51 protein-coding genes (1 of these 51 cut by a window edge) are annotated in these 57,436 nt (G+C 64.4%); 24 read left to right on the top strand and 27 right to left on the bottom strand.

Annotated elements, in window-relative coordinates:
* Entirely contained in the window at positions 1-681 is a 681-nt protein-coding gene (locus tag AC07P1_RS06575) for an SRPBCC family protein (RefSeq protein WP_494695036.1), read from the top strand.
* Here the strand turns inward: AC07P1_RS06575 and AC07P1_RS06580 are convergent.
* From AC07P1_RS06580 to AC07P1_RS06605, 6 genes are all read right to left on the bottom strand, one after another.
* Positions 669-1,121, bottom strand: a complete 453-nt coding sequence (locus tag AC07P1_RS06580; protein ID WP_315220496.1) for a hypothetical protein — start codon at positions 1,119-1,121, stop codon at positions 669-671. The two genes, AC07P1_RS06575 and AC07P1_RS06580, sit on opposite strands and share 13 nt — an antisense overlap.
* 23 nt (positions 1,122-1,144) lie before the next feature.
* Positions 1,145-1,591 carry a DUF2721 domain-containing protein gene (locus tag AC07P1_RS06585; RefSeq protein ID WP_090323960.1) on the bottom strand — a complete coding sequence of 149 codons (447 nt, stop codon included), beginning with the start codon at positions 1,589-1,591 and terminating at the stop codon, positions 1,145-1,147.
* 127 nt (positions 1,592-1,718) lie between these two features.
* Entirely contained in the window at positions 1,719-2,675 is a 957-nt protein-coding gene (gene pip, locus AC07P1_RS06590; RefSeq protein WP_494695037.1) for a prolyl aminopeptidase, read from the bottom strand.
* Between the two features lie 111 nt (positions 2,676-2,786).
* A complete protein-coding gene (phbB, locus tag AC07P1_RS06595; RefSeq protein ID WP_209721275.1) occupies positions 2,787-3,527 on the bottom strand; it encodes an acetoacetyl-CoA reductase in 741 nt (246 codons plus the stop codon).
* A 96-nt stretch (positions 3,528-3,623) separates the two neighbouring features.
* Positions 3,624-4,802 (bottom strand): acetyl-CoA C-acetyltransferase, encoded by a 1,179-nt coding sequence (locus AC07P1_RS06600; RefSeq protein WP_090323968.1) that lies wholly within the window; start codon positions 4,800-4,802, stop codon positions 3,624-3,626.
* 279 nt (positions 4,803-5,081) lie between these two features.
* Entirely contained in the window at positions 5,082-5,990 is a 909-nt protein-coding gene (locus AC07P1_RS06605; protein WP_315220499.1) for a LysR family transcriptional regulator, read from the bottom strand.
* A 107-nt stretch (positions 5,991-6,097) separates the two neighbouring features.
* Between AC07P1_RS06605 and metE the strand changes: the two genes are divergently transcribed.
* The 4 genes from metE to minE all read left to right on the top strand — a co-directional run bounded on the left by metE (position 6,098) and on the right by minE (position 10,724).
* A complete protein-coding gene (metE, locus tag AC07P1_RS06610) occupies positions 6,098-8,485 on the top strand; it encodes a 5-methyltetrahydropteroyltriglutamate--homocysteine S-methyltransferase (protein ID WP_494695038.1) in 2,388 nt (795 codons plus the stop codon).
* Between the two features lie 306 nt (positions 8,486-8,791).
* On the top strand, positions 8,792-9,619 hold the full coding sequence (gene minC, locus AC07P1_RS06615) for a septum site-determining protein MinC (protein ID WP_494695039.1): 828 nt from the start codon (positions 8,792-8,794) through the stop codon (positions 9,617-9,619).
* A 36-nt stretch (positions 9,620-9,655) separates the two neighbouring features.
* Complete coding sequence (gene minD, locus AC07P1_RS06620) at positions 9,656-10,471, top strand: septum site-determining protein MinD (RefSeq protein ID WP_090323976.1); 816 nt, start codon at positions 9,656-9,658, stop codon at positions 10,469-10,471.
* 1 nt (position 10,472) lies between these two features.
* Positions 10,473-10,724, top strand: a complete 252-nt coding sequence (gene minE, locus AC07P1_RS06625; protein WP_090323978.1) for a cell division topological specificity factor MinE — start codon at positions 10,473-10,475, stop codon at positions 10,722-10,724.
* Positions 10,725-10,793: 69 nt separating this feature from the next.
* Here minE and AC07P1_RS06630 read toward each other — a convergent pair whose 3' ends face one another.
* Complete coding sequence (locus AC07P1_RS06630; protein WP_494695040.1) at positions 10,794-11,324, bottom strand: hypothetical protein; 531 nt, start codon at positions 11,322-11,324, stop codon at positions 10,794-10,796.
* 248 nt (positions 11,325-11,572) lie between these two features.
* On the opposite strand from AC07P1_RS06630, the gene AC07P1_RS06635 reads away from it, so the two are divergent.
* The 7 genes from AC07P1_RS06635 (at position 11,573) to AC07P1_RS06665 (ending at position 19,120) form a co-directional block, all read left to right on the top strand.
* A complete protein-coding gene (locus tag AC07P1_RS06635) occupies positions 11,573-12,265 on the top strand; it encodes a response regulator transcription factor (RefSeq protein ID WP_090323982.1) in 693 nt (230 codons plus the stop codon).
* Positions 12,266-12,381: 116 nt separating this feature from the next.
* Positions 12,382-13,656 (top strand): glutamyl-tRNA reductase, encoded by a 1,275-nt coding sequence (gene hemA / locus AC07P1_RS06640; protein ID WP_494695041.1) that lies wholly within the window; start codon positions 12,382-12,384, stop codon positions 13,654-13,656.
* 106 nt (positions 13,657-13,762) lie between these two features.
* Positions 13,763-14,839 carry a peptide chain release factor 1 gene (prfA, locus tag AC07P1_RS06645; RefSeq protein ID WP_315394031.1) on the top strand — a complete coding sequence of 359 codons (1,077 nt, stop codon included), beginning with the start codon at positions 13,763-13,765 and terminating at the stop codon, positions 14,837-14,839.
* Positions 14,840-14,906: 67 nt separating this feature from the next.
* Positions 14,907-15,380 (top strand): disulfide bond formation protein B, encoded by a 474-nt coding sequence (locus tag AC07P1_RS06650; protein WP_494695042.1) that lies wholly within the window; start codon positions 14,907-14,909, stop codon positions 15,378-15,380.
* The gene (gene prmC, locus AC07P1_RS06655; RefSeq protein WP_494695043.1) at positions 15,377-16,216 is read left to right on the top strand and encodes a peptide chain release factor N(5)-glutamine methyltransferase; all 840 of its coding nucleotides are present in this window, start codon (positions 15,377-15,379) and stop codon (positions 16,214-16,216) included. Before AC07P1_RS06650 ends, prmC begins: the two co-directional genes overlap by 4 nt.
* 240 nt (positions 16,217-16,456) lie before the next feature.
* Complete coding sequence (gshA, locus tag AC07P1_RS06660) at positions 16,457-18,055, top strand: glutamate--cysteine ligase (protein WP_494695044.1); 1,599 nt, start codon at positions 16,457-16,459, stop codon at positions 18,053-18,055.
* Between the two features lie 21 nt (positions 18,056-18,076).
* The gene (locus AC07P1_RS06665; RefSeq protein WP_363499060.1) at positions 18,077-19,120 is read left to right on the top strand and encodes a histone deacetylase family protein; all 1,044 of its coding nucleotides are present in this window, start codon (positions 18,077-18,079) and stop codon (positions 19,118-19,120) included.
* A 178-nt stretch (positions 19,121-19,298) separates the two neighbouring features.
* Here the strand turns inward: AC07P1_RS06665 and AC07P1_RS06670 are convergent, their stop codons facing one another.
* The 6 genes from AC07P1_RS06670 to AC07P1_RS06695 all read right to left on the bottom strand — a co-directional run bounded on the left by AC07P1_RS06670 (position 19,299) and on the right by AC07P1_RS06695 (position 28,176).
* Positions 19,299-20,384, bottom strand: coding sequence for a serine hydrolase domain-containing protein (locus AC07P1_RS06670; RefSeq protein ID WP_494695045.1), 1,086 nt, complete (start codon positions 20,382-20,384; stop codon positions 19,299-19,301).
* A gap of 109 nt (positions 20,385-20,493) precedes the next feature.
* Positions 20,494-22,932, bottom strand: a complete 2,439-nt coding sequence (locus AC07P1_RS06675; RefSeq protein WP_494695046.1) for a PepSY domain-containing protein — start codon at positions 22,930-22,932, stop codon at positions 20,494-20,496.
* A complete protein-coding gene (locus AC07P1_RS06680) occupies positions 22,929-25,034 on the bottom strand; it encodes a TonB-dependent siderophore receptor (protein ID WP_494695047.1) in 2,106 nt (701 codons plus the stop codon). Before AC07P1_RS06680 ends, AC07P1_RS06675 begins: the two co-directional genes overlap by 4 nt.
* Positions 25,035-25,139: 105 nt before the next feature.
* Positions 25,140-26,009 (bottom strand): subclass B3 metallo-beta-lactamase, encoded by an 870-nt coding sequence (gene bla, locus AC07P1_RS06685; protein ID WP_494695048.1) that lies wholly within the window; start codon positions 26,007-26,009, stop codon positions 25,140-25,142.
* A 17-nt stretch (positions 26,010-26,026) separates the two neighbouring features.
* Positions 26,027-27,796 (bottom strand): class D beta-lactamase, encoded by a 1,770-nt coding sequence (gene blaOXA, locus AC07P1_RS06690; protein WP_494695049.1) that lies wholly within the window; start codon positions 27,794-27,796, stop codon positions 26,027-26,029.
* On the bottom strand, positions 27,793-28,176 hold the full coding sequence (locus tag AC07P1_RS06695) for a BlaI/MecI/CopY family transcriptional regulator (protein WP_494695050.1): 384 nt from the start codon (positions 28,174-28,176) through the stop codon (positions 27,793-27,795). The genes blaOXA and AC07P1_RS06695 overlap by 4 nt, the downstream gene beginning before the upstream one ends.
* 264 nt (positions 28,177-28,440) lie before the next feature.
* Between AC07P1_RS06695 and AC07P1_RS06700 the strand changes: the two genes are divergently transcribed.
* Complete coding sequence (locus tag AC07P1_RS06700; RefSeq protein WP_494695051.1) at positions 28,441-28,866, top strand: organic hydroperoxide resistance protein; 426 nt, start codon at positions 28,441-28,443, stop codon at positions 28,864-28,866.
* Between the two features lie 95 nt (positions 28,867-28,961).
* Complete coding sequence (locus AC07P1_RS06705) at positions 28,962-29,414, top strand: GNAT family N-acetyltransferase (protein ID WP_494695052.1); 453 nt, start codon at positions 28,962-28,964, stop codon at positions 29,412-29,414.
* Positions 29,415-29,423: 9 nt separating this feature from the next.
* On the opposite strand, the gene AC07P1_RS06710 is transcribed toward AC07P1_RS06705, so the two are convergent.
* Both AC07P1_RS06710 and AC07P1_RS06715 read right to left on the bottom strand, forming a co-directional pair.
* Complete coding sequence (locus AC07P1_RS06710; RefSeq protein ID WP_494695053.1) at positions 29,424-30,677, bottom strand: sensor histidine kinase; 1,254 nt, start codon at positions 30,675-30,677, stop codon at positions 29,424-29,426.
* Positions 30,667-32,022: a sigma-54-dependent transcriptional regulator gene (locus AC07P1_RS06715; RefSeq protein WP_494695054.1), complete on the bottom strand. Its 1,356-nt coding sequence runs from the start codon at positions 32,020-32,022 to the stop codon at positions 30,667-30,669. The genes AC07P1_RS06710 and AC07P1_RS06715 overlap by 11 nt, the downstream gene beginning before the upstream one ends.
* Before the next feature lie 192 nt (positions 32,023-32,214).
* Between AC07P1_RS06715 and AC07P1_RS06720 the strand changes: the two genes are divergently transcribed.
* The 4 genes from AC07P1_RS06720 to AC07P1_RS06735 are packed head-to-tail and all read left to right on the top strand — an operon-like array spanning position 32,215 to position 39,090.
* On the top strand, positions 32,215-33,519 hold the full coding sequence (locus tag AC07P1_RS06720) for an efflux RND transporter periplasmic adaptor subunit (protein WP_494695055.1): 1,305 nt from the start codon (positions 32,215-32,217) through the stop codon (positions 33,517-33,519).
* 33 nt (positions 33,520-33,552) lie between these two features.
* Entirely contained in the window at positions 33,553-34,233 is a 681-nt protein-coding gene (locus tag AC07P1_RS06725) for an ABC transporter ATP-binding protein (RefSeq protein WP_494695056.1), read from the top strand.
* A gap of 17 nt (positions 34,234-34,250) precedes the next feature.
* A complete protein-coding gene (locus AC07P1_RS06730; protein WP_494695057.1) occupies positions 34,251-36,644 on the top strand; it encodes an FtsX-like permease family protein in 2,394 nt (797 codons plus the stop codon).
* Positions 36,645-36,657: 13 nt separating this feature from the next.
* Entirely contained in the window at positions 36,658-39,090 is a 2,433-nt protein-coding gene (locus AC07P1_RS06735; RefSeq protein ID WP_494695058.1) for an ABC transporter permease, read from the top strand.
* Between the two features lie 66 nt (positions 39,091-39,156).
* Here the strand turns inward: AC07P1_RS06735 and AC07P1_RS06740 are convergent, their stop codons facing one another.
* Together AC07P1_RS06740 and AC07P1_RS06745 are read right to left on the bottom strand one after the other, a co-directional pair.
* Positions 39,157-40,044, bottom strand: coding sequence for an FKBP-type peptidyl-prolyl cis-trans isomerase (locus AC07P1_RS06740; RefSeq protein ID WP_494695059.1), 888 nt, complete (start codon positions 40,042-40,044; stop codon positions 39,157-39,159).
* A 120-nt stretch (positions 40,045-40,164) separates the two neighbouring features.
* Complete coding sequence (locus AC07P1_RS06745; protein ID WP_494695060.1) at positions 40,165-42,045, bottom strand: potassium transporter Kup; 1,881 nt, start codon at positions 42,043-42,045, stop codon at positions 40,165-40,167.
* A gap of 233 nt (positions 42,046-42,278) precedes the next feature.
* On the opposite strand from AC07P1_RS06745, the gene rarD reads away from it, so the two are divergent.
* Positions 42,279-43,166 (top strand): EamA family transporter RarD, encoded by an 888-nt coding sequence (rarD, locus tag AC07P1_RS06750; protein ID WP_494695061.1) that lies wholly within the window; start codon positions 42,279-42,281, stop codon positions 43,164-43,166.
* Here the strand turns inward: rarD and AC07P1_RS06755 are convergent, their stop codons facing one another.
* A complete protein-coding gene (locus AC07P1_RS06755) occupies positions 43,167-44,111 on the bottom strand; it encodes an alpha/beta fold hydrolase (protein ID WP_494695062.1) in 945 nt (314 codons plus the stop codon).
* Between the two features lie 284 nt (positions 44,112-44,395).
* Here AC07P1_RS06755 and ettA point away from each other — a divergent pair, with 284 nt between their 5' ends.
* Positions 44,396-46,063 (top strand): energy-dependent translational throttle protein EttA, encoded by a 1,668-nt coding sequence (gene ettA, locus AC07P1_RS06760; protein ID WP_494695063.1) that lies wholly within the window; start codon positions 44,396-44,398, stop codon positions 46,061-46,063.
* A gap of 63 nt (positions 46,064-46,126) precedes the next feature.
* On the opposite strand, the gene AC07P1_RS06765 is transcribed toward ettA, so the two are convergent.
* On the bottom strand, positions 46,127-46,711 hold the full coding sequence (locus AC07P1_RS06765) for an outer membrane beta-barrel protein (RefSeq protein WP_315221216.1): 585 nt from the start codon (positions 46,709-46,711) through the stop codon (positions 46,127-46,129).
* 217 nt (positions 46,712-46,928) lie between these two features.
* Positions 46,929-47,525, bottom strand: coding sequence for an alpha-ketoglutarate-dependent dioxygenase AlkB family protein (locus AC07P1_RS06770; protein ID WP_494695064.1), 597 nt, complete (start codon positions 47,523-47,525; stop codon positions 46,929-46,931).
* Between the two features lie 43 nt (positions 47,526-47,568).
* Between AC07P1_RS06770 and AC07P1_RS06775 the strand changes: the two genes are divergently transcribed.
* Positions 47,569-48,150, top strand: a complete 582-nt coding sequence (locus tag AC07P1_RS06775) for a putative pterin-binding protein (RefSeq protein WP_494695065.1) — start codon at positions 47,569-47,571, stop codon at positions 48,148-48,150.
* A 16-nt stretch (positions 48,151-48,166) separates the two neighbouring features.
* On the opposite strand, the gene AC07P1_RS06780 is transcribed toward AC07P1_RS06775, so the two are convergent.
* From AC07P1_RS06780 to AC07P1_RS06810, 7 genes are all read right to left on the bottom strand, one after another.
* The gene (locus AC07P1_RS06780; RefSeq protein WP_090324042.1) at positions 48,167-48,529 is read right to left on the bottom strand and encodes a hypothetical protein; all 363 of its coding nucleotides are present in this window, start codon (positions 48,527-48,529) and stop codon (positions 48,167-48,169) included.
* A 274-nt stretch (positions 48,530-48,803) separates the two neighbouring features.
* Positions 48,804-49,637 (bottom strand): Rossmann-like and DUF2520 domain-containing protein, encoded by an 834-nt coding sequence (locus AC07P1_RS06785; protein ID WP_494695066.1) that lies wholly within the window; start codon positions 49,635-49,637, stop codon positions 48,804-48,806.
* Positions 49,637-50,248 carry a DUF924 family protein gene (locus AC07P1_RS06790; RefSeq protein WP_494695067.1) on the bottom strand — a complete coding sequence of 204 codons (612 nt, stop codon included), beginning with the start codon at positions 50,246-50,248 and terminating at the stop codon, positions 49,637-49,639. The genes AC07P1_RS06785 and AC07P1_RS06790 overlap by 1 nt, the downstream gene beginning before the upstream one ends.
* Before the next feature lie 4 nt (positions 50,249-50,252).
* Positions 50,253-50,999, bottom strand: coding sequence for an MgtC/SapB family protein (locus tag AC07P1_RS06795; RefSeq protein WP_494695068.1), 747 nt, complete (start codon positions 50,997-50,999; stop codon positions 50,253-50,255).
* 9 nt (positions 51,000-51,008) lie between these two features.
* Positions 51,009-51,272, bottom strand: a complete 264-nt coding sequence (locus AC07P1_RS06800; RefSeq protein WP_494695069.1) for a hypothetical protein — start codon at positions 51,270-51,272, stop codon at positions 51,009-51,011.
* Complete coding sequence (locus AC07P1_RS06805; protein WP_494695070.1) at positions 51,269-53,083, bottom strand: aminopeptidase P family protein; 1,815 nt, start codon at positions 53,081-53,083, stop codon at positions 51,269-51,271. The genes AC07P1_RS06800 and AC07P1_RS06805 overlap by 4 nt, the downstream gene beginning before the upstream one ends.
* Positions 53,084-53,729: 646 nt before the next feature.
* Positions 53,730-54,416 (bottom strand): Crp/Fnr family transcriptional regulator, encoded by a 687-nt coding sequence (locus tag AC07P1_RS06810; protein WP_494695071.1) that lies wholly within the window; start codon positions 54,414-54,416, stop codon positions 53,730-53,732.
* Positions 54,417-54,540: 124 nt separating this feature from the next.
* Between AC07P1_RS06810 and AC07P1_RS06815 the strand changes: the two genes are divergently transcribed.
* The 3 genes in view from AC07P1_RS06815 to AC07P1_RS06825 are tightly spaced (at most 14 nt apart) and all read left to right on the top strand, a layout consistent with a single transcriptional unit that may run on beyond the window.
* The gene (locus AC07P1_RS06815) at positions 54,541-56,487 is read left to right on the top strand and encodes an AMP-binding protein (RefSeq protein ID WP_494695370.1); all 1,947 of its coding nucleotides are present in this window, start codon (positions 54,541-54,543) and stop codon (positions 56,485-56,487) included.
* Between the two features lie 14 nt (positions 56,488-56,501).
* Positions 56,502-57,335 carry an ABC transporter ATP-binding protein gene (locus tag AC07P1_RS06820; protein WP_494695072.1) on the top strand — a complete coding sequence of 278 codons (834 nt, stop codon included), beginning with the start codon at positions 56,502-56,504 and terminating at the stop codon, positions 57,333-57,335.
* A gap of 2 nt (positions 57,336-57,337) precedes the next feature.
* Positions 57,338-57,436, top strand: partial view of a branched-chain amino acid ABC transporter permease gene (locus AC07P1_RS06825; protein WP_494695371.1) — the 5' portion only. Its footprint extends 798 nt past the window's final position; the window shows 99 of its 897 coding nt (coding positions 1-99); it begins with the start codon at positions 57,338-57,340; its stop codon lies beyond the right edge, outside the window.

Genomic DNA, 57,436 nt, shown 5'->3' on the forward strand with positions numbered 1-57,436 from the left:
ATGCGATTCCTTCTGTTTTTGTTGTTAGGTGTGACTGCCCCGGTGGTGACGGCACAAGCACCGAAGCTTGAACTACCCAAGCTGGAGGTCTCGGTCAATCGCGTGGACGCCGATGCGCAGCACATGTACGAAGTGGACGCCACCGCGACGGTGGCGGCGCCACTGCCGAAGGTATGGCGCGTGCTGACAGGCTATGAGCGCATGTCCGAATTCGTGCCGGACCTGGAATCGTGCAAGGTCCTGTCACGCAACGGTAATGAAGTGATCATCGAACAATTCGGCGTGGCGCGCTTTCTGTTCATGTCCAAGGCCATCCACCTGATCGTGCGGGCGACCGAGCAGCCGATGTCGTCGATCGATATCTCGCTGATATCGGGCGACATGAAGCACTACGAATCGAAATGGGAATTGATACCGGTGCCCGAAACCGGCGGCACCAAAATTGTCTACAGCGGCCGGCTGGTGCCGAACTTCTATGTGCCCGGCATCCTGGGCGCGAAGATGATACGCAACGATATCGAACACATGATGAGCGCCGTCGTGGCGCGCATCGAGCGCCGCGACGATAGTGCGAAGCGCGGCGGCCAGACGCCGTCGGTGCAGGCCACGCCGGCCGTTCCCGTCACGCCGCCGGCGCCCGCGCCGGCACCAACATCGACGCCGGCCAATCAGGCCAGGTAGGTATCGCGCGAGCGCAGCTCGGCGAAGTTTTCCAGGCTGCCGATTTTCACCAGCACCGGATTCAAACTCAATTTGCTCTGCATCGAGCGCCAGGCGAACTGCCACTCCTGCTCCTGCGCTTCGGCCGCCGTCTTGGTGAAGGCGGCGCCCAGCGCGGCGCGGGTGCCGTATTCCACCGCGCCGTCGATGCCCGCCCAGCTGGGGAGCGTGCGCTGCACCGCGCGGTGCAGGCGCTCGCCGAATTCCTCGGTGTTGTGGATGATCAGGCAGGCGTCCGACGAGAATAGCTCGAACAGCTTGCGGTCCCACGCCTTCGAAAAGCTCAGGGTCAGGCAGTTGGAGGCCGGGACGAGGATGAACTGGCCCTGGGTCAGCGCCAGTTCCAGGTCTTCGCGCACGCCGTAGCGGTGCAGGGTCGGAGGGCGTTGGTAGTCGTGCATGTTGGTACTCTATTCTTTACAGGTTATTTGACCGGGGCGCGGCGCACGTGGCGGTGCGAGCGCATCGCCGCCGAGGCGATGAAGATCTCGCGCAGCAGGTAGCAGAAGCTGCCGATCAGCGCCAGCATCGCCACCACGAACATGCCGGCGATGTATTTGTCCAGCGGGGTGTTGGTGATATCGCCCAAAAACAGCATCGCGATGACCAGGCAAATCAGCAGGCCGCAGGCGGTCGACAAGGTGATCGAGGCGTTGATCAGGTGCGATCGTCGGTAGAGCACATCGAGTTCGTTGAGATAGACGTCGCTGTAGCCGATGTCGAGCCGGTCCTCCAGCACCCGCGAACGGTCGATGATGCGCGCCAGCCGGTTGGTCAGCACCATCAAGTTGGTGCACACGCCCGTCAGCAGGAACACCGGCGCAATGGCCAGTTGGATAATGTGGCCGATATCGCCGATCTGAATATTCATGATTGCATATAAGCTGGGTTTAATGCGCGCCTCTCTGGGCTGTCGATATTGCTACTCAAGCCATAGTGTAGCAGCCCGGGGCGTGCGCGGGCCGATTCTCGGCGCCGCGCGAACGAATGTGCAGCGTTTATGCAAACGCGCGACTGCGCTTGAACTGTTCCGTCGCGCCGACCAGCGCGCGCGCGATCCCCTTCTCCATCGCGCCGTGGCCGGCGTCGGGAATCATGTGCAGCACCGCGCCAGGCCACGCCTCGCTCAGGCGCCAGGCCGACGACGGCGGGCAAATCACGTCGTAGCGGCCCTGCACGATCACCGCCGGCAGGTGGGCGATGCGGTCCATATCGCGAATCAACTGGTCCTCGCCGAAGAAGCCCAGGTTGGCCATGTAGTGCGATTCCAGGCGTCCCACGCCCAGATCGAGCGTGTCCGACGGCGGTTCGTCCGGCTGCGGCAGCAGGAACACGCGGCGGCCCTCAAAACGGCTCCACGCGCGCACCGCCGGCCAGTAAACGTCCGGGTCGTCGCTCATGATGCGGTCCACATAGGCTTTGAGCAGGTTGCCGCGCTCCGCGACCGGAATCGGCGCGATGAACTCCTCGTACACCTCGGGGTGGAACCACTGCGCGCCGTACAGGAACCAGTCGATCTCCGCCTGCGTGCACAGGAAGATCCCGCGCAGCACGAAGCCCAGACAGCGCTCGGGATGCGCCTGGCCATAGGCCAGCGCCAGGGTCGAGCCCCACGAGCCGCCGAACACCAGCCACCGCTCGATGCCGAACAGCACGCGCAGGCGTTCGATGTCCTCGATCAGCAATTGGGTGGTGTTGTTGCGGCACTCGCCCAGCGGCAGCGATTTGCCGGCGCCGCGCTGGTCGAACAGGATCACGCGGTACTGTTCCGGGTCGAAGAAGCGGCGGTGCTGCGGCGACAGGCCGGCGCCCGGGCCGCCATGCAGGAAGATGACCGGAATCCCGTTCGGATTGCCGACCTCCTCCCAGTAGATGGTGTGCAGGTCGTCGACCGCCAGCATACCGTGCCGGGTCGGCAGAATGGGCGGGAACAGGGGCGAGGTCGGGTCGAACATGGCTATCCTTTGAGCATCGATAGCGGATTGTACGAAAAAAAAGCCAGGATCGCGAACGAACCTGGCTTCGATTGCCGTGGCGGCAAACTTGCCGCCTCACGTTACCGCGGCTTACGACATGTGCTGGCCGCCGTTGATGGCGATGTTGGCGCCGGTGACGAAGGCCGCCTCGTCCGACGATAGATACGCGACCAGGCCGGCCACTTCCTCAGGCTTGCCCAGGCGCGCCATCGGAATTTGCGGAATGATCTTGGTATCGAGCACTTCCTGCGGGATCTCCATGACCATCTTGGTGCCGATGTAGCCCGGCGAGATGGTGTTGACGGTCACGCCCTTGCGCGCCACTTCCAGCGCCAGCGCCTTGGTGAAGCCGTGCATGCCGGCCTTGGCCGCCGAGTAGTTGGTCTGGCCGAAGGCGCCCTTCTGGCCGTTGACCGACGAGATGTTGATGATACGGCCCCAGCCGCGATCGACCATGCCGTCGCAGACCGGCTTGGTCATGTTGAACACGGAGTCCAGATTGGTGGCCATGACGGCGTCCCAGTTCGGCTTGTCCATCTTCTTGAACGTCATGTCGCGGGTGATGCCGGCGTTGTTGACCAGCACATCGATCGGACCGATGTCCTTTTCGATGGCGGCCACGCAGGCTTGCGCCGAGTCGTAGTCCGCCACGTCGCACGGATAGGCACGGAAGTTGAAACCCTGGTCGCGCGTCGTGGCGAGCCACTGCTCGACCTTGGGATTGCCAGGGGAATACGTCGTGACCACGTTATAGCCGAGCGCCGACAGTTTGAAACACACTGCTTCGCCCAGACCGCCCATACCGCCAGTTACCAATGCAACTCTTGCCATAATTGTCCCCTCTTCTTAGTTGATACCAAACTTCGCTGACACCAAAGTTCGCGGACCGCCCCGCGACCGCGGAGGCGGCATGTTTTATCTTTATCCTTACGGACGCTCGATCGCCAGCGCCACGCCCATGCCGCCGCCGATGCACAGCGAGGCCAGGCCCTTCTTGGCATCGCGGCGGATCATTTCGTGGATCAAGGTGACCAGGATGCGGGCGCCGGACGCGCCGATCGGGTGGCCGATCGCGATGGCGCCGCCGTTGACGTTGATCTTGCTGGTGTCCCAGCCCATTTCCTTGTTGACGGCGACGGCCTGCGCGGCGAAGGCTTCGTTGATTTCCATCAGGTCCAGGTCGTCCGGAGTCCAGCCGGCCTTTTTCAGGCACAGGCGGCTGGCCGAAACCGGGCCCATGCCCATCAGGGCCGGGTCCAGGCCGGACGAGGCGTAGGCCTTGACCTTGGCCAGCACCGGCAGGCCCAGTTCCTTGGCCTTGGTGGCAGACATCATGATGACGGCGGCGGCGCCGTCGTTCAGGCCGGACGCGTTGCCGGCGGTGACGCTGCCTTCCTTGTTGAACGCCGGACGCAGGCCGGCCAGGCCTTCGAGGGTCGAGCCGGGCTTGATGTATTCGTCGCTGTCGAAGACCACGGTGCCTTTTTTATTGGCGATCTCCAGCGGCAGGATCTCGTCCTTGAACTTGCCTTCTTTTTGAGCGGCTTCGGCCTTCAGCTGCGATTGCAGCGCGAACTCGTCCTGCTCGGCGCGCGAGATGTCGTGTTTTTTCGCGACGTTCTCGGCGGTGATGCCCATGTGGTACTGGTTGAACGCGTCCCACAGGCCGTCGACGATCATGGTGTCGACCATCTTGATCTCGCCCATGCGGAAGCCGTCGCGCGAACCCGGCATCGCGTGCGGCGCGGCGCTCATGTTTTCCTGGCCGCCGGCGATGACGATTTGTGCGTCGCCACATTTAATCGCCTGCGCCGCCAGATGGGTGGCTTTCAAACCGCTGCCGCACACGTGGTTGATGGTGAAACCGGGAATGGAATTCGGCAGGCCGGACTTGATGACCGCCTGGCGGGCCGGATTCTGGCCGACGCCGGCGGTCAGCACCTGGCCCAGGATCGCTTCGCTGATCTGGCTTGGATCGATGCCGGTCTTGGCCAACAGGCCCTTGATCACGTGCGCGCCCAGGTCCGAGGCCGCGATCTTGGCGAGGCTGCCGCCGAATTTGCCGACACCGGTACGGCCAGCGGCCACGATAACTACATCATCCATATGACTCTCCAATACGCCGGCCAAGGCCGGCTTAGTTTAGCAACAACATTGAGCAACTACACGAACGTCGATAATACGCCTACGACGGCAGGATCGTGGGGGTTTCGATTGTGCGTCGCCGCGAGGATCTCGCAGGTATTTCTCTAGCAGCATCCATGCCAGCGAGACTGACCAAAGTCGCGGAGCCATCGTAAGCGCCCGGATTTGGCGACACCTTGATTTATGTCAATCTTTGCTTCGACCTGCCGCAGGACATTTTGAAGAAACCATGCAAATTTGTCACGACAATAATCTGATACCGTCGAGCGTGGCGGCACACTGCTCGCGTATCACTTTGACGAAATCGAGCACGTAGGCTTTATGCTTTTGCGACTCCGGCACCGACACGAACAGGTCGCTCCACAGGCCGTGGTCGCCCACCGGCTTGGCGATGACGTAGTCGTAGTCGACATAGTTCTTGATGGCCCAATTGGGCAGGGCGGCGATGCCGCGACGGCTGGCGACCAGTTGCAATACGGCCACGGTCAGCTCGGCGGTGCGGCGCTGGACCTGGATGCCGGCCGGCTGCAGCACTTCGCGGATCAGGTCGATGCGGGTTTCCGGCACCGGATAGGTGATCAAGGTCTCGCCCTCGAAGTCGGCCGCCTGCAAGCGGCGCTGCATCGCCAACCGGTGCTTTTGCGCCATGACGACCAGGATTTCATAACGGAACAACGGGAAGGTTACGAAATCCGGGCCATACGGCGAACCGATGACGAGGTCGGCGGCGCCGGCGCGCAGCAGCTCGGCCGGCTCGCTGTGGAAGCCGGAAACCAGGTCGATTTCGACGTCCGGCCAGCGTTTGCGGAACTCGTCCATGACCGGCATCAGCCAATCGAAGCAGGTATGGCACTCGAGCGCGACCCGCAGCTGGCCGGTATCACCCTGGGTCAAACGGGCCACTTCGCGCTCGGCCGCCTCGATTTCCGGCAGCAGCATATCGGCCAGTTTGAGCAGCCGCGCACCAGTGGCGGTAAAGCCTATCGGAACGGATTTTCGCTCAAAAAGGGGCCCGCCGTAGCGATCTTCCAGTAACTTGATCTGATGGGACAACGCCGACTGGGTCAGGTTGAGCAGTTGGGCGGCGCGCACCAGGCTGCCGGCCGAACGGAGTGCGCTCAGGGTGCGGAGGTGGCGTATCTCTAGCATGGTCTATTAAAAATTTTCATGTGAAACTACAAAATCTTTCGTTTTGATTATAGACCGGAATGCCGCAAACTTTATCGCATCAATATTAAATGCGGATGACACCGATCATGACACCATCAAATAAAGCGGCCTCAAGCCACATCCACACCCATATTCCGGGTTTTCCACGCATCGGCGCGGCACGTGAACTGAAATTCGCGCTGGAATCGCATTGGCGCGGCGAGCTGGCGGAAGCCGGGTTGGAAGCGGTCGGCCGCGAGCTCCGGGCCCGCCACTGGGCGCTGCAAGCGCGTGCCGGACTGGACTTCGTCACCGTCGGCGATTTCGCCTTCTACGACCAGGTCGCCAATCATGTTCAGCTATTGGGCTGCGAACCGGCGCGCTACGGCTTCGATCCCCGCCAATCGCAGCTGAGCCGCTACTTCGCCATGGCGCGCGGCGACGGCGGAAAAGGCCACAAGGAATGCGACTCCGGCTGCGGCCACGACCATTCCCACGACGGCGACGTGCACGCCTCGGCCGCGCTGGAGATGACCAAGTGGTTCGACACCAACTACCACTACCTCGTGCCTGAATTCACGCCGGAAACCGCGTTCTCGCTGGCCTGCGAACGGCTGTTCGACGAGGTCGCCGAAGCGCAAGCGCTCGGCCACGCGGTCAAGGCCGTGCTGCTCGGGCCGCTGAGCTTCCTGTGGCTGGGCAAGGAGAAAGGCGCCGCCGTGGCGGCCGGATTCAACCGCCTCGAGCTGCTCGACAAGCTGCTGCCGGTCTACGGCGCCGCGCTGGACCGCCTGAAGGCGCAAGGCGTGCAGTGGGTGCAGGTTGACGAACCCATCCTCGGACTGGACCTGCCGGCGCCATGGCGCAGCGCGTTTGAAAACACCTACTGGCAACTCAACCAGGTCGGCGTGCCGCTGCTGCTGGCGACCTATTTCTCGCCGCTGGAAGAAAACCTCAGCCTGGCTTGCCGCCTGCCGGTGGCGGGCCTGCATGTGGACGGCGTGCGCGCCGCGCATGAGCTGACCAGCATCGCCGACTGGCTGCCGGTGCACAAGGTGCTGTCGGTCGGCATCGTCGACGGCCGCAACATCTGGCGCACCGATCTGGACGCGGCGCTGGCCACCCTGGCGCCCATCGTCGACAAGCGCGGCGGCAAGCTGTGGCTGTCGTCGTCGTGCTCGTTGCTGCACGTGCCGTTCACGCTCGCCGCCGAACACGCGCTCGACGGCGACATCAAATCGTGGCTGGCCTTCGCCACCGAAAAGCTGGACGAGCTGTACGTGCTGAAGCAGTCACTGCAAGGCATCCACGAAGCTTCGGTCGGCGATGCGCTGGACGTCTCGCGCGCCGCGCTGGCCGGCCGCCGCGCCAGCACACGCGTGCACCAGGCCGCCGTGCGGGATCGGCTGGCAACGCTGGGCGACGACGCCGACCGCAGGCAGTCGGGCTTCGCGCAACGCCAGGCCGTGCAGCGCGCGCGCCTGCGCTTGCCCGACTTTCCGACCACGACCATCGGCTCTTTCCCGCAAACGGCGGCCATCCGCGCCGCCCGCGCCGGCTTCAAGCGCGGCGAACTGAACGCCGCCGACTACGAGGCCAAGATGCGCGACGAGATCGCCTACGCGGTGTGCCGCCAGGAGGCGCTGGGACTCGACGTGCTGGTGCACGGCGAAGCCGAGCGCAACGACATGGTCGAATATTTCGGCGAACAGCTGGACGGCTTCGTCTTCACGCAACTGGGCTGGGTGCAATCGTACGGCTCGCGCTGCGTCAAGCCGCCGATTATTTACGGCGATGTCAGCCGTCCGAAGGCGATGACGGTGGACTGGACCGTGCACGCGCAAAGCCTGACCGGCAAGCCGATGAAGGGCATGCTGACGGGACCGATCACGATCCTGCAATGGTCGTTCGTGCGCGACGACCAGCCGCGCTCGCGCACCGCGCTGCATATCGCGCTGGCGATCCGCGACGAGGTCGACGATTTGCAGCGGGCCGGCATAGTCATCATCCAGATCGACGAGCCCGCCGTGCGCGAAGGCTTGCCGCTGCGCCGGGGCCGCTGGGACGAGTATCTGGACTGGGCCACGCGCGCGTTCCGCGTCTCGGCCGGCGTGGCGGCGGACGGCACGCAGATCCACACGCACATGTGCTATGCCGAGTTCAACGACATCCTGCCGCAGATCGCAGCGATGGACGCGGACGTGATCACGATCGAGACCAGCCGTTCGGATATGGAACTGCTCAACGGCTTCGGACAGTTCCGCTATCCGAACGAGATCGGACCGGGCGTCTACGACATCCACTCGCCGCGCGTGCCGGGCCAGGCGGAGATGGTGAGGTTGCTGCGCAAAGCCAGCGCGGTAATTCCTGCTGGCAATCTCTGGGTAAATCCGGACTGCGGCCTGAAGACGCGCGGGTGGGCGGAGACGGAAACGGCGCTGCGCAATATGGTGGCGGCGGCGCATCAGCTGCGCGCCGAGCACGCGATCTATTAAGACGGCCGGGCCCCGATTCGACGGGGCCAGGACCTTCAATCAAATCTAAAACACGTAGGGCGGATTAGGCGGAACGCCGTAATCGGCCATGTATGAGCCGCCAACGGCGCATGCATTGGCCGATTACGCTACGCTAATCCGCCCTACGTGTTTCAGAATACCCATGCGCCCCGATGCGCCCCACTCGGCCAAATCCCGCATTTTTACTGGCTCAGTACGCCGTGCGCCCTCCCCTTCCGCCGGTTTCCACAGTAGAATGCTCGTGCCTGCGCATGCGCGCGAGGTTAACCTCTAATACTGTCGCCCATGTCCAAGAGCCTGTTTCAAAAGCCTATCGAAATCAAGATTTCCACCGTTGTCGCCGTCTCCGCCATTCTGGCGACCGCCGACAGCATCGCTCTCGACGCCGCGCTGGCCGAAATGACCGGTGGCACCACCGACTTTTTTGAAGACGACCTGGCCGTGATCGACGTCGCCGCGCTGCCGGCCGGCAGCGATCCGGTCGACTGGGCCGGCATCATCGCCCTGCTGAAAAAATACCGCTTGAATCCGGTCGCCGTGCGCAACGCGCCGCCGTCCATGGCCGCGGCCATCGCCGCCCACGGACTGAGCCTGGAGACCCCGACCAAGCCGCGCGCCGACGAGGTCGACGTAGAATCGGCCAAAACCGCGGCCAAGGCCGCCGCCAGGGCGGCAACGGCGGCACCAGCCCCGGCACCGGCGGCAAGCAAGGCGCCGGTCGCGGCGGCCACGGCGGCGGCGGCCACCGACAGCCTGCCCGGCAACGCCGGCGTCATGATCATCGACACGCCGGTGCGCGCTGGCCAGCGCATCTACGCGCGCGGCTGCGACCTGATCATCACAGCGGTCGTCAACAACGGCGCCGAAGTCATTGCCGACGGCAGCATCCATGTCTACAACACGCTGCACGGCCGCGCGCTGGCTGGCGCCTCCGGCAATCCCGAGGCGCGCATCTTCGCGATGACCATGTCGCCGGAATTGGTGTCAATTGCCGGCGTTTACCGTACTTTTGAAGACGGTTTCCCCGCCGAGTTCGCGCGCTCCCCTGCGCAAATTCGCTTGGTCGGCGACCGAATCGATATACTATCTGTCAATTCCGCGAACCGCGCCTGAGTGGCCTGCTGTTCATCTCTCTGAAAAGGATTATTTGTGGCGAGAATCATTGTAGTGACGTCCGGCAAGGGCGGTGTCGGTAAGACGACTTCCAGCGCGAGCTTCTCCACCGGCCTGGCCATGCGCGGCCATAAGACGGCCGTCATCGACTTCGACGTCGGCCTGCGCAACCTGGACCTGATCATGGGCTGCGAACGCCGCGTCGTCTACGACCTGATCAACGTGATCAACAAGGAAGCGTCGCTGACCCAGGCGCTGATCAAGGACAAGCACTGCGACAACCTGTTCATCCTGCCGGCCTCGCAGACGCGCGACAAGGATGCGCTGTCGGAAGACGGCGTGGAAGTCGTGCTGCACGAGCTGATCAACATGGGCTTCGAGTTCATCATCTGCGATTCGCCGGCCGGTATCGAGCATGGCGCACTGATGGCGCTGACCTTCGCCGACGAAGCGATCATCGTCACCAATCCGGAAGTGTCGTCGGTGCGCGATTCGGACCGCATCCTCGGCATCATCCAGGCCAAGTCGCGCCGCGCCCAGACCGGCGGCGAGCCGGTCAAGGAACATCTGCTCATCACCCGCTACTCGCCGAAACGCGTGGAAGCGGACGAAATGCTGTCGTACCAAGACGTGCAGGAAATCCTGCGCATTCCTTTGATCGGCATCATCCCGGAATCGGAATCGGTGCTGCACGCTTCAAACCAGGGCAACCCGGCCATTCACTTCAAGGGCACCGATGTCGCGGAAGCCTACGAAGACGTGGTGTCGCGTTTCCTCGGCCAGGAATTGCCGTTGCGCTTCGTCAATTATGAAAAGCCAGGCCTTCTGCAGCGTATTTTTGGGAGCAAGTGACATGGCCCTGCTTTCTTTCCTGTTCCCGCAAAAACAGAAAACCGCGACGGCGGCCAAGGAGCGGTTGCAGATCATCATCGCGCGCGAGCGCAATGGCCGCAGCGGTCCGGATTTCCTGCCGGCGCTGCACAAGGAATTGATCGAGGTGATTTCGAAGTACACCAAGGTCAACGCCGACGACATCAAGATCTCGCTCGATCGCCAGGGCAACCTGGAGGTGCTGGACGTGAACGTGGTGCTGCCGGACGCTTAATGCGCGGGTAAGAACCAGTCACAAAACGGCGGGCCGGACGGTCCGCCAACGTGTCACCTGCGACACACTTTATGCCGGACGGGCCACGCCGCCGTCCTGCGCGACACCCGCCGTCACCAGCGTCGCCGCCACCTTGGCGCAGGCTTCCACATGCTGGTAGCCGATCTGCCGGAACGCGAAAAATCCGATCCCGGCCGCCGCCAGCTGGCCGGCCAGCGGCACCATCTTGCCGGCCTGGCGCGCCGCCACCTTCATGCCGGTCCGGCGCAACATCTGCGTGACCACTTCCCGCGTGACCACCTTGCCCACCAGCATGCCGCCGACGCCGATCGCCGCCTCGTAGGCGATCAGCTTGAACTTCGGTTGCAGCCGCTCGATCTGCTCCTCCGACAGCCCGAACTCGTGGTTGATGTCGTCGATCAGCAGCGCGAACAGGCGCAGGTCCGACACCACGTCGAGGCCCGGGATCGGCACCGCCGCCACCCCGGCCGACACCATCGCGCGGCGCCGCACCAGTTTCCGGCAGCGCTCCCGCACCGCATCAATATCGCGCGCGGTGCCCGGAACCAGGGTCCAGTTGGTGTTTGATTTGAGTCCCATAGCGCCTCCCGGATGAACTGAAGATTCTTTCCAAATTTCAACTTCTTCATTGAATTCGGGCTTTTTCCAGTGTACCGTGTAATAACCGGACGGGCGCGCACGATGAAAAACAACAATAAAACCGCATTGTCAAACGACAAACGTTAATGTCCCAAAAAAAATATTTAATCATTCTGCCAATTAATTTGTGAATCTCTGTTATATTTGACGTGACATCTCTTTAACATATATTTCCTACAGGCAGCAGTATGAGAATCGCCGTACTCGACAACGACCGCAGCCAGGCAGACTTGATCTGCCAGGTACTGACCTCCGCCGGCCACATTTGCCACAGTTTTCAGACTGCAAAAGACGTGCTGGCACAGCTGCGTAAAGACAGTTACGACATGCTCATACTCGACTGGCAGGTGGTCGATCTGACCGGTGCCGAAGTAATGCGCCGCGCTCGTGAAAAGCTGCCCGACAGCGCCCCGGTGCTATTCCTCACGACCAGCTCCGGCGAGGACGATATCGTCGCCGGCCTGGCCGCCGGCGCCGACGATTACATGATCAAGCCGCTACGCCGCAGCGAGATGGTCGCGCGCGTGCAAGCGCTGCTGCGCCGCGCCTATCCGGCCCAGAACGGCGCCGAACAATTGCAATTCGGTCAATACGTTTTCGAGACCCGGCCCGGCCGTTTGCTGATGGATGGCGTGGTGTTGGACGTCACCCACAAAGAGTTCTACCTCGCACTGTTATTTTTCCGCAACATCGGCCGGCCGCTGTCGCGCGCCTATATTCATGAGGCCGTGTGGATACGCGAGACCGCCGTGCCGTCCCGCACCATGGACACCCACGTTTCGCGCGTGCGCAACAAATTGCAACTGAAACCGGAAAACGGCTTCCGCCTGGTGCCGGTCTACAGCTACGGTTACCGGCTGGAAAAACTCGGCGCGGCGTAATCCCCCGCGGCGGGTCGGCTCCCTGTGTCGCCTGCTGCTATGGCTTTAGGCAGCCCAAGGGCAACATCCAGGTACATCACGGTATAATGTCCGCTAATTCATTGTCCGGACCCGAAATGCAGCTGCTTGCCGTCGGCCTCAACCACAACACCGCCCCGGTCTCGCTACGCGAGCAGCTGGCGTTCGCCCCTGACCAGCTCGGCCAGGCGGTGGTGGCGGCGCGTTCGTGGTTCGAGCGCATCGACCATCGCGGCAGCGACGAGGCGGCGATCCTGTCGACCTGCAACCGCACCGAGCTCTACGCGGCCAGCCAGGTGCCCGAGCCGCTCGACGCCGGCGCCCATTTCCTTGCCGATTTCCACAAGCTGAACTACGCCGAACTGCGTCCGCACCTGTATTTGTTGCCGCAGCACGACGCCGTGCGCCACACCTTCCGCGTCGCCTCCGGGCTCGATTCGATGGTGCTGGGCGAGACGCAGATCCTCGGCCAGATCAAGGACGCGATCCGCACCGCCGACGAGGCGGGCGGCCTGGGCACCTATCTGCACCAGCTGTTCCAGCGCAGTTTCTCGGTCGCCAAGGAGGTGCGCAGCACCACCGAGATCGGCGCCCACAGCGTGTCGATGGCCGCCGCCGCCGTGCGCCTGTCGCAGCGCATCTTCGACAAGATCTCCGAGCAGAACGTGCTGTTCATCGGCGCCGGCGAGATGATCGAATTGTGCGCCACCCACTTCGCGGCGCAGAATCCGAAAACCATCACCATCGCCAACCGCACGCTCGAACGCGGCGAGATGCTGGCGCACCGCTACGGCGGCCGCGCGATCCGCCTGGCCGACCTGCAGGACAAGCTGCACCAGTACGACATCGTCATCTCGTGCACCGCCTCGTCGCTGCCGCTGATCGGCCTTGGCATGGTGGAGCGCGCGATCAAGGCGCGCCGCCACAAGCCGATGTTCATGGTCGATCTGGCCGTGCCGCGCGATATCGAGCCGGAAGTGGCGCGCCTGAACGACGCCTTCCTGTACACCGTCGACGATCTCGGTAAAGTCGTGCAGACCGGGATGGAAAACCGCCAGGCCGCCGTCGCGCAGGCCGAGGCGATCATCGAAACGCGGGTGCAGTCGTTCATGCACTGGATCGACGACCGCGCCGTGGTGCCGGTCATCCAAAGCTTGCAGGAAAACGGCGAAGCGCTGCGCCAGATCGAACTGGAACGCGCCCGCAAGATGCTGGCCAAGGGCGAGGATATCGACGCCGTCCTCGAAGCCCTGTCCAAGGGCCTGACCGCGAAGTTCATGCATGGCCCGCAGCAGGCGCTGCACCGTGCCCAGGGCGACGAGCGCGCCCACCTGGCCGAGCTGCTGCCGCAGCTGTTCCGCGGCCGCCGTTAGCGCCCCCGGCACACACCACGAACGCCGACCGCGCCCACCGCCGGTCGCACCCCGCGCCGCGTCCACGCGGCATCCGCTTCACCCCTCACAGAATACCGAATACGCTATGAAACCATCCATGCTGTCCAAGCTCGATCAATTGGCCAACCGCCTGGTCGAACTCGATGAACTGCTGATGTCCGAGGGCGCCACCAGCAATATGGACGCCTACCGGAAAATGACGCGCGAGCACGCCGAACTCGGTCCGCTGGTCGCGCTGTACAACGCCTATCAGGAAGCGATCGGCGACGGCGCCGCCGCCCAGGAGATGCTGGCCGATCCCGAGATGAAGGAGTTCGCGCAGGACGAAATCGAAGCGTCCAAGGCCCGCATGGCGGAGCTGGAAATCGAGCTGCAGAAAATGCTGCTGCCGAAGGACGCAAACGACGAGCGCAACATCTTCCTCGAAATCCGCGCCGGCACCGGCGGCGACGAATCGGCCTTGTTCGCCGGCGACCTGCTGCGCATGTACACCCGCTTCGCCGAGCGCAATCGCTGGCAGGTGGAAGTGGTGTCGGAATCGGCGTCGGACCTGGGCGGCTACCGCGAGGTGATCGTGCGCCTGGTCGGCAACGGCGTCTACGCGAAGCTGAAGTTCGAATCCGGCGGCCACCGCGTGCAGCGCGTGCCGGCCACCGAAACGCAGGGCCGCATCCACACCTCCGCCTGCACCGTGGCGGTGATGCCGGAGGCGGACGAAGTCGAAGACGTCAACATCAATCCGGCCGACCTGCGCATCGACACCTTCCGCGCGTCCGGCGCCGGCGGTCAGCACATCAACAAGACCGATTCGGCGGTGCGCCTGACCCACTTGCCGACCGGGATCGTGGTCGAATGCCAGGACGACCGCTCGCAGCACAAGAACAAGGCGCAGGCGATGAAGGTGCTGGCCGCGCGCATCAAGGACGTGCAACTGCGCGAGCAGCAATCGAAGGAAGCGGCCACCCGTAAGAGCCTGATCGGCTCGGGCGACCGCAGCGAGCGGATTCGGACGTACAACTTCCCGCAGGGCCGCATGACGGACCACCGCATCAACCTAACGTTGTACAAGCTGGACTTCATCATGGACGGCGACCTGACGGAGCTGACCAACGCGCTGGCGGCCGAGCACCAGGCCGAGTTGCTGGCGGCGCTGGGCGATTAAGAACTGTCTAAGACCCGACTGCCGGTGATGTGCGAAAATCACGCGACTCACTACAACGGATAACAACATGAACCAGTCCCGCTCCCTGCTGCTGTTTATCGCCTTCGCCAGCTTCGGCCTGATCGCCGTCGCCTTGTATCTGCAGCATGGCCTCGACATGCTTCCTTGTCCGCTGTGCGTGATCCAGCGCTACCTGTTCCTGGCGATCGGCTTCGCATCGCTGATCGGCGCCTACATCAGCAAGCCTAAAATCGGCGCCGGCGTCGGCCTGTTGGCCGCGCTGGGCGGACTTTATTATGCCGGCGACCACCTGTACGTGCTGGCCAACCCCGGCCTGTCGTGCGGCATCGACCCGATGGAGACCTTCCTCAACAAGATCCCCACCGCCACCTACCTGCCCTTCCTGTTCAAGGCCGACGGCCTGTGCGAGGACGCGCTGGCGCCGTGGTTCGGCCTGTCGATTCCGCAGTGGTCCTTCATCTGGTTCGCCTTCTTCGCCCTCGCGCTGGCGTGGGCGCTGCTGCGACGCCCGCGCGCATGATCGACCGTATCGGCGCCATCGGGGCCGGCGTCACCGTCGGCGCGCTGCAAACGCAGTCGCTGCTCGATGCGCTGGACAACCGCATCCTGTTGTGCCACGCGCTGGGACTGACCCGCGTGGGCCTGATCACCCAATCGGAGCGGGCGCTGGATGCCGACGAGGCGCAGCGCTTCGCCGCGCTGGTCCAGCGCCGCCTGGACGGCGAACCGATCGCCTACATCGTCGGCCAGCGCGAGTTTTTCGGCCTGCCGTTTGAAGTCAGCGGCGCGGTGCTGATCCCCCGTCCCGACACCGAACTGCTGGTCGAGCTGACCCTGGATCGCCTGCCGCCGTCGGGCCGGGTGCTCGACATGGGCACCGGCAGCGGCGCCATCGCCGTCGCCCTGGCCCACACCCGGCGCGACGCCGACGTCACCGCCCTCGATGTCAGTCCAGAGGCGCTGGCCGTGGCGCGCCGCAACGCCGTCGCCAACGGCGCCCGCGTCACCTTCCTGCAAAGCGACTGGTACGCGGCGCTGGACGGCCTGCCGCCGTTCGACGTCATCGCCTCCAACCCGCCGTACATCGCCAGCGGCGACCGCCATCTGTCCGAGGGGGATTTGCGCTTCGAACCGGTGGGCGCGCTGACCGACCATGCCGACGGCCTGTCGGCGCTGCGCATCATCGTCACCGGGGCCTCCGCGCGCCTCAAGCCCGGGGGCTGGCTGCTGATGGAGCACGGCTACGACCAGTCGGCGGCCGTGCGACAGTTATTATCCGAACAAGGTTACACCGATGTGCAAAGCTGGACCGACCTGGCCGGCATCGAGCGCGTGACCGGTGCGCGGACGCACTGACAGGCGCCCCTCCCCTGAAGTATCGTGGCTTTGCGCCGCTCCCCGAACTATTTGTTAAACTAGCAAGCGACATATTGATGGCGGCGCATGCATGGCCGATTACGGCGTTCCGCCTAATCCGCCCTACGTGTAACCGTATCACCGGCCCGGCCAACTTTTGGCTTCGCCGACGCGTTTGCCCGTTTTCGGTTAATCTCGCACCTCACAGTTTGTTTGATGCAACACGAAAGGAAGATCCAATTGTCCAATCTACTGACTCGCCGCCTGGCACTGCTGGCCAAGCCAGAGCACCGCGCGGTGCTCGGCGGCTTGCGTGGCATCGAGCGCGAAACATTGCGGGTTGACCGGAGCGGCCACCTGGCCGCCACGCCGCATCCAGTGGCCATGGGCTCGGCCCTGACGCATCCGCAAATCACCACCGACTACGCCGAGGCGCTGCTGGAGTTCATCACGCCGGCCGAAAAGGACATCGCCACCACCATCGAAAAGCTCGACGGCATCCACCGCTACGCCTATAGTAAATTGGGCGACGAACTGCTGTGGAGCCAATCGATGCCATGCCAGCTTCCGGGCGAGGAAGACATCGAGATCGCCTGGTACGGCAGCTCCAATCTGGGCACGTTAAAACATGTATACCGCCGCGGCCTGGCGCTGCGCTACGGTAAAGCGATGCAATGCATCGCCGGCATCCACTACAACTACTCGCTGGACGAACGCCTGTGGCGCGTGCTGGCGGAGAACGAACCGTCTGAAAAGCGTCTGTCGAAAAAGGGCTACCAGTCGGAAGCCTATCTCGCGACCATCCGCAACTTCCGCCGTTACAGCTGGCTGCTGATGTACCTGTTCGGCGCCTCGCCGGTGCTGTCGACCGGCTTCCTGCGCGGGCGTCCGCACAAACTCGAAACGCTGTCCGAAGACACGCTGTACCTGCCCTACGCCACCAGCCTGCGCATGAGCGACCTCGGTTACCAGAACGACGCGCAATCGGGTCTGAGCCCGCATGAAAACTGTTTGGACAGTTACGTCGCCGCGCTGACCAAGGCCGTCAATCAGCCCTACGCGCCTTACGCGGAACTGGGCACCAAGCGCGATGGCGAATGGATACAGCTCAGCACCAACGTGCTGCAGATCGAAAACGAGTACTACTCCACCATCCGCCCCAAGCGCGTGATCCAGACCGGCGAACGGCCGATCCAGGCGCTGTGCGCGCGCGGCGTGCAGTACATCGAAGTGCGCTGCATGGACGTCGATCCGTTCGAGCCGGTCGGCATCAGCGTGGAGGCGGGCCGCTTCCTCGACGCCTTCCTGTTGTTCTGCGCGCTGGAGGAAAGCCCGAAGATCACGCCCGAGGAAAGCCTGCGCCACACGCGCAACTTCTCCCGCACCGTCAAGGAGGGCCGCCGTCCGGGCCTGATGCTGACCAATGACGACGGCGACATCGGCCTGCAAAGCTGGGGCGCCGAACTGCTCGAACGTATCCGTCCGGCGGCCGAGCTGCTCGACTCGCTGCGCGGCGACAGCGCGCATGCCGACGCGATCGCGTCGCAAGCGGCCAAGCTGGCCGACGCCAGCCTGACGCCGTCGGCCAGGGTGCTAGCGACCCTGCAAGCCAACGGCAAGTCGTTCGCCGCCTTCGGCCTGGCGCAGAGCGAAAAGCACGCGGCCTACTTCCGCAGCCATCCGCCGAGCACCGACGAGGTGGCGTATTTCGACGGCCTGGCCGCCGTCTCGCTGGCCGAACAGGCCGAGATGGAAGCGGCCCCGCAAGGCAATTTCGACGACTATGTCGCCGCCTACCGCGCCAGCAATCTGTGCCACTCCGCCGTCGACTGCGACTAACCACAACCCGTCGGGACGCCCGTGCTCACCTTCTACAACGAGCTGCATGCCCAGCACCGGGGACGCTACGAGATTTTTCGTGGCGAGATGGTGCCATGCTTCGAAAAACCGGAGCGGGCCGACTCGGTGCTGGCGGAACTGGGCCGGCGCGGCCTTGGCCGCATCGTCACGCCGCACGGCGTGCCGTTGATGTCGCTCGAGCGCATCCACACGCCGCGCTACCTGCACTTCCTGCGCACCGCGTGGAGCGAATGGCTAGCGCTCGATCCGGCCAACGCGCAGAAGGACGCCTTCCCCGCCGTCTGGCCGGTGCGCACGCTGCGCGACGACATCGAGCCGGATAACTTCTGCGCCAAACTCGGTTTGTACTCGATGGACAGCGGCACCCCGCTGACGGCCGGCACCTGGACCGCCGCCAAGACCGGCGCCGACTGCGCGGTCAACGCCGCGCACGCGCTGCGGCTGGGGGAGCGCGGCGCGTTTGTGCTGAGCCGCCCACCGGGCCATCATGCCGGCGCCGATTTCTTCGGCGGCTACTGCTTCCTGAACAACGCCGCGCTGGCCGCGCAGCACATGCTCGACGACGGCGCGAAAAAGGTCGCCATCATCGACATCGACTACCACCACGGCAACGGCACGCAGAGCATTTTCTATGGGCGCGACGACGTGTTGTTCGTGTCCATACACGCCGATCCGCGCAGCGAGTATCCGTTTTATCTGGGGCATGCGGATGAACGGGGCGAAGGCGCGGGCCAGGGATTCAATATGAATCTGCCGCTAGCGGCCGGCAGCTCGGTCAAGGCGTGGTTCACGGCGCTGGAGACGGCCTGCATCCGCATCGGCGGCTTCGCGCCGGACGCGCTGGTGGTGTCGCTGGGCGTGGACACCTTCGCCGGCGATCCGCTGTCGCGCTTCGCGCTGCAAAGCGCGGACTATTTGAAGGTGGGCGAGCGGCTGGCATATCTGAATCTGCCGACCGCTTTCATTTTCGAGGGCGGCTACGCCGTCAAGGAGCTGGGCACCAACGTCGTCAACGTCCTCGAAGGCTACGAGACGGCGCTGTAGGCAAATGCATACACCGCCGGCGGCTCACAGATGGCGGATTACGGCGTTCCGCCTAATCCGCCCTACGTGGATCCAAGGTATGCGTTGGCCGCAGGGCAGTCCAGGAAACACGTAGGGCGGGTTAGCGAAGCGTAATCCGCCATTCGGTGAGCCGTCGACGACACCAACCGGTGGAACCTCACTTCATCGCTTTGAAGACGTAATCGGTCAGCAGCTTGTCGGTGATCGCGTGCGGCGAACGGACCTGGAAATTGGTCGTCGTGATGACCGCCACCATGCGCTGCTCCGGCATGATCACCACTTTGTTCCCGCCGCTTCCCTGCATCATGACCGTGCGGTAGGTCTTGCCCTCCTGCGCGTAGCTCTTGATCCACCACCAATAACCATAATCCGTGTTGTCGTCGACCCGCACGTGCGGCGCCATCGATTGCCTCACCCACTGCTCGGAAATCACGCGTTTGCCCTGCCACATGCCGCCATCGAGATACAGCTGGCCGAGCTTGAGCAGATCCCGGCTGCGCAAAGCCAGCCCCCCGCCCGTCATCGCCGTCCCCGCAGGCGTGTATTGCCACTGAAGTTTGCTGATGCCCAGTGGGTTGAACAGGGTGCGTTGCGCAAAATGGTCGACCTTTTCGCCGGTGGCCTTCTCCAGCAAAGGCCCCATCAAGGTCGGACCGGCGGTGCAGTAGGAGAAACTGCGGCCGTACGGGGAGTCCTTAGGCTTCGGCGTCCAGGCGGGGAAACCCCTGATCGGCAGGTCCAGCGCGAACTGGGTCCAGTCCTCGATCAGGTACATGCTCTCCTCGTTCCCGCGCGAGTACTGGTTTTGATCGTCGCATTCGAGCAGGGAACTCATGCTCAGCAAATCTTCAATGGTGATCTTGGCTTTGCGCGGATCGGGATAGCGCACCGGCTGCCGCTCGGGGAAGAAGGCGAACACCGGCGCCGCCACGCCGGATAGGCTGCCCTTGTCGATCGCGATCCCCACCAGCATATCGGTCACGCTCTTGGTCACGGAGCGCGTGTTGCGCAGGGCGGCTTCGCCCTCCGCGTCGAAATAGGCTTCGTACACCAGCTTACCGTCGCTGGCAATCAGGATGCTAGTGATCTGCTTGAAATCGCCCTTGCGCACCGCCGCGTCCATCGCCTCCAGCGAGCGCGGATCGAGGCCGGCGTCGGAGGGCGTGGCGTAGCCCCATTCCTCGGCCGCCATGGAGGCCGTCGTCACGCCTGCCAACATCAAGGAAACAAGAGTTCTGCGCATATCAAACCCATCCTGTCATGAATGCCGCAATTTGAAAGCCGCGTTAAATCACGTAGGGCGGATTAGCGCAGCGTAATCGGCCAGGAACCGTCGCCGGCTCCAGACAGGATTAGTATACATCGCGGCGATAGCGGCCCGTCTCGATCAAATCGTCGAGCGCGGCGCGGCCGATGATTTCCTCCAGCGCCGCTTCGACGCCGCCGGCCATGCCCTGCAAACTGCCGCAGACATAGAGCACGGCGCCCTCGGCGATCCAGGCGCGCAAGGTGTCGGCTTTGGTGCGCATGCGGTCCTGCACATACTCGCCGCCGGAGACGTCGCGCGAAAACACCAGATCCAGCTCCGGCAGGAAACCTCGCTCGCGGTAATCGCGAATTTCGTCCGCGCAGATGCTGTCGAACTCGCGCTGGCGCTCGCCGAAAATGAGCCAGTTGCGGCGCACGCCGCCGTGCACGCGCGCCCGCAAATGCGAACGCAGCCCCGCCATGCCGGAACCGTTGCCGATGTAAATGCTCGGCAGCGGCTGCGGATGCGCGTCGAACGAAGGATTGGCCACCAGACGCACGCGCACCGCATCGCCCAGCGCCGCTTGCGCCGTCAGCCAGCCGGAGGCCAAACCCAGGCCCTGTTCGTGTTTGACCTGGCGCACCAGCAGTTGCATGCCACCGTCCGACGGCAACGACGCCAGCGAATAGCGGCGCGGCGCGATGGCCTGGCGCTGTTCGTCGCTGGCCCCGGCCGGCGTATAGTGGCCCGGCCAGATGTCGACCAGCGCGCCCGGTTGCCAATTGGCGGCGGCTTCGGCATCGTCCGCGCACAGCGTGATTTCGTACAGACCATCGCCGACGCTGCCAGGGTTGAGCAGTTGGCGCTCCATCAGCCGCCAGTTGGTGTAGTCCGATTCCGCCACCGCCGCCGACAGCGACACCTCGGCCGATTCGCCGCCGATCAGCTCACGCAAGGTGTGCGACCAGCGCGCCAGGGCGCCGGCGTCGCCGTTATCGACTTCGATCATGGGATGCAGCGGGCGGGCGCCCATCACGCGCAGGCGCTGGTCCAAGGTCTGGCCGAAGCCGCAGAACTGCACATAGTTGCGGTCACCCAGCGCCAGCACCGCGTACTGCATGTGCGCCAGTTCCTCCGCCGCCGTTTGCAGCAGGCGGCTGAAGCGGCGCGCGCCGTCCGGCGGTTCGCCTTCGCCGAAGCTGCTGGCGACGAACAGCGCGCGCCGGTACTTGACCAGCTGCGGCGGCGTCAGTTTTTCCAGCGAATGCACGTGGACCGGAACGCCGGCTTTTTGCAGGGCCGCCGCGCTTTGCAGCGCTAGACGTTCGGCCTGGCCCGTCTGGCTGGCGTAGGCCATCAGCACCGGCTCCAAAGCGTCATCGGTGGCGTTGGCGCCGGCGGCGGCCGCGAATTGCGCGCGCTCGGCCTGCGCGATGCGCTTCTGGCGGCGGCGGTTCAGGTATAGCATCCATCCGGTGATCGCGAAGCCCGGCAGCGCCAGGCTGGTAAGGAACATGAACAGACGACCGGGCAAACCGAAATACGTCCCCATATGCAGCGGATAAATCGTCGACTGCGCGCGCGTGCCGACCGCCATGTCGCGATACGGTTCGTTCTTGATCATGGCGCCGGTCTGCTGGTTGACCGACATGCGGCCGCGCGCGCGCACGTGCGGCGCGTCGTTGGCCACCCACAAAATCTGGATCGGCTGCGTGGCGTGCTCCGGCGGCCGCAGGAAGGCCATCTTCCAGTCCGGCGCGGCCTGCTGGAAGGTCGCCCAGCTCGCGGTCAGGTCGGCCTGCTCGGCGGCCTTCGGCGGCTTGACGCCTTTCGGCTTCGGCGCGGTCGCCACGCGCGGCGGACGGGTGGTGCCCAGCCAGCCGTCGACGGTGTCGCGCACCACGTCGAAACTCCAGTACAAACCGGTCAGCGTGAAGACCACGTACGCGACCAGCGCCCAGGTGCCGGCCACCGAGTGCAGCCCCCAAAGGAAGGAGCGGCCTTTGAGGCGCGTGTCGAAGGTCAGCCAGGTGCGCCAGTCGAGCGCGCGGCGCGGCCAACGCAGATAAAGGCCGCTAAGCGACAGCCCCAGAAGGCAGATCGCCAGGATGCCCAGCACGATGCGGCCGACGTCGCGCGGCAGTAGCAGGTGGCGGTGCAGCGACTCCACCCATTCGAAGGCCTCGTCGTAGTTCAGCGGCGGCAGCAACGCGCCGGTGTACGGATTGAGATAAATCGTCTCGCCATGTTCAGCGCCCGGCGCCGGCGCCATGGTCACGCGCGCCGTGGTACCCGGTTCCGTGTAGACGATGATGCCGGTGATGCGCGCGTCCGGATGCAGCCGCTTGGTCGCTTGCGCGATTTGCGGCGGCGCCAGCACCGGCGCGGCCGGTTCCACCGGCACGTGCATCACACCCGGATTCAGCAGGTCCAGTATCTCCTCGCGGAACGCGAGAATGGCGCCGGTGAGCCCGATCAATATCAGGATCGTGCCGGCGGTGATGCCGACAAACCAGTGCAACTGGAACCAGAGCTTTTTCACAGATCGACCTTCACGCCCAGTTTAATCAGGCGCGGCGCTCCGGAGCTCAGGCGCGTGCCCGCACCGGCCCAGTACTCCTTGCCGCCCGCGTTTTCCACATTGAGCTGCACGCTGGTGCGCTTGCCAATGACCGTCGTCACATAGCGGCCGCCGACGCTGAACAAGGTGGCGCCGCCGAGGAAGGCCTGGTTCAAATCGTTGACCGGACGGCTGCCGGTGTAATACGCGCCGCCGTTGAACGACAGGCCCGGCACCGCGTCGAGTTCATACGACAGGAAGGCGCTGGCGGTGCGCTTGGCGGCGTTCTCCGGCAGCTTGCCGTCGTAGGCGGCGCCGATGTCGCGGAATTCCGGATCGATGAACTGGGCCGAGGTTTGCCACGACAATTGCGGCGTCAACTTGCCCTGGGTGGACAGCTCCAGGCCACGGAAGTGCTGCTCGCCGTCGGCGCTATAGATGTTGGCGGTGTTGGTGTAATAGCCCGGGCGGTTGATCTCGAACAGCGAAGCCTGCACCAGGGTGCCGCCGGCGCCCGGCATGCGCCAGCGCGCGCCCAGTTCCTTCTGGCGGCTCACGCCGGGCGCCAGGCGCTGGTTGGCATTGGCTGTGCCGGTCGGCGCGGTCTCGCCCTCCTCCAGGCCCTGCGAGCCGGAAACGTAGAACGACAGATCGTCGGTGACCTTGTAGATCAGCGCCGCCATCGGCGTGGTTTTGCTCACGTCGTAGTGGTTGGTGCCCTGGTCGCTCTTGTATTTCACGCTGCGCACGCCGGCGACGGCCTGCCAGTTCGGCGAGAAGGTCATGCGGTCGATCGCGTAGGCGCCCGAGTCGCGCGTCTCCAGCCCGGCGGTGGTCGGCGTGGTCGAATAGGCGCTGACGGTGTAGTTGGTGACCGGCGTCGGGTTGTATAAATTCTGCGACGGGATCGTGAAGGTGGCCTGGTAGATCGGGTCCTGTCCCTTGTCGGTGCGGTTCACGCCGAAGGTGACGTCATGCTTGACCGGGCCGGTGGTCACGGTGCCCGCCAGCTCGGCGCGCAGCATGGTCGAATCGAGCACGCTGTGTTGCAGGTTGCCGGTGATGCGGCCGGCGCCGGTGGCGATGGCGGCGTTGTTCGTGAAGCGGAAGATCGGCAGCGCGCGGTCGCGCGCCGTTTCCGAGTGCCCGCCTTCGACGGTCAGCGCCCAGTTGTCGCTCAGCGCGTAGTCGGCGCGCAGCAGCGCGTTCTTGGTCTCGGTCTCGAATTTGGCCCAGTCCGGGCCGACCAGGCGCTTCGGATCGACCGTGGCCGGCAGGGTGATGACGCCGTTGATGGCGGTCGGCAGGGTGATGCCCACCTGCTCGGTGACACGGCGCTTGTCGTATTCCAGATCGGCCGCCAGGCGCAGGCGCGCGTTGACGCGCCAGTCCAGCGCCGCCGAGACGAAGCGGCGATTGCCGTTGCCCACGTCGTCCAGATAGCTGGCCAGCGTGCCGCCGGCCGCGTTGATGCGCACGCCGACCTGCTGCTGCTCGCCGAAGCGGCGCGCGACGTCGGCGGTGGCCACCGCCGTGCCGTTCTGGTCGACCGTCATGCCCACCGTGGTCACCGGCGTGGCGCCGGCGCGCTTGGTGACGAAGTTGACCACGCCGGCCGGCGACGTGAAGCCGTAATACAAGGCGGTCGCGCCCTTCAATACTTCGACACGCTCCTTATCCTCCATCGGCACCTGGCCGAAATTCATGATCGGCAGCGAACCGTTGAGGCGATAGTTGGTGCGGTTTTCCACCGCGATGCCGCGTATGACCAGCTGGTCCCATGTCTCGCCGCCGTTTTGCTGGCGGGTGACGCCGGCCGTGTTGCGCAGCGCGTCGTACAAGCCGCCGGCCGCCTGCAGCTCCAGCACTTCGCGCGTGACGACGTTGACGGTCGACGGCACTTCCATGATGTCGGCGCCACGGAAGCTGCCCGCTTCGACCGTCGTCGGCACGAAACCGTCGGCCCGCGCGGCCGTCACTTTGACGGTCTGCAGGATTTTTTCAGCGGTCTCCTGCGCCAGCGCGGCGGATGGGAATGCGACGCACAGCGCGAGGTAGGGCGGAATCAGGCGAAACTGGGACATGGGTGGACAAGAAGGCATCAAATTGAAAGGATGCCGTCATTTTACTAGATAATGAGAATGATTATCAATTCCCGTTATTCGTCCGGGTTTTGCGCCGGTGGCGGCTCATGGCCTACGTGCCTCCGCCGCCAGCGTTTTGTTCAGCCGCTCGGTGCCCGCCGCCGCGTAATCACGGCATGCCTGGCGGTCGATAAAGGCCGCGTTGCCCAGTTTGGCCTGTTTCGCCTTGCGCTCGAACAGGTCGGAGACGCCGGGATGCGCCGAGATCAGTATGTCGCAGTCCAGCGCCGCCACCGTGGCGATCGATTTTTTGATATCGGCCAGCGCGGTCGGATACGTCTTGGAGTCGCTGTAGCGGAACGGCTTGGCGGCGAACGCGTTCAGGCTGTCCGCATACACCATGGCGGCGCCCTTGCCGTTCTCGGTGGAGCGCCAGGTCCAGCTCACGCCGCCCTGCGTGTGACCCGGCGTGTAACGCGCCGTCACCGCCAGCGGCCCGAGCTTGACCACTTCGCCATCGGCCACGGCGCGCGTATTGGCGACCGGCTTCATCGGCAACAGATCGCCGTATTGCGGATCGCCCTTGCTCGGCTGGCCGCTGCGCAGCACCTTTTCACCCTGCACGCTGGCCAGCACGGTCGCCCCGGACAGTTTTTGCAATTCGCTGATGCCGCCGGCGTGGTCGAAGTGGTCGTGCGAGTTGAGGATGAACTTGACGTCCTCCAGTTTGAATCCCAGCTGGCGGATATGCTGCGCGATCATCGGCGCCGATTCGGGACTGCCGCCGTCGATCAGGATGTGGCCCTGCGGCGACGTGATCAACACGGCGCTGAGGCCGCGCGTGCCGACGTAGTAGGTGTCGCCGAACACCGCGAACGGCTCCTGCGGATCGTTCCAGTCCTCGGCCATCGCCGGCGCTGCGAACAAACCTGCGGCAAGCACCGCCGACAGCATCAAACGTTTCATACCTTGCATAGTCATTCCTTTGGTTGTTAAAGCTTGTCCAGGCGCGCCGGCAGCTCGCGCAGCAAGGCGGCGCGGGCGCGGGGTCCGCCGGCGCGCTCCTGCGTGCGGTCCAGCACCAGATGCGCGAACACCACGGTGCGCCCGCCCTTGCTGGCCCAGCCGACGTACCAGCCGTACTGCATCGCGCCGACGCCGTCGCCCTCCACCCGCACCGGCGACGCGGTCCCGGTCTTCCCCTGGACGGTCCAGCCGTTGGACAGCGTCACCGGCGCCATGATCCGCGACGTCATCTCGTAAGCCTGCGGCGACAGTGGCAGCTCGCGCCGCACCATCTTGCGCAGGAAGGCCACCTGCTCGACCGGCGAAATCTTCAGGCTCGAGCCGACCCAGGACAGCGACAGGCCGTTGTTCTTGCCGGCGTCGCCGGAGAGGTCGCGGTTGCCGTAATCGAAGCCGTCGATATAACGCTTGAAGCGCTCCATGCCCAAGGCGGCCGTTACCTGCTGCGCGAACCACAGCACCGAATTCTTGAACCACAGCGTGGGGTCGGTGTCCTGCCGCCACGACTCGTTGTAGTCGGTATAGCCGGCCTTGAACGGCATCATCGGCGTGTGCGCGTCGGCCAGGATGCCGCTGTCGTAGCCCATCAGGCTGACCACGATATTGAACGTCGACGCCGGGGTCACGCGCTCATCGCAGTGGCCTTCGTTCGCCAGCGTGGCGCCGCTGGCCGCGTCGGCCATCGTCAGGCAGCTGAACGGCTGGCGCGAAGCCGCCGCCGACTGTGGATCGATGCGCCACGCCAGCGCCGGCTGAAACGCCAGCGTGCCGACGAAGATACCTGCCAGGCCGGCCAGCGCCCCTAGCCGCAGCCACAGCGAGCGCCCGGCGCCGGACGGCGCGCGTATCAAGCCAATGCGGGCAGCCAGCTGCCGCGCTCCAACGCTGCCGAAAGCGAGCGCCGTCTCGACGCCGGCCCCTTGCATTTTCAACTGCGCCAGCAGCGCCGCAGCGTAGGCCTTGCGTTGTGCCGGCGGACGGCCGCGCAGCACCTCGCGGTCGCAGCCCAACTCCTGCGCCCACGACAGCCGCCCACGCAGCATCCGCATGAAGGGATTAAACCAGAACAGCGTTTGCAGCAGCAGGCCCGCGCCCATCCATTGCAGGTCGCGCCGGCGCAAATGCGTCACCTCGTGCTCGATCATCATCTGCCGTTGCAGGGGATCGAAGCTGCACAGATGCTTGGGCAGCAGCAGGCGGGCGCGGAAAAATCCGTACAACATCGGCGAGATCGGCGCGTCCACTTCGATCACCTCCGCGCCGCCGGCCAGCGTGCCGGAAACGCTGCTGCCCGATGCCGACAAACCACGCAGGAAGCGCCCCGCTTTCAACAGCCGGAACGTCGCGTAACCCAGGCCGGCCAGATACACCACCAGCCAGGTGCTGGCGCCGACGGCCAGCCAGGACCGTCCCGCCGGCCGCATGTCCGCAGTCCACTCGGCGCCGGTCGCGGCTATCGACGGCGTGGATTTGCCCGGCGCGGGCGCGGCGGCCGTGGCCGGATTCGGCAATTCGATTTGCGGCACCACGCGCAGTCGTTCGCTATGCGGCAGCATCACCACCAGGAAGGCGGCGGCGACGGTGACCTGGCCCAGCAGCCAGATCGACCGTTGGGACGCCAGCGCGGGCAGGCGCCGGCCCAGCACCGCCAGCAGCGCCCAGACGCCCAGGCCGGCGCCCAGGCAGCCGGCGCATGCCAGCAAAAACCGGTAAATCAGCAGATCGTCGAAGCTCATGGCGCGGCGTCCGGCTCGTCTGGCCAGTCCTTCAGCAGTTGTTCGAGTTGCGCCAGCTCGTCATCGTCGACCAGCTTGCTGCCGGTGAACATATTCACGGGCAGGGGGCCGTCCATCTCCATCACCCGCTGGCCGAAATCGCGCGCGAACGCGGCCAGGGTGCCGACCTTCTCCAGCACCGCCGTATAAACTTGCACGCCGTGCACGGCGTGCTGGCGCAGCGAGCCCTTGTCCAGCATGCGCTCGAGCGTCTTGCGGGTGGACGAGAAGGACCAGCCGAGCTCGTCTTCTATGTGCTGGTGGATTTCGCGCGCGCTCAGCGGCTGCTGCTTCCACAGCGCCTTGAGCACGGTCAGTTCGGTGATGGATGGGATGGACATGGCGGCCTCCGTGTGACGAATGCCACCATTGTGCGACATGAGTCACACACACGTCAACACATCCACTCACAAAAAATTTTCTTGAAATAGGTTGCTATTTGATCGCTCACTATGTATAGTTCTCACATCGGCGCTGCAAACGGCAGCGAAGCGTAGTAGATTAGCAAGCTGTCGCACTGGATGGTAGATCGCTAGCGATTAGATAGTTTGTTAGATTTGTAGTCCAACGATTTGTACTTCAACTTAACTGAAAAGGAATTCATCATGTCGATCGAAAAAGTACTGTACCGCGCCACCGCAAAAGCCACCGGCGGCCGTGAAGGCAAAGCCGTCTCCTCCGACGGCGTGCTGGACGTCAAGCTGACCACCCCGAAAGAACTCGGCGGCGCAGGCGCCGTCGGCACCAACCCTGAACAACTGTTCGCGGCCGGCTACTCGGCATGCTTCCTGGGCGCGCTGAAATTCGTCAGCGGCCGTGACAAGATCGCCCTGCCGGCGGACGTTTCGATCGAAGGCACGGTCGGCATCGGCGCCATCCCTACCGGTTTCGGCATCGAAGTGGAACTGAAAATCTCGCTGCCAGGCCTGGACCGCGAGAGCGCGCAGAAGCTGGTCGACGCCGCCCACATCGTGTGCCCTTACTCGAACGCCACCCGTGGCAACATCGACGTGACCCTGACCATCCTGTAATCGCCGCGGTCAGCGATTGACGGTCCCGAGGCCGGCGCCCACCAGCGCCGGCCTTCTGCATTACAATCGTCGTTCATCCCTTACAGAGATACGCAATGATTGAGTGGCATTGGCTGGGCTTTGACGACATCCCCCGCGACGACTGGTACGAGGTGCTGCGCCAGCGCCAGGACGTGTTCATCCTCGAGCAAACCTGCTTGTATCCCGATATCGACGGCTACGATTTGGACAGCCATCACCTGATGGCATGGCGCGAGATCGGCGGCAAGCGCACCCTGGTAGCCTATCTGCGCTGCCTGCCCCCCGGCTTGAAGTACGACGAGATGTCGCTGGGCCGCGTGCTGACCACGCGCGCCGCGCGCGGCAGCGGCATCGGCCGCGAGCTGCTGGCCAAAGCCATTCCGCTGGCCGAGGCGCTGCATCCCGGCCACCGGTTCCGCATCGGCGCGCAAGCGCACCTGGAAAAGTTCTACGCCAGCTTCGGCTTCCAAAAGGTCACCGAGCCGTATGACGAAGACGGCATCATGCACATCGATATGGTGCGCTGAAGTTCGGCCTCAGAACGTCAGCATGAAACGCGCGCCCTCGCCCACCGAGCGCGCGTAGCGCACCGTGCCGCCATTGGCGTGCACCAGATGGCGCACCATCGCCAGCCCGATCCCCCTGCCCTGTTTTTTCGTCGAAAAGAACGGTGTGAAGATGTGCGCGGCCAGCGCTTCCGGCACGCCGGGGCCGTTGTCGGCCACCTCGATACGCAAACGGCTGCCCCGGCTCAACCGCGCGCTCACCACCACGCGCGGCGGACGGGCGCCACCGGCCATCGCCTCGGCGGCGTTCTTGAGCAGGTTGATCAGCGCCTGCTCCAGCTGTCCCGGATCGATCATCACCTCCAGCGACGCCGGCTCCACCGAAAACACCACCTGTCCGCCCAGCGCCTGCCACTGCGGCGCCAGCAGCGCGGACAAACGGTCGAACAATTCCTCCAGCGGCACGCGCTGCGGCTGCGCCTGCGGCACCGTCGACAGGCTGCGGTAACTGCCGACGAAGTCGACCAGGCTGGCGGCGCGGCGGGCGATGGCGTCCAGCGCGATGCCCAGATCGGCGTGGATATCGGCGGGCAGTCCGGCGCTGGCCTCGTCGAGCAGGCCACAGGCGGTGCGCGACAGCGAGGCCACCGGCGTCAGGGAATTCATGATCTCGTGCGTGAGCACTTGCACCAGCTCGCGCCAGGCGTTCAGCGCCTCCGCTTCCAGTTCGCTTTCCACCGGCATCAGCGCGGCCAGCCGCTGCGCGGAACCCTGCACCGACAACGCGGAGACGGCGACCAGCGCGCGCTCGCCACCGCGTTCGGTGTCAAAGGTAATCAACCTGCGCTGGCCCACCGGCTGCGCCGCCAGCAGCTCGTGCAAATCCTGCGGCGCGCTGGCGCGGCCCGGCGCCAACAGCCTGCGGGCGCTGGCGTTGAGCGGCGCGACCTGCCCGGCGCCGCTGGCATGCATGATGCGGAACAGCGCGATGGGCGCGTGTTCCAGCCGCGCCTCCAGCGCCAGCACGCTGGCGGCAAGTTCGTTGTGCCGGGGACCGGGGACCATGTCGGCGGGGGCACCTTGAGGCTCCATGCGCGGGACGCGCGGTCCGAGTTTTCGCAGACATTGCCACAACGTGCACAGCGGCGCCAGCGCAAGCGTCGCGCACAGCACGATGCGGCGCGGCTCCGGCGTGACCGACAGGGCGTCCGCCGCCACCGCCAGCGCCAGCAAAGCGAGCACGGTGGCCGCGACGCCGAACTTGAGCGCGCGCTCAGATGCCATGTTTGCCCAGCTTGCGGTACAAGGCGGCGCGACTGATGCCGAGCGTTTTGGCGGCGTGGCTGATATTGCCGTTGAACTGGGCCAGCGTGCTGGCGATGGCTTCGCGTTCCAGGGCGTCGAGCGTCATGTCGCCAGCGACCGCGATTGGGGCACCGCCATCACTGATGACGGCCACGTTGGCGGCGGCCGGCGCGGCGCCGAGGCCGAAATCGTTCAAGCCATATTCCGTCCCTTGTCCAAGGATGACGGCGCGCTCGCACGCGTGACGCAGCGCGCGCACGTTACCGGCCCAATCGTGCCGCCGCAGGCTGTCCATCGCCGTCCCGGCCACCTCGCGCACCGGCCGCTGGTACTGCAACTCGTACAGCTTCAGATAGTGCGCGAGCAGCAAGGGGATGTCCTCGCGCCGTTCGCGCAGCGGCGGCACGCGGATCACGATGGTATTGAGCCGAAACAGCAAATCCGGCCGGAAGACGGAGGGATCGAACAGGCGCGCCTCGTCCAGATTGGTGGCGCTGATGATGCGCACATCGATCGCCTCCGGCTTGTCGGCGCCGATCGGCGTCACCTCGCGCCGCTCCAGCGCCGTCAGCAGCTTGGCTTGCGCCGCCAGCGGCATGTTGCCGATTTCGTCGAGGAACAGCGAGCCGCCGCGCGCCGCCTGGAAGCGCCCCGCGCGGTCGGACTTGGCGTCCGTGAACGAGCCTTTGCGATGGCCGAACAACTCGCTCTCGAAAGTCGATTCCGGCAGCGCGCCCATGTCCACCGCCAGCAGCGTGCCGGCCGTGCGGCGCGACAGCGCGTGGATGGCGCGCGCCACCAGCTCCTTGCCGACGCCGTTCTCGCCGAGCACCATCACATTCGCCTCGGTCGGCGCCACGCTGCCGATCAACGCCTTGAGCTCGCGCATCGCGGCCGACTCCCCCATCAGCTCCGGCGCGGCCGCCGACGATCCGCGCAGGGCCGCGCGCCGCGCCAGCGCCTGGTCGACGGCCGCCACCAGCCGCGCGTTGTCCCACGGCTTGGTGATGAAGTCACCGGCGCCGCGCTTGAGCGCCTCGACGGCCAGCGGGACGTCGGCATACGCCGTCATCGCGATCACCGCCGGCGGACGGCCCTGGGCACGCAACACATCGAGCAGCGCCAGGCCCTCGGCGCCATCGATGCAGCCGGGCGTGAAATTCAGGTCGAGCAGCACCACGTCGGGCACGCCCTGCGCCAGCAGCGCCGGCAGGCCGGCGGGATCGCAAAGCGTGACGACCTGGCCGTGGCGGCGCCGCAGCAGCAACTGCGCGGCGGTCGCGACGTCGGGATCATCATCGAGTATCAGTACGTAGGCGGACATGCAGGCATTCTAGCAGCGCGGGAGGGACTGCGGACAAGGCAAAATCGGCCCGGCAAACCGCGCCGCATGCGGATGTCCAGTTCCGAACATCGCCCGGTGTTCGATATTGAACACCTGCGGGCCGCAAGCGTCCCCAAAACCCCTGTATCGCCGTTTTTTTGCGCGTGGCACGTCCTTTGCTCTAAGGCCCGTATGCAGATCAAAAAAAATATCGACCAGCCAAATCCGGGACTGCCGGCCAGCGGCGCCGCGATGGACACCGTAGTGCCGCGCCGGCGCGGGAAAACCATCGCCATCGCGGTCGCCTCGGTGCTGGCGGTGGCCGCAGCCGGCTACGCGCTGTGGTCGTGGATGCCGCGCGGTTTGCAGATCGAGGGCGCCGACCTGCGCATCGGCCAGGCCGCGCGCGGCGTCTTCGTCGACGAAATCGTCGTGCGCGCCAACGCCGAGCCGCTCAACTCCGTGATCCTCGATTCGGTGGAATCGGGACGCGTCGAGGAGGTATTGGCAAGCGACGGCGCGCTGGTGAAAAAAGGCCAGCTGCTGTTCCGCATCTCCAACCCGCAGCGCAACCTGGAACTGCTGGCGCGCCAGTCCGAACACGCGGTCAGCATCTTCAACCTATCGAATCTGCGCGTGGCGCAGGAGGCCAGCGCCAGCGACCACCGGCGCCGGCTCGACGAGCTGCAATTCGAGGTAGACCAGGCGCGCAAACAGCACCAGCGCAATGCGCGGCTGGCCGCGCAGGGCTTCATCTCCAGCGTTGCGCTGGAGCAGTCGGCCGACAAGCTGGAACAGCAACAACGCCAGCTAGCCAACGAGCAGCGGGCATCGAGCACCGAGGACAAGGTGCGCAGCGCCGCCGCCCAGCAGCTCGAAAGCGCGATCGACGGCCTGAACTCGGGCCTGAAACTGGTCTCCGGCACCGTCGACGCGCTGGCGGTGCGCGCGCCGGTCGAGGGGAGACTGACCAATTTTCGCCTGCAGGTGGGCGAATCGATCGCCACCGGCAAAAATATCGGCCGCATCGACGATCCGGTGCGCTTCAAGCTGTCGGCCAGCGTCGACGAATACTATTTGAATCGCATGGCGGTCGGCCGCAAGGGCAGCGTCAAGCAGGACGACAAAAGCTATGCCGCCGACATCAGCACCATCTACCCGCAGATCAAGGAAGGCCGCTTTACGGTCGAAATGGTGTTCAAGGACGGCCAGCCGCCGGTGCTCAACCCCGGCCAGAGCCTGGACGCCCGCATCACCCTGGGCGAACCGGCGCCGGCGCTGCTGCTGCCCAACGGCGCCTTCATCAACGACAGCGGCGGCGCCTGGGTCTACGTGGTCGACGCCAGCGGCCGTGGCGCGCAACGGCGCGCGGTGCGCGTCGGGCGCCGCAACAACAGCCAGATCGAGGTGCTCGAAGGCCTGGCGGCCGGCGACAAGGTGATCCTGTCCAGCTACGCCGCCTACGGAAATTCACCCAGGCTGCAGATTACGCAGTAAATTCACATCCACACCACCAAAAGGCAAACCCACATGCTCAAACTCGTCGGCATCAGCAAAATCCACCAGGCAGGGGAAATCCAGACCACGGCCCTGGACCGCATCGACCTGGAGATCGAAGCGGGCGAATATGTCGCCATCACCGGTCCGTCCGGCTGCGGCAAATCGACCATGCTGGGCATCCTGGGGCTGCTCGACACGCCCAACCAAGGCGAATACTGGTTCGAAGGCCAGAACGTCGCCGGCTGGAGCGAATCGAAGCTGAACCAGCTGCGGCGCGGGCGCATCGGCTTCATTTTCCAGAGCTTCAACCTGATCGAAGAGCTGACCGTGTTCGAAAACGTCGAGCTGGCGCTCGAATACAACGGTACTCCGGCGCGCGAACGGCGCGAGCGCGTGACGGCAATGCTCAATAAGCTGGGCGTCGGTCACCGCGCCGCGCACCGTCCGTCGCAACTGTCGGGTGGCCAGCAGCAGCGCGTGGCGATTGCGCGCGCGCTGGTGGCCGGTCCCGCCGTGTTGCTGGCCGATGAACCGACCGGTAACCTGGACACCGCCCACGGCGACGAAGTCATGCGCTTGCTGCGCGAGATCAACGCCGAGGGCACGACCGTGGTGATGGTGACGCACTCGCCGGACCACGCCGCGCAGGCCTCGCGCACCATCAACCTGCTGGACGGCCGCATCATGGTCGACGCCCTGCAAGCCGCTTAAGTGTCAGGATCACCCCCATGAACCTGCGCGATTTTCGCATCGGCTGGCGCCTGTTGCTGCAACAGCCGGCCTACTCCATCGTCGTCACCGGCGGGCTGGCGATCGGCTTTGCGGCCTGTTTCCTGCTGTTCGGCTTTGTCGCCTTCTGCCTGGACTACAACAGCAGCGTGCCCGATAACGGCCGCCTGGTCACCGTCAAGCAGCGCATCAACGTCTTTCCACGTCCTGAATGGCAGACCATCGGCTATCTGCCGCTGCGCGACATCGCGCTGGACAGCGGTCTGGTGGAGCGGGCCAGCATCGTCAGGAGCATCGACAAGCCGCTGCGCGCCGCGGGCACGCTGCATGCGATGGACTTGAGCGTGGTCGATCCGGCCTTCGGCCCGTTGTTCGGCATCTCCGCATCGGCGGGCGATCTGCAAGCGGCGCTGACGCAGCCGGATGGCCTGGCGCTGACCAAGACCGCCGCGCGCAAGCTGTTCGGCGCAGCGCCGGCGCTGGGCCAAAGCGTCAGAGTCGGCGACAACGTGCTGCAAGTGCGCGCCCTGCTGCCCGATCCTCCGGCCAATTCCAGCCAGCTTTACGAGGCGCTCATCGGCAGCACGAGCAGCGCCTGGCCCGAACGCGCCACCGCCTTCACCAACTGGTCGCGCGGCGCCGTCTACATGAAGCTCAGACCCGGCGCGTCGATGGAGGCGCTGGCCACGCTGCTGCAGGACGCCACCGAAAAGTCGCCGATGAACCAGCGCGTCAAGGCCGGCCCCATGGGCGCTGCGCTCAATGGCCGCAACGTTTCGGACATCAAGCTGCTGCCGCTACGCGACGCCTACTTCGACCAGGAACTGCTCAATAGCCGCGCGGCCCAACGGCATGGCCAGCGCAGCACCGTGTTCGGCATGGCCGCCGGCGGCTTGCTGATCCTGCTGCTGGCGGCCATCAACTATGTCAACCTGGCCACCGTGCGCACCTTGCGCCGACAGCGCGAGATCGGCCTGCGCAAACTGCTCGGCGCCAGCTCGGGGCGACTGGTGCGCCAGTTCCTCAGCGAGGCGTTGCTGACCGCGCTGCTCGCGACCGTCGCGGGACTGATGCTCGCGTGGCTGCTGCTGCCGGTGTTCTCCGACATGGTGAACCGCCCGCTGGAAGGCATGTTCACGCCGCTGCGCTGCGCGATCGCGCTGACGTTCGGGGTTTTCATCGGCATCTGCGCCGGCGCCTATCCGGCCTGGATCGCCCTGCATTCGCTGCCCGGGGCGTCGCTGACGGGACGCGGCAACAGCGAGACGGTGGCCGGGTTGTGGGTGCGCCGCGTGCTCACCGTGCTGCAATTCGCCAGCGCGATGACGCTCGGCGCCACGGCGCTGGCCGTCGGCTGGCAAACCTGGTTCGCCAGCCACGCGTCGCCGGGATTCGACACAGCCAACCTGCTCGCGCTGCCGCTCCCCGACGGCGCCGAGGGCAATCCGGCCGCCACCGCCTTTATCGAACAGCTGCGACGCGTCCAGGGAGTGCAGGCGGTGGCCGCGATTTCGGAAGCGGTGGGCCGCGACGGCATGAAAGTGATCAGCACCGTCGTCGGCAAGGACGGCAGGGAGATCCCGATGGAGGCCAAGTACGTCTCGCCCAACTGGTTCGAAGTGCACCGGATACGCGCGCTGTATGGGGAGCTGTTCAATCCCGCGCACGATCCCAAGGACACCAAGGACCTCGGCGGCGTGGTGCTGAACCAGGCCGGCGCGCTGGCGCTGGGATATGCCACGCCACAGGATGCGGTGGGCCAAGCGACGCCGAGCGGCCTGCGGATCAACGGCATCGCGCCGGATATCCGCTTCCAGGGCCTGCGACAGCCGGCGAAGGCCATCATCTACAGCATTCGTCCGGCCGGCATGCTGTCGGTCCGCACCGACGGCCGCCTGGCCGACGCCTACGGCGCCATCGAGCCGGTCTGGCGCCGCCACTTTCCCAACGACATCCTGCAGATCACGTCGCAGGAGGCGGTGCTGGCCGAACCTTATACCGATGATGCGCGCCTGGTGCGCATCCTGGTCACCACCAGCGTGGTGGCGATCGCGCTGGCGGCCTTCGGCATCTACGTGTTGTCGGCCTACAGCGTGCAGCGCAGCCGGCGCGAGATCGTCATGCGCAAGCTGCACGGCGCGCGGCGTCTCGATATCGCCCTGATGATGGGTCGCGAGTTCCTGTCGCTGATCGGCGCCGGCGCGCTCATCGGCCTGCCGCTGGCGGCGCTGGCGATCGAACGCTATCTCGCCGGCTATACCGAGCGCGCGCCGATCGGCATGTGGACGCTGGCGGCGGCGCTGGCGATGGCGGCGCTGGTCGCCCTGCTGGCAACCACGCGGCACACGGTGGCGGCGTTGCGCATGTCGCCGGCGATGGCGCTGCGCGACTGAAAAGGAGATAGAAATGAGACTAAGGGATTTTCGCATCGGCTGGCGCCTGCTGCTGCGTCAACCATTCCAATCGGCGGTCGAGCTGCTGGGATTGGCGACCGGCTTCGCGGTCTGCTTCCTGTTGCTCGGGTTTGTGGCTTACTCGTTCAGCTACGACAGCGACGTGCCGCAGCGCGAGCGCGTCTACGTGATCAAACACCGGCTCAACTTCATCCCGCAGCCGCAGTGGATGGAATACACGCCGTTCGCGCTGCGCGAGGTGGCGCTGCGCAGCGGCCTGCCGTTGGAGGCCAGCGTGTGGTGGCCGCACAAGACGACGGCGTCGCTGCAGGGTCGAGCGCGCGAGCTGGAGGTGATGGCGGTCGATCCGGCCTTCGAGCACATCGCCGGTCTGCGGGCGCGGGAAGGCAACCTGCAACAGGCGCTGACCTTGCCCGATGGCTTGGCGGTGACCCACCGGACCGCACTGGCATTGTTCGGCACCATCGACGCCCTGGGCAAGACCGTGGACATCAAGGGTCAAACCTTGCAGGTGCGCGCCGTGCTGGACGATCGGCCCGGCAACAGCACCTTGCAATTCGGCGCGATGGTCGGCATCGGCAGCGCGCTGTGGCCGGACGCGGAGCGCCAGCATTCGCTGTCGAGATGGATGAGCATCGAAGGCCGGATCTACGTCAAGACCGGTGCCGGAGTCAGCGCGACGGCGCTGCAAAAAGTCCTGCAGGATGTCGTCGACCGCGCCCCATGGCAGGAACCGGCAACGCCGGATATGAAGACCATGCCGGATGGACGCAAGATGGTGGACATCGGCCTTGGTCCGCTGGCCGACGCCTACTTCGACCGCAGCGTCGCCAACACCATGGGCGCAGGCCCACGCGGCGACAAGCGCCTGGTGCTGGCCATGGGCGCGGCCGGTTTGCTGATCCTCGCAATTGCTGTAGTCAACTACGTCAACCTGGCGACGGTGCGCACCCTGCGCCGCCAGCGAGAGATCGCCATGCGCCGCGTACTGGGCGCCACCACACGCCAGCTGCTGACGCAGTTCATGGCCGAAGCGGTGCTGCTGTCGGTTGCCGCCGCCGCGCTGGGCATGCTGCTGGCGTGGCTGCTGCTGCCGTTGTTGTCCGAACTACTGGACCGGCGGTTCGACGACGTGTTCACGCCGCTGTCGCTGGCGGCCGGCCTGCTGTCCGGCGTCGTGGTGGGCGCGCTGGCGGGCCTGTATCCCGGCTGGCTGGCGCGCGGCGTCGACATGGGCGCGGCGCTGGCCCACCGCAGCGGCGAGACGGCTGGCGGCGCATGGCTGCGGCGCGTGCTGACGGCATTGCAGTTCGCCACGGCGATGGCGACGGGCAGCGTGGCGCTGGCGATCCTGTGGCAGACGCAGTTCGCCGGCCGCGTGCCGCCGGGCTTCGATCCGGCGCCGTTGCTGGTGGTGGAAATGAGCAAAGGACTGAACGATGCGCGGGCGCGGGCGTTCCGCGACGCCGTCGCGCGCTTGCCGGAGGTGGCGGGCGTGGCGGACAGCCTCTCTGTGCCCGGTCGCGACGACCACACCGGCACACGGGGCAGCACGTCGGTGCGGCGTGCGGACGGCAGTACCGCCGCTTTGACAGTGCAATTCGTCAGTCCCGAGTTCTTCGACGTCTACGACCTGTCCGCCATCGCCGGGCGGCTATTCGACCCGCGCATCGACAACAACGCCGGCAAGGACGGGGAGCGCAATATCGTCATCAACCAGGCGGCGGTGACAGCGCTGGGCTGGAATTCGATGCAACAGGCGCTGGGTCAGCGCCTCCCCGACTCCAACTGGCGCATCGTCGGGGTGGCACCGGACATCCGCTGGTACACCTTGCGTGAACCGGTGGCGCCGACGATGTACCAGCCGGCTGAGAACAGCCGCCTGCTGACGGTGCGGATGCGCGCCGCGCCATCGGCAAGCGGCGCGGCGGATGCACTGGAGCGGGCGATCGCAGCGACGGCGCTGCGCTACTTCCCGACATCCCCGCCGATCATACGGCGCGCCGGCGGGTACCACGCCGAGGCGTATGCCGACGATCTGCGCGTGGCCCGGATGCTCGCCTGCGCCACCGCCGTGGTGTTCGCGCTGGCGGCGTTCGGCATCTACGTGCTGGCCGCGAACAGCGTGCAGCGGCGCGCGCGCGAGATCGTGCTGCGCAAGCTGCATGGCGCCGGCCGCGCGGCCATCGGCGCTCTGGTGGGACGCGAATTCCTGCTGCTGACGGGCGTCGCGGCGGTGATCGGCCTGCCGCCGGCCGCGCTGGCGATCCAGCACTATCTGGCGCCGTTCGTCGAGCGCACGCCGCTGGGCGGATGGGCGCCGGCGGCGGCATTGGCCATCGCGCTATTGATCGTGGCGGCGGCCACCGCCCGTCATACCTTGGCGGCGATGCGCATCTCCCCCGCGAAGGCGTTGCGCGACTAGCAGGCAGGGACGAAAAAAATGGCAGCCATTTTATTGGCTGCCATTTTCATTTCCATGCGCTGCGGATCAATTCACCGACATCAGCTCGATATCGAAGACCAGGTTGGCGTTGGGTGGAATCGTGGTGCCCGATCCGGTCGCGCCGTACCCGAGCGCGGGCGGGATGAACACGGTGCGTTTACCGCCTACCAGCATTCCTTCCGTGCCCCGGCTGAAGCCAGGGATGACACTGCCGGTGCCGGTGACGGTACCAACGGTGAACGTCAAGGTACCGTACGGCGCAGTGGCAGTGGCGCCTGGATCGAAGCGCGCGCCTTTGAGGCTCTCGCGCGTGCCGTCGTAGAAGTAACCGCTGTAGCGCACCGTGACACTCTTGCCAAGGGCGGCGACGGCGCCCGTGCCGGCCGTGACCTCGACGATCTTCAGATCCGTCGGCGGCGCGACGCTAGGCTGCTTGACCACCTTGGTGACGTTGATCAGCCGCAGCTCGTAGACCAGCGGCGAATTGGCCGGAATCCCGGCGTAGGCGATGCCGTTGACCGTTTGCGGGTCGCGCACAGTAGCGCCGTAGGCAAGGTTGGCCGGTAACGTGGCCAGGCGCACACCACCCACGCGCATGCCGACGATGGCCAGGTCCCAGCCGCTCGGTACGATGCCGCCCACGCCCAGCGTGAACGGCGGCGCCGTCGTGCCGCTGTCAATCGAGCTTTCCACTTTGGCGCCGATGCCATCGGCCTTGGTGGCGTCGTACAGGTAGCCGGTGTAGGCCACCGTCACCAGATCGCCTTTTTCCGCCAGCGTGGTGGTGTCGGCGCCGGGGCCGACCGTGACATCCTTGATCGCATACGCCGGCTGCGGCACCACGACCGGATCGGATTTCTTCGAACCGCCACCGCAGGCCGTCAAGATCGCCAGGCAGGCAACAGCAACAATAATGTGAAACTTCGATTTCATGATGACCTTTGATGAATAGTTCATATTCGTGCAAGCTTTTAGGAGCAGAAGTTTAGCAGACGCCAGCTCCTCCGCCCCAAGCACTACATTCGGTTACATCTTTTAGCGCGGTTTGTGTGCTTATATTTCCACTTGCGTGCCAAGTTCGATGACGCGGTTGGGCGGAATCTGGTAGTAGTCGGCCGCGCCACGGGCGTTGCGCGACATCGTCACGAACAGATGCTCGCGCCATGGCGCCATGCCGTGGCCGGGGGTCGAGATGACCGTCTGGCGGGCGATGAAGAACGACGTTTCCATCATCTCGAACGGCAGGCCCAGACACTCGCACTGCGCCAGCACTTTGGGGATATCCGGTTCGTCCTTGAAGCCGTAGAACACATTGACCTGGTAGCACTGGTGTCCCAGGTCGATCACTTTAACCTGCTCGTCCTCCGACACCCAGGGTTCCTCGACGATGTGCACGGTGAAAAACACCACGCGCTCGTGCAGCACCTTGTTGTGCGACAGGTTATGCAGCAGCGCGTGCGGCACGCCGTCGCTTTCGCCGCGCAGGAAAATGGCGGTGCCGTAGACGCGCGCCGGCGGCGCCACGAACAGCGACGACAGGAACTCCTCGAGCGGGATGGCGTGCTTTTGCAGATTCTTGAACACCAGCTCGCGACCGCGCTTCCAGGTCAGCATGATGGTGAACAGGATGATCGCCAGCAGCAGCGGGAACCAGCCGCCGTGGAACAGCTTGAGCGTGCTGGCCGAGAACAGCAGGATGTCGATGACGATGAAGAAACCGGTGGCGCCAAAGCACAGCCACAGCGGCAGGTGCCAGCGGTAGCGGATCACGAAGAAGGTCAGCACGGTGGTGCACAGCATGGTGGCCGTGACCGCGATGCCGTAGGCACCGGCCAGCTTGTCCGACGAGCCGAAGCCGATCACCGCCATCAGCACCACCACCAGCTGCAGCCAGTTGACCGCCGGGATGTAGACCTGGCCGATCTCGGTGGCCGAGGTGTGCAAAATGCGCATGCGCGGCAGCAGGCCCAGCGCGATAGCCTGCTTGGTCATCGAGAAGGTGCCGGAGATGGTCGCCTGCGAGGCGATCACCGCCGCCATCGTCGACAGCACCACCAGCGGGTAGACGCTCCATGAACCCAACTGGTTGAAGAACGGGTTGGACACCGCCTCCGGGTGCGTCAGCAGCAGCGCGCCCTGGCCCAGGTAGTTCAGCGCCAGCGCCGGGAACACGATCAGGAACCAGGCCGCGCGGATCGGTTTTTTGCCGAAGTGGCCCATGTCGGCGTACAACGCCTCGGCGCCGGTGAAGGCCAGCACCACGGCGCCCAGCGCGACGAAGGCGATCATGCGGTTTTCCAGCATAAAGTGGAAGGCGTTCATCGGATTGAGCGCGTACAGGATCTGCGGCGCGGCGACGATGTTGATCACGCCCATGACGGCCAGCGCCAGGAACCAGACCACCATGATCGGCCCGAACCAGCGGCCGATGCCGGCCGTGCCCTGGCTTTGCAGCGCGTACAGCGACACCAGCACGATGATCGACAGCGGGACGATGTACTGTTCCAGGCCCGGCGCGGCCACTTCCAGGCCCTCGATCGCGCCCAGCACCGAGATGGCCGGCGTGATGACGCTGTCGCCGTAGAACATGGTGGCGCCGAACACGCCCACCAGCATCAGCGGAAAGTGCCAGCGCGGCGCGGCCTTGGTGACGGAGTTGAGCGCCAGCGCCATCAGCGCCATGATGCCGCCCTCGCCGCGGTTGTCGGCGCGCAGCACCAGCGTCACGTATTTGAGCGAGACGATCATCGTCAAACCCCAGAAAATCAGCGAGATGATGCCCTGCAGGTTGAATTCGTTCAACACCAGGCCGTGGTCGGGGTCGAAGATGGTTTTGAGGGTGTAGAGGGGGCTGGTACCGATGTCGCCGTAGACGATGCCGACCGCCGCCAAGGTGAGGGCGGCGACACTGCTTTTCTTGTGTTGCTCGGTCAAGATTGCACCTGTTGTTGTTTTGGTGCGTTGCACAATAGGATAACTATTTGCAAAAGGCAAGGAGATTTTGGCATACGGCGGCATTCCAATTAGTCAATATCGCCAGTGTACGCTGCTGTGGCCGCGAGCGCGAGCATGGCGCGCTGGCGGGACGCCGTTGTTGCCCGGCGGCCAGCAAGCGCCGGTTAATTGCGCGATAATGTCGGCCCACCCTCTTTACGCCGCTGCGCACCATGAACCCAGGTATTGTCTACGCCGCCTTCGCGTTCTTTTGCTGGGGACTGTTCCCGTTGTATTTCCACGCGCTGGCCGAGGTGCCGGCGCTGGAAATGCTCGCGCACCGCATGCTGTGGTCGCTGCTGTTCCTGGCCATCGTGCTGACCGCGCGGCGCCAGTGGAAATGGCTGCCGCACACGCTGGGCCGGCCGCGCGTGCTGGCCAGCTTCGTCGCCAGCGCCGTGTTGCTCTCCGCAAACTGGTTCGTTTATATCTGGTCGGTCAACAACGGCCACGTCATCGACGCCAGCCTCGGTTATTTCATCAATCCGCTGGTCAATGTGCTGCTGGGCGTGGTGGTGCTGAAGGAAAAGCTGCGGCGCGCGCAATGGGTGGCGATCGGCGCGGCGGCTTGCGGCGTGCTGTGGCTGACCTGGGTGGCCGGCCAAGTGCCGTGGATTGCCTTAATTTTAGGCATCACCTTCGGCTCCTACGGCCTGCTGCGCAAAACAGCGGCGCTCGCCGCGCTCGAGGGTCTGTCGCTGGAGACGATGATACTGTTCCCGCTAGCCCTGATCTACGTGGTGTGGCTGACGATGAACGGCCAGAACACCTTCGTCAACAGCGAATTCGACAGCACCCGCTGGCTGCTGGCGGCGGCCGGGCCGATCACGGCCATTCCGCTGCTGCTGTTCGCCGCCGGCGCCCGCAAGATTCCGATGGCCGCGCTGGGACTGCTGCAATACCTGTCGCCGACCATGCAGGCGCTGCTGGGCGTGTGGGTGTTCCACGAAGCGTTTCCGCCGGCGCGCTTGATCGGCTTTGTCATCATCTGGGCCGCCCTGGCGCTGTACGTGGCCGAGGGTCTGTGGGCCGGCCGGCGCCGGCCGCAGCCGGCTACCTAGCTACCTGGCGGCGGCCAGCGTCCGGATGATCGTCGCCTGGAATTTTTCCGGTTCATCTTGGTGAATTTGATGCCCGGATTGTTCAAAGAGGTAGAGTTCCTTCCGAGGCGCGTGTAACGCCTCGGCATAGCGGACGGTGATGCTTGTCGACGTCTGGATATCGTTTTTGCCCACCAGGAAGTAGATCGGGCAGTCGGCTTTCTTCAACGACGCGTTCAGATCGATGGCCATCACTTCGTTCCAGACCGGCGACCAGGCTTTCGACCATTGCAGAAAACCCTTCTTGAAGTCGGCGCTTGCCGCGAACGCCTTGCCATCCTTGATGAAGAGCCATTTCCTCAGATGGAAAAGGTCGTCATCTGTTTTAAACGGCAGGCTGACGGCGGCCAGTTCACCGCTGGCGGCGGCGTTGTCCTGGAAGTGAACCCTTAAGGTTTCAAGCAATTCCTTCTCGCTTGCCAACTGGCTGATCACGGGATTGACGGCGAAGTAAGCGCTTAATAGTTCCGGATGGGTTTTGACGATATGAAAACCCAGCACATTCCCCCACGAGCTACCCAACAAATAAATCTTTTGCTGTTTCAGCTCCATCCTGACGAATTGGATGACCTCGAGCGTGTCGCTTTCCATTTGCGCGAGCGATGGCCTGGTGGGAGAAGGATTCAATTTCAGCGTTTTGCCGGCGTCACGCTGATCCCATTGAACAATCGTGAAATGCTTTTTCAGCTGGTCGGTGAAAGCGGCCGCATTATTGATCATTGAACTGCCCGGCCCGCCCGACAAAAAGAGCAGCGCCGGCTTGTTCGCGTCGTCGGTCTTGATCTCGACAACCTGCTTGATGCCGCCGATATCGGGTGTGAAGGACTGGTCGATGTTCACCGGGCCGGCGGTGGACGGCAGCGGCATCAGCGTAGCAATGAAGAGCAAAAATATGGTTTTTATCATGGGTTTATCAGCGCTGGCGGTTATAGGGCGGCACGACTCGGTGCCATGGTACGGTATCGGCACCGTTTGCGACCGTCCGTCGGCCTCGAAGCCGAGCGAAATCGGCTGTTTCGTCGCGGCCGCCGCTTGATCGCCCGCTTGAGGGCCTCGTCGGTGTAGGGCTGATCGCCTTGGATTTGCTGAAACGGGGTGTCCGGATGCGCGCGCGATGTGTCCGGCGCTGTCCGCTGCGCCTATAATGCTGGATACGGATTATCACTTACTCTCTTGAAAGCTCCCCCTGAATGGCAAATTACGTCTATACCATGAACCGCGTGGGCAAAATCGTCCCGCCCAAGCGCCAGATTCTGAAAGATATTTCGCTGTCCTTCTTCCCAGGCGCAAAAATCGGCGTGCTGGGTCTGAACGGATCGGGTAAGTCGACCTTGCTGAAAATTATGGCAGGCATCGACACCGACATCCAGGGCGAAGCCGTGCCGATGCCGGGCCTGAACATCGGCTACCTGCCGCAGGAACCGCAGCTCGATCCCGAAAAAACCGTGCGCCAGGAAGTCGAATCGGGCCTGGGCGAAGTGTTCGAGGCGCAAGCCAAGCTGGAGGCCGTGTACGCCGCCTACGCCGAAGAGGACGCCGACTTCGACGCGCTGGCCACCGAGCAGGCCCGGCTGGAAGCGATCATCTCGACCTCCGACGGCGGCAACCTGAACCTGCAACTGGAAATGGCCGCCGACGCGCTGCGCCTGCCGCCATGGGACGCCAAGATCGGCGTGCTGTCGGGCGGCGAGAAGCGCCGCGTGGCGCTGTGCAAATTGCTGCTGTCCAAGCCGGACATGCTGCTGCTCGACGAACCGACCAACCACCTGGACGCCGAGTCCGTCGAATGGCTGGAGCAATTCCTGCTGCGCTTCCCGGGCACCGTGGTCGGCATCACCCACGATCGCTACTTCCTCGACAACGCCGCCGAATGGATCCTGGAACTGGACCGCGGCCATGGCATTCCATGGAAGGGCAACTACTCGTCGTGGCTGGACCAGAAGGCCAACCGCCTGAAGCAGGAAGAATCGACCGAATCGGCCCGTCAAAAAGCGCTGGCCAAGGAATTGGAATGGTCGCGCCAGAATCCGAAGGCGCGCCAGGCCAAGTCGAAGGCCCGTCTGGCCCGCTTCAACGAGCTGAGCGAGTACGAATACCAGAAGCGCAACGAGACCCAGGAAATCTTCATCCCGGTGGCCGAGCGTCTGGGTAACGAAGTGATCGAGTTCAAGAACGTGTCGAAGGCGTTCGGCGACCGCCTGCTGATGGACAACATTTCGTTCACGATCCCGCCTGGCGCCATCGTCGGCATCATCGGTCCGAACGGCGCCGGTAAGTCGACCCTGTTCAAGATGGTGGCCGGCCTGGACAAGCCCGACAGCGGCGAAGTGGTCATCGGCCAGACCGCCCGCGTCTCGCTGGTGGACCAGAACCGCGACACCCTGAGCGACAGCAAGAGCGTGTTCGAGGACGTCTCCGGCGGCGCCGACATGCTGACCGTCGGCCGCTTCGACATGCCGTCGCGCGCCTACCTGGGCCGCTTCAACTTCAAGGGTTCGGACCAGCAGAAGATCGTCGGCAACCTGTCCGGCGGTGAGCGCGGCCGCCTGCACCTGGCCAAGACCCTGCTCAAGGGCGGCAACGTGCTGCTGCTCGATGAACCGTCGAACGACCTGGACATCGAAACCTTGCGCGCGCTTGAAGACGCGCTGCTCGAATTCGCCGGCTCCGTGCTGGTGATCTCCCACGATCGCTGGTTCCTGGACCGTATCGCCACGCACATCCTGGCGTTCGAGGGCAACTCGCAGGTGACCTTCTTCGACGGTAACTATCAGGAATACGAAGCCGACAAGAAGAAACGCCTCGGCGAGGAAGGCGCCAAGCCGAAGCGTATCCGTTACAAACCGCTGACCGTGTAAGCACGGCGGTGTAAACGACAAAAGGCCACCTCGCGGTGGCCTTTTTCATATCCGATCGTTCAGTTAGAACGCGTAACGCAGACCCGCCGTCACAGCGCCGCTCTTGCGACCGGTGTCGATGTCGTTCTTGCCGTAGTTTTCATATTCCAGCGAGACTTTGACGTTTTTGTTGACGGCGTATTCAGCACCGACCGACGCGTACAGCGCGGTCTTGTCCTTGTCGCCGCTCACCGACGAGAAACCGGTGGTGGTCACTTCATTGGTGTTGCGTGCCACGCCCAGCTTGCCGAACAGCGCGATCTGCTGGTTCACAGGCCACGTGCCCTTGCCGGCCAGGTAGTAGGAGTGCGCATCGGTGCGGATACCGCCAGGCAGGCCGTTCGACGTGTAGTTGTACGACTTTTTACCGAAGTCGGTGTAGCCCGCTTCCACAGCCCAGGTCTGGTCGATGTTGTAACCGCCGTAGACCTTGCCGCCGGCCTTGTAGCCGCTGTGGTTGTCGCCGCTCAGCGCGTTGGGCGCGTTGAACTCGTAACGGCTGCCGACCACGCCGGCGCCGATGTAACCGGTGCCAGCGTCATCGGCGAAGGCGGAAGTGGCGCTCATGGCGGCAGCGGAAGCGACTAATGCGAACAGAATTTTTTTCATGATATCGATCTTTCAGCAAAATGATTGAAGTGGGACTTGCTTGGGATCGCAGTTCTTTGAATTGCGATGTGTTCAAGATAGCACTGCAACCATCAGCCGTCACGACCGAATTAGTAAGAAGTGTGACCAAGTGTAAGCCATATGTTTCATGGTATAATCGACGCTTCGCCAAACTTAAGCGAGGCTTAAGAAAGTTCCCGAGGCCTTGAATTACCGCTCAGGAAATCAAGCGGAAGGTCAGGTTGATGCGCGGCCCGCGCGGCGTGCGTTCCTTATTGATGCCATGCAGCCAGTGCTGCTGCAAGGTGCCGGCCATCAACAGCAGGCAGCCGTCGCCCAGCGCCAGCTTGACGGTCTTCGGCAGGCGTCGGTGCTTGAGGATGAAGGTACGCGGCGCGCCGAAACTGACCGAGGCGACGGCCGGCTCCGGTCCCAGTTCGCGCTCGTCGTCGGCGTGGAAGCCCATGCTGTCGCGCTCGTCCCGGTAGTAGTTCAGCAGCACGCTGTTGAAACGCCGTCCCGTGGCCCGCTCGACCGCCTCCTTGATGTGCAGTTGCAGCGGCGTGAACGGCAGCGGATGGAAGGTCTTGCCGGAATAACGATAGCTCGCCTCGCCGTGCCAGGCCGTCAGGCGCGGCTGCATGTGCAGCTTGCCCCAGACCTGCACCTGTTCGTGGCGCCAGTCGGTCTCGTCGAGCAGGCGTCGCATGACTTCGGCCGGCGGCCAGTCCAGCGCCAGCCGCTGCTGAAACCACAGTTCGCCATCCTCGATCGGGATCGGTGTCAGGGCGGCGTCGTCGGCGAATAAGTCCATGCGCGGTATGATACCGGCACTACGCGATCGAGGAGAATTCCGCATGAAAAAACGCCAGTTCCTGGGCACCGCCGTCGCCGGCGGCTTGGCCGCGGCCTTGCCTGCCGGCGCCGCCTCCCCCGCCGCCACCGGCCCCGCATTGCTGACCGTCACCGGCGCCATCGGCAAGCCGAATCGTGGCAAGTTCGATCCGGTGCGCGACCAGATGATGTTCAAGCAAAAGCTGGGTTTCGATAAGGCGCACGCGTTCACGTTCGCGGCGCTGGCCGCGCTGCCGGCCGTCACCATCAAACCGACCCTGGAGTACGACGCCAAGGCGCACACGCTGAGCGGCCCGCTGCTGCTGGACGTGGTCAAGGCGGCCGGCGGCGCGCTCGGCGACAACGTCAAGCTGGTGCTGCGGGCGGTGGACGGCTATGCGGCCTCGGTCACGATGGCGCAGGCGCGCGCGCAGCGCTACATCGTCGCCACCCACATGGACGGGGTGGCGATGGCGCTGGGCGGACTCGGTCCGCTATGGGCGATTTACGATGCCGACAAGGTGCCCGACATGGCAGGCAAGCCGCTGCCGGAGCGGTTTGGTTCCTGCCCGTGGGCCTTGTATCACATCGAGGTGGTGGCGTGACGCCGCGCGGAAGATTTTAAGCGTAGGCTTCGGCCAGGGTCATCACGCGCGGCGCGATGGTGATGCCGATGCCGCTGAACAGCGCGGTGATGGCGGCCATGTTGGCTTCCATTTCCTCGGCCTTCCAACCCTGGAACAGGTCGGTGCCGTCCTTCTGGAAGTGCAGGTCCAGTACCTTGCCGCGGTCCTTGTGGGTGTAGCCGCCGCTATAGGTGTTCTTGAAGCCCATCGCGGCCAGCGCGGCCAGCACTTCGGTCGGCGGATTGTCAGGATCGGTGGCCATGAAGACGCCAAAGGTCTTGCCTGGCGGCTTGGCGGCGATGTCGACGTCGTAAATGCCTGGCGCCTTCGTGACGGTCGTACTTTTCAAAAATAACATGTTCTTACCCCTATCCAATTGGCGCCGGCTGCAGTCCTGCTGACGTGTTGTATTGTGTACTTCTTGATTCTCAAAGAAAACATTCTGAGAAACAAGCTTATTGCGAATTGCCGCGTTTGTCGACAAATCCCGCCACTTATTTGTGAATTCGTACCAATAAAACTGCAACGCATGACCACGGACGGCGCCGGACCACCGGCAACCCTGTCTAAAATATAGTTGTTATGTAGTAATTTGCAAGGAGATAAGGGCCGAAGCGTGCGGCGCGCGCCGGTCAGGGCAACTTTTGATGTTTTCTGCGCGCCAGGGCGGCCGTCGGCGCCACCAGCGCCTGGTACAACCCGCCGGTGTCGGCGTCCCAACCGGCCACGGCGCGTTGCTGGCGGGCCACCGTGGCCATGTCGCCACGCGCGATCGGCCCGCTCAGCGCGGCGGCGGCGCCCAGACGGAACACATTGGCCATCGATTCGGACGCCAGCGGCTGCGCCATTTGCCGCGCCACCGGCTCCGGTACGCCGGCGGCCTGGTAGGCGCGCAGCGCGGCGTCCAGCACCGTCACCAGGTAGTTGCTGGCGAAGACGGCGGCCGCGTGGTACACGGTCTTGGCCGACGCCTCGATCGGCACCGGCTGCGCGCCGATCGCCGTCAAGGCCGGCGTGAGCAGCGCCAGCGCGCCGGCATCGCCCTCGATGCCGCAAAAAGTGCCGGTGAATTGCGCGGCCACCGCCGACGGGTCGGCGAAGCTGCGGATCGGGTGCACGCTGGCGACCAGCGCGCCGGCGTCCCGCGCGGTCCGCAATTGGTCCGACGCCAGCGCGCCGCTGCAGTGGAACACCACGCTGCCGGCCAGCGGCACGGCCCGGGCCAACGCTGCACAGGCGTCGGCGATCTGGTCGTCGCCGACGGCCAGCACGTGCACCGCCGCCGGTTGCAACTGCTCGTAGCGCTCGACCGCGTCGCCGGCGCCGATGAAGGCCACGCCGTCGCGGGCGGACGCCACGGAGCGCGTCAGCACCTGCTGGATAGTGAAGCAGCCGTTTTCCGCGAACAGGCGCCCCAGCACGCGGCCCACATGTCCGGCGCCGATCAGGTTGAACCCCGGCGTCATCAGAATCCCGATCCCGGCTGCTGGAGATAGGCCTGTTCTTCAGCGGTCGACGGCCTGTTGAGGATCGCGTTCCGGTGCGGGAAGCGGCCGAAGCGGCCAATCACCTCGCGGTGGCGCTGCGCGTAATCGAGCATGCCGGCGATGCCCTTGAGGGTGGCTTCCGATGCCACATCGCGTTCTTCGCTCTCCATGCCCGTGTAGAGCGCCACGGCCAGCTCCTGCATCGCCATGTCCTCGGCGTGCTCGAAAGGCAGGTAGACAAACGCGCGCTGCAACGGCGGCAGCGCCACGTCCTGCCCGGCGTCGACCATCGCCTGCGCCGCTTGCAGCGCCAGCGCGTCGCCGGCGAAGGCCTGGGGCGTGCCGCGATGGACGTTGCGGGTGAACTGGTCGAGCACCAATATTCGCGCCAGTTGCGATTGCGGACCTTCCGCGTCCCATTCCAGCAGGCCGCCGGCCAGCGCCTGATCGATCAGCGTGCCGAAACGGCTGCTGATTTCACGGTCGAAGGCGTCGTCCTTCTGGAACCACTCGCGGCGCGGGGCGTCGGACGGCTGGCCCGGTCCCGGCTGGAACCAGAAATCGAATACGGCTTGGGCTTGTTCGTTCATGATCTTAGTTCCTTGCGTGCGACAGCTGGAAGCTGTGGATGCCGTCGAAAGCGGCCAGTTCGGCCGACAGCACCGCCATCGGCGCGCCACTGCGCTTGCTCAACGCGATGGCGACGAAGCGCCATTCCTGCTGGCCGCCGTCGCTGCCGATCATCAGCGAACCGCCGGCGATCTCGTAACCGCGCTGCAGCGCCATCGCCCTAAGCGCCGGCTCCTGCGGCATATAGCCGGCCTTGAAGCGCATCGTGATCGCGATCGCATGCCGCGACGGCAGCCAGGCTTCCACGCGGGTCAGGAAGACCATCGATCCGGCGCACAATATCGCCAGGCCGATCGCGCCCAGATAAAAGCCCACGCCCACCATCACGCCGATCACCGACGAAGCCCAGATCGACGCCGCCGTCGTCAGGCCGCTGATGTTGAAGCCTTCGCGCATGATCACGCCGGCGCCGAGGAAGCCGATGCCGGTGACGATGCCCTGGATGATGCGGGTCGGGTCGGAATTGATCAGATACTGCGACACGTGGCCGCCGAACCAGTGTCCCGGATAACCGCCGATGACGGTGAGCGCGGCGGAGGCCATGCACACCAGGCCATAGGTGCGCATGCCGGCCGCGCGGCCGTGGTAGGAGCGCTCGTAGCCCACCATCAGCCCCAGTGCCAGCGCACCCAGTAGATTCAACAGGATCACGGCGTTGGTCGCCAGTTCGGCGTGCGACCAGTAGGCACTCAGGAAATCGATGGCGGGCATGTCGAGCCTTTATTCTTTGGGTGCTTTTTTAACGAGCTGCTTTTCAAACGCCACATCGAGCTTGCTGACGCGCCGTGGCGGGCCGGGCGAGATGCCGTTGACGAAGGCGACGAAATCGTCGAGCTCCAACGGCGCGCACAGCGGCGGCAGGCCGGGGCCCTCGGTCAGGAAGAAGTGGCCGCTGCCGGTGCGCGACATCGAATACTTGGCGTTGCCGCTGCGGACCTTGAGGCGGTCGACGGCCGACGTGGCCCGGGTTGCGCGGCCGCTCATAGCGCCACCGTGCGGTTTTCCAGCCAGGCCAGCGCGTCGCCGGACAGCAGCGGCAGCAAACGGCTGCGCACCGTGGCGTGGTAGTCGTTGAGCCAGCGCTTTTCGTCGTCGCGCAGCAGCGAGGTCTCGATGCAGCGGGTGTCGATCGGGCACAGGGTCAGCGTCTCGAACTGCAGGAAGTCGCCGAAATCGGTCTGGCCGGCGGGGCGGTTGAGCACCAGGTTTTCAATCCGGATGCCCCATTTGCCCGGGCGGTAAAGGCCCGGTTCTATCGATGTAATCATGCCTGGTTCCATAGCGGTGTGCGGCTCCGGCATCGCCGATTGCGAGATCGACTGCGGGCCTTCGTGCACGTTGAGGAAATAGCCGACGCCATGGCCGGTGCCGTGGCCGAAATCGAGCCCTTCGGCCCATAGCGGCGCGCGGGCGATGGCGTCGAGCATCGGGGATTTGGTCCCGCGCGGGAAGCGCGCGGACGACAGCGCGATGACGCCCTTAAGCACCAAGGTGAAGTCGCGTTTATGTTCGGCGGTGATGTCGCCGACGGCGACCACGCGCGTGATATCGGTGGTGCCGCCCAAATACTGGCCGCCCGAATCGATCAGCAGCAGGCCGTCGCCTTCGATCACCGCGTGATTCGCCTCGCTGGCGCGGTAGTGCATGATCGCGCCGTTGGCGCGGAAACCGGCGATGGTGGCGAAGCTCGAACTGATAAAGCCTGGCCGGCGCGCGCGCGCCGCCGTGATGTGGTGGTCGATCGCCACTTCGGTCAGCGGGGCGCGCCGCGCATCGGCCAGCGTTTGCTCCAGCCACGTGAAGAACTCGCACAGCGCGGCGCCGTCCTGCTCCATCGTCGCGCGGATGTGGCTTGCATCCTGCTCGCTCTTTTGCGATTTGGCGAACGTGGTCGGGTTGACCGCCTCGATCACGCGGACTTCCGCCGGCACGCACTGGCGGGTGCCGAAGGTGACACGGCGCGGGTCGATCAACAAGGTGGCATCGAGCGGCAAGTCGGCCAGCGCCCCGGCGACGGCGCCGTAGGGTGCTATATAGATATCTTGTTCCGCCAGTTGGCTGGCCAGTTCGGCGGCGATCTTGCCGTCGGCGACGAACAATGTCGCGCGGGTCGGCGTGATCAACGCGTGCGCCAGAAAGACGGGATTGAAATTGACGTCGGCGCCGCGCAGGTTGAATAAATAGGCGATATCGTCCAGGGTCGAGATCAGGTGCCGGTCGGCGCCCAACCGCTGCATCGCGTCGCGCAGCTCGGCCAGTTTGGCGGTTCGGCTTTTCGACGCGTACGGCGGCTGGTGTTCGTAGACCGGCGCGGCCGGCAGCGCGGGACGATCGGGCCAGATCTCGTCGAGCGGATCGAGGTCGGTGCGCAGGGTGACGCCCTTGGCCTCCAGCGCCTGCAGCAGCAGGCGCGCGATCGCCAGGCCCAGTACCGCGCCGTCCACGGCCAAGCTCTGGCCGGCTTGCAGATTGGCGGCCAGCCAGTCGACATACTGCACGCTGGCGCCGGAGGTGAGCTTCATCAGCTGGATAGCGGTGCCGGCCAGCTCTTGCTCGGCCTGGGTCCAGTAGCGGGCGTCGGTCCAGACGCCGGCAAAATCGGCGGTGATGATGAAGGTGCCGACCGAGCCGGTGAAACCGGACAGCCATTCGCGGCCCTTCCAGCGGGCCGGCAGGTACTCCGACAGGTGGGGATCGGCAGACGGCACCATCAACGCGTCGATGCCGCGCCGACGCATCGCCGCCCGCAACAGCGCCAGGCGCTCGGTGACGTGGGTGGTATCTGAAGTATCCATGGGTAGCTTGAATCCGGTGCGCCGCCGGTGCGGCATAGCTTGTCGCTATGATACCGCGATTGCTCGAGCCCTGGTTTCCAACTACTGCGCCATGAAAAATTCAGTCTGATAACGTGCGAATAAAATACACGTCAGACGCGTAAGAAACTCGAAACGAAAGCAAGTATTGTCGGTTGCGGTTTTGAGTTGACGAAACACAATGGACCAATCTTCCTCCCCGGTCATGTGCGGGTCAGCGCACTGCAAGCGATACAGAGACGCCAGAAGTCATCTGAACCACGTAGGGCGGATTAGCGGAGCGTAATCCGCCAAGCTCCGTCGGAGACGTATCCAGCGAGGTCAACAGGAATTTTCATAAAGCGCCTTAACAAGCGACGATCTCACAAATAATATGTTCGATATAACCGACGTTAAAAACCATCCAAATTGATGGAAAATAGGCTGATCCCGTGAAAACCGATACCAAACAACAGTGCTCAGGCGAAATAATAACATTCGCCACCTCCACGCAATCAAATAACTTAACCCTCCACTGCCCTATCAAAGCGCAAAACCATCGCAAAAAAGACGTCCCCGCCGTAGAACGAATTTCCCGGAAGATCATGCCAATTTTCAGCACGTAGCCGCCAATTTCCGGCACGAGCGCCTAGGCTTCGTAACGCCGCAGGCCTTCCAGATCGAGTATGCGGATGCCGCCATAGTCGACGCGCAGCAGGCCTTGTTTCTCCAGCAGATGCAAGGCCTGATGCGCGCGCTGGCGCGATGCGCCGGAAAGCAGGCCCAATTCTTCCTGCGATATTTGAATCAATTTTTCCAGGCCGGGATAGAGATGGGAATTAAACATCGACGCCAGGCATCGGGCCACGCGGGTATCTGGATTTAGCAACCGGTCGTTCTCTACCATGCCGATAAACTGACCGAGACGTTCGTTCAATTGCATCAGCAGGAATCGGGTAAAAGGGAGACTTGAATCCAGCAACCACATAAATGTGGAAGCCGGCATGCGCGCGATACGGGCATCGCGCAAAGCCATCGCATCGTATTTTAGAATCTCGTTCTTTAATATGGAACCTTCTCCAAACCAGCCACCGGCCGGCACACCGGTAAAAGTCACGCTTTTACCGGAGCGCGAGAAATTATTCATTTTAACCATGCCGTCGATAATACCGAGCCAATTCTCGACCATATCCCCTTTACGGCAAACATAACCGCCTTTCGGGACGAAGGTCTCAAAGGTATCGGCCTCGACGCGCGCCATTTGTTCCGGCGTCAGGCTTTGCGCCCAAATTGCCGAACGTAAAGCTGCTTTCAGGGAAAGATGTTGATCAGACATTATTGCGTCGCACCATAGAAAAGTCGGTCAATTGTCATCGAAACGACAACACAGGTCTTTGCGGCAGGCTAATATCATCACACAAGAAGCTGTACACAAGTACAAGAAAAGCAACCGGAGACAACTGGTGCAAAACAATCAAGAGACTTTTCCTCGCCGCCTGCTCGCGCACGGCCAGCTCAGACCCGGCAAACCCGCGTTCCGCGAAAAACACCTGGGTATCTGGCAAAGCTGGAACTGGGCGCAGGTGAACGATGAAGTGCGCGCGCTGGCCTGCGGGCTGGCGGCGCTGGGGTTCGAACGCGGCATGAACCTGGCCATCATCGGCGACAACCGCCCCCGCCTTTATTGGGCCATGCTGGCCGCGCAATGCCTCGGCGGCGTGCCGGTGCCGCTGTACCAGGACGCGCCGGCCGCCGACATGGCCTACGTATTGGAAAACGCGGAAATCCACTACGCCATCGTCGAAGACCAGGAGCAAGTCGACAAACTGATGGAATTGCAAACGTTGTATCCGCATATCCGCCACATCGCTTACGACGACGAACGCGGCATGCGCCACTACCGCCAGCCAGGCTTGCTGTCCTTCGCCCGCCTGCAGGAGCTGGGGCGCGACTGGGACAAAGTCCATCCCGGCATGTTCGACGCCGCCGTCGATGCCGGCCAAGGTGGCGACAACGCCATCATCCTCTACACCTCCGGCACCACCGGCAAGCCGAAAGGCGTGTGCCAGACCCACGCCGCGCTGATCGCGGCCGGCACCGGCGGCGTCGGTTTCGAGAACCTCACCGACGCCGAAGACATCCTGTCCTATCTGCCGATGGCGTGGGTGGGCGACTGCCTGTTCTCCTTCGCGCAGGCGATGACGGCCGGTTTCACCGTCAACTGCCCGGAATCCGGCGACACCGTCATGACCGACATGCGCGAAATCGGCCCTACTTATTACTTCGCCCCGCCGCGCGTGTTCGAGAACATGCTCACCACCGTGATGATAAGGATGGAGGACGCCGGCGCCATCAAGCGCACCATGTTCCATTACTTTATGGCCGTGGCGCGCCGCAGCGGCGCGGCGATCCTGGACGGCAAAGCGGTGCCGCTGGCAGACCGCCTGTCGTACGCGCTGGGCCGGGTGCTGGTTTACGGGCCGCTGAAAAACGTGCTGGGATTGTCGCGCGTGCGGGTCGCCTACACCGCCGGCGCCGCGATAGGACCCGATCTGTTCCGCTTCTATCGCTCCATCGGCGTCAATCTGAAGCAGTTTTACGGCTCGACCGAAACCTGCGCCTACATTTGCCTGCAACCGGACGGCCAGATCAAATTCGACAGCGTTGGCCTGCCGGCGCCCGGCGTGGAGGTCAAGCTGGCCGACAACGGCGAGGTGCTGGTTAAATCGCCAACACTGATGGATTGCTATTACAAGCGCCCAGACGCCACGCGCGAGGCGATCGACGCGCAGGGCTACTTCCACACCGGCGACGCCGGCTTGTTCGATCCCGAAGGCCATTTGAAAATCATCGACCGCGCGGCCGACGTGGGCCGGATGAACGGCGGCGCCATCTTCGCGCCGAACTACATCGAAAATAAACTCAAGTTCTTCCCGTTCATCAAAGAGGCGGTGGCGTTCGGCCATGAGCGCGACGAAGTTTGCGCCTTCATCAATATCGACATCGAGGCCGTGGGTAACTGGGCGGAGCGGCGCGGCATCGCCTATTCCGGCTACACGGACCTGGCGGCGCATCCGCAAGTCTATGGCCTGATCCGCGACTGCATCGAACAGGTCAATGCCGATCTGGCCGCCGAGCCGATGATGGGCGACACGCAGATCCACCATTATCTGGTGCTGCACAAGGAGCTCGATCCCGACGACGACGAGTTGACGCGCACCCGCAAGGTGCGGCGCAAATTCATCGCCGAGAAATACGCGGTGCTGATCGGCGCACTGTACGGCGGCAAAACGTCGCAATACATCGAGACGCAGGTGAAGTTTGAGGATGGCCGAACGGGCCTGGTGGCGGCGGATCTGAAGATAGAACGCTGCAAGACCTTCCCTGCGGTCCAAGCAGCGGCATGACGGAGAGAGCGACCATGCAGATGAACGAACCTGACGCCCACTTCGGCGCCGACATTGGTGGCGGGCGCCGCGTCATCGGCGACGTGATCCTCGACCTGAAAAACATCTCGCTGTCGTTCGGCGGCGTGAAGGCGCTGACCGATATCTCCTTCGACGTGAGGAAGCACGAGATCCGCGCCATCATCGGCCCCAATGGCGCCGGCAAAAGCTCGATGCTGAATGTGATCAACGGCGTCTATCGCCCGCAGCAGGGGGAGATCGTTTTTCGCGGCCAGCACCACAAGAACATGGATTGCCACACCGCCGCCAAGGCGGGCATCGCGCGCACCTTCCAGAATATCGCGCTGTTCAAGGGGATGACGGTCCTCGACAACATCATGACCGGTCGTAACCTGAAGATGAAGTCCAACTTCCTGATGCAGGCGCTGTACTGGGGGCCGGCGCGGCGCGAGGAGATCGCGCACCGCGTCAAGGCGGAGGAGATCATCGATTTCCTGGAGATCCAGGCAATCCGCAAAACACCGGTTGGACGCCTGCCATACGGCCTGCAAAAGCGTGTGGAACTGGGCCGGGCGCTGGCCGCCGAGCCGGAGATCCTGCTGCTGGACGAGCCGATGGCCGGCATGAATGTCGAAGAAAAGCAGGACATGTGCCGCTTCATCCTCGACGTCAACGACCAATTCGGCACCACCATCGTCTTGATCGAGCACGATATGGGTGTGGTGATGGATATCTCGGACCGCGTGGTGGTCCTGGACTACGGCCGCAAAATCGGCGACGGCACGCCGGACGAGGTTCGCCGAAACCAGGACGTCATTAACGCCTACCTCGGAGTGGCGCACGAATGAACATCAACTTCTTCTTCGAGGTGCTGATCGGCGGCCTGCTATCCGGCGTCATGTACGCGCTGGTGGCGATCGGCTTTGTGCTGATCTACAAGGCCTCCGGC

The sequence above is a fragment of the Duganella sp. GW821-FHT07F09 genome, from assembly GCF_059418705.1.

Excerpts from the sequence above, each read along its gene's own strand:
- prmC (WP_494695043.1), top strand. The coding sequence starts at position 15,377 with ATGATCGACCGTATCGGCGCCATCGGGGCCGGCGTCACCGTCGGCGCG.
- AC07P1_RS06600 (WP_090323968.1), bottom strand. The coding sequence starts at position 4,802 with ATGGATGATGTAGTTATCGTGGCCGCTGGCCGTACCGGTGTCGGCAAA.
- minE (WP_090323978.1), top strand. The coding sequence starts at position 10,473 with ATGGCCCTGCTTTCTTTCCTGTTCCCGCAAAAACAGAAAACCGCGACG.
- AC07P1_RS06775 (WP_494695065.1), top strand. The coding sequence starts at position 47,569 with ATGAAAAAACGCCAGTTCCTGGGCACCGCCGTCGCCGGCGGCTTGGCC.
- AC07P1_RS06795 (WP_494695068.1), bottom strand. The coding sequence starts at position 50,999 with ATGCCCGCCATCGATTTCCTGAGTGCCTACTGGTCGCACGCCGAACTG.
- AC07P1_RS06780 (WP_090324042.1), bottom strand. The coding sequence starts at position 48,529 with ATGTTATTTTTGAAAAGTACGACCGTCACGAAGGCGCCAGGCATTTAC.
- AC07P1_RS06580 (WP_315220496.1), bottom strand. The coding sequence starts at position 1,121 with ATGCACGACTACCAACGCCCTCCGACCCTGCACCGCTACGGCGTGCGC.
- ettA (WP_494695063.1), top strand. The coding sequence starts at position 44,396 with ATGGCAAATTACGTCTATACCATGAACCGCGTGGGCAAAATCGTCCCG.
- AC07P1_RS06720 (WP_494695055.1), top strand. The coding sequence starts at position 32,215 with ATGCAGATCAAAAAAAATATCGACCAGCCAAATCCGGGACTGCCGGCC.
- AC07P1_RS06755 (WP_494695062.1), bottom strand. The coding sequence starts at position 44,111 with ATGATAAAAACCATATTTTTGCTCTTCATTGCTACGCTGATGCCGCTG.
- rarD (WP_494695061.1), top strand. The coding sequence starts at position 42,279 with ATGAACCCAGGTATTGTCTACGCCGCCTTCGCGTTCTTTTGCTGGGGA.
- AC07P1_RS06695 (WP_494695050.1), bottom strand. The coding sequence starts at position 28,176 with ATGTCCATCCCATCCATCACCGAACTGACCGTGCTCAAGGCGCTGTGG.
- AC07P1_RS06790 (WP_494695067.1), bottom strand. The coding sequence starts at position 50,248 with ATGAACGAACAAGCCCAAGCCGTATTCGATTTCTGGTTCCAGCCGGGA.
- pip (WP_494695037.1), bottom strand. The coding sequence starts at position 2,675 with ATGTTCGACCCGACCTCGCCCCTGTTCCCGCCCATTCTGCCGACCCGG.
- AC07P1_RS06710 (WP_494695053.1), bottom strand. The coding sequence starts at position 30,677 with ATGGCATCTGAGCGCGCGCTCAAGTTCGGCGTCGCGGCCACCGTGCTC.
- AC07P1_RS06810 (WP_494695071.1), bottom strand. The coding sequence starts at position 54,416 with ATGTCTGATCAACATCTTTCCCTGAAAGCAGCTTTACGTTCGGCAATT.
- AC07P1_RS06770 (WP_494695064.1), bottom strand. The coding sequence starts at position 47,525 with ATGGACTTATTCGCCGACGACGCCGCCCTGACACCGATCCCGATCGAG.
- AC07P1_RS06575 (WP_494695036.1), top strand. The coding sequence starts at position 1 with ATGCGATTCCTTCTGTTTTTGTTGTTAGGTGTGACTGCCCCGGTGGTG.
- AC07P1_RS06805 (WP_494695070.1), bottom strand. The coding sequence starts at position 53,083 with ATGGATACTTCAGATACCACCCACGTCACCGAGCGCCTGGCGCTGTTG.
- AC07P1_RS06605 (WP_315220499.1), bottom strand. The coding sequence starts at position 5,990 with ATGCTAGAGATACGCCACCTCCGCACCCTGAGCGCACTCCGTTCGGCC.
- AC07P1_RS06765 (WP_315221216.1), bottom strand. The coding sequence starts at position 46,711 with ATGAAAAAAATTCTGTTCGCATTAGTCGCTTCCGCTGCCGCCATGAGC.
- AC07P1_RS06800 (WP_494695069.1), bottom strand. The coding sequence starts at position 51,272 with ATGAGCGGCCGCGCAACCCGGGCCACGTCGGCCGTCGACCGCCTCAAG.
- AC07P1_RS06670 (WP_494695045.1), bottom strand. The coding sequence starts at position 20,384 with ATGCGCAGAACTCTTGTTTCCTTGATGTTGGCAGGCGTGACGACGGCC.
- AC07P1_RS06705 (WP_494695052.1), top strand. The coding sequence starts at position 28,962 with ATGATTGAGTGGCATTGGCTGGGCTTTGACGACATCCCCCGCGACGAC.
- bla (WP_494695048.1), bottom strand. The coding sequence starts at position 26,009 with ATGCAAGGTATGAAACGTTTGATGCTGTCGGCGGTGCTTGCCGCAGGT.
- AC07P1_RS06630 (WP_494695040.1), bottom strand. The coding sequence starts at position 11,324 with ATGGGACTCAAATCAAACACCAACTGGACCCTGGTTCCGGGCACCGCG.
- AC07P1_RS06700 (WP_494695051.1), top strand. The coding sequence starts at position 28,441 with ATGTCGATCGAAAAAGTACTGTACCGCGCCACCGCAAAAGCCACCGGC.
- minC (WP_494695039.1), top strand. The coding sequence starts at position 8,792 with ATGTCCAAGAGCCTGTTTCAAAAGCCTATCGAAATCAAGATTTCCACC.
- AC07P1_RS06730 (WP_494695057.1), top strand. The coding sequence starts at position 34,251 with ATGAACCTGCGCGATTTTCGCATCGGCTGGCGCCTGTTGCTGCAACAG.
- metE (WP_494695038.1), top strand. The coding sequence starts at position 6,098 with ATGACACCATCAAATAAAGCGGCCTCAAGCCACATCCACACCCATATT.
- prfA (WP_315394031.1), top strand. The coding sequence starts at position 13,763 with ATGAAACCATCCATGCTGTCCAAGCTCGATCAATTGGCCAACCGCCTG.
- AC07P1_RS06740 (WP_494695059.1), bottom strand. The coding sequence starts at position 40,044 with ATGAAATCGAAGTTTCACATTATTGTTGCTGTTGCCTGCCTGGCGATC.
- AC07P1_RS06725 (WP_494695056.1), top strand. The coding sequence starts at position 33,553 with ATGCTCAAACTCGTCGGCATCAGCAAAATCCACCAGGCAGGGGAAATC.
- AC07P1_RS06785 (WP_494695066.1), bottom strand. The coding sequence starts at position 49,637 with ATGACGCCGGGGTTCAACCTGATCGGCGCCGGACATGTGGGCCGCGTG.
- AC07P1_RS06635 (WP_090323982.1), top strand. The coding sequence starts at position 11,573 with ATGAGAATCGCCGTACTCGACAACGACCGCAGCCAGGCAGACTTGATC.
- AC07P1_RS06585 (WP_090323960.1), bottom strand. The coding sequence starts at position 1,591 with ATGAATATTCAGATCGGCGATATCGGCCACATTATCCAACTGGCCATT.
- AC07P1_RS06735 (WP_494695058.1), top strand. The coding sequence starts at position 36,658 with ATGAGACTAAGGGATTTTCGCATCGGCTGGCGCCTGCTGCTGCGTCAA.
- AC07P1_RS06650 (WP_494695042.1), top strand. The coding sequence starts at position 14,907 with ATGAACCAGTCCCGCTCCCTGCTGCTGTTTATCGCCTTCGCCAGCTTC.
- AC07P1_RS06820 (WP_494695072.1), top strand. The coding sequence starts at position 56,502 with ATGCAGATGAACGAACCTGACGCCCACTTCGGCGCCGACATTGGTGGC.
- hemA (WP_494695041.1), top strand. The coding sequence starts at position 12,382 with ATGCAGCTGCTTGCCGTCGGCCTCAACCACAACACCGCCCCGGTCTCG.
- phbB (WP_209721275.1), bottom strand. The coding sequence starts at position 3,527 with ATGGCAAGAGTTGCATTGGTAACTGGCGGTATGGGCGGTCTGGGCGAA.
- blaOXA (WP_494695049.1), bottom strand. The coding sequence starts at position 27,796 with ATGAGCTTCGACGATCTGCTGATTTACCGGTTTTTGCTGGCATGCGCC.
- AC07P1_RS06680 (WP_494695047.1), bottom strand. The coding sequence starts at position 25,034 with ATGTCCCAGTTTCGCCTGATTCCGCCCTACCTCGCGCTGTGCGTCGCA.
- AC07P1_RS06715 (WP_494695054.1), bottom strand. The coding sequence starts at position 32,022 with ATGTCCGCCTACGTACTGATACTCGATGATGATCCCGACGTCGCGACC.